The organism is Arthrobacter wenxiniae (assembly GCF_013376105.1).
Lineage (GTDB): Bacteria > Actinomycetota > Actinomycetes > Actinomycetales > Micrococcaceae > Specibacter > Specibacter wenxiniae.
Window position 1 is genome coordinate 114,663 of record NZ_JAAMFM010000003.1, and the last position, 57,671, is coordinate 172,333.

The following is a 57,671-nucleotide window of genomic DNA, read 5'->3' on the forward strand; positions in this document are numbered from 1 at the left end:
GGCGTCGCCCGTGGACAGGAAGGTGTGCGCGGGGGGCTCGTCGGAAAGCCGTTCCAGGTCGTGGCCCACCAGCGCCTTGTAGACGTCCTTGGCAGTCTCCTCTGCGCTGGAGACGAGCGTCACGCCGTCGCCCATGACGTAGGAGATCACGCCGGTGAGCAGCGGGTAGTGGGTGCAGCCCAGCACCAGGGTGTCCACGCGGGCATCGCGGAGCGGGGCCAGGTAGGCCTCCGCGGTGGAGAGCAGTTCCGGCCCGGTCGTGATCCCGGATTCCACAAAGCGCACAAAGTCGGGGCAGGCAACGGAGGTGATGCGCAGGTCCGGCGCGGCGGCAAAGGTGTCCTCGTAGGCGCGCGAGCCCACCGTGGCCACGGTGCCGATGACGCCCACATTGCCCGTCCGCGTCGCGGCCACGGCGCGACGGACCGCGGGCTGGATGACCTCGATGACGGGAATGCCGTACCGGGCCGTGTAGCGTTCCCGGGCGTCCCGCAGCACGGCGGCGGAGGCGGAATTGCAGGCGATCACCAGCAGCTTCACGCCGGCGTCCACCAGCTCGTCCATGACGCCCAGGGCGTTGGCGCGGACCTCGGCGATGGGCAGCGGGCCGTAGGGCCCGTTGGCGGTGTCCCCCACATACAGGATGGACTCGTTGGGCAGCTGGTCGATGACGGCACGCGCCACGGTCAGCCCGCCCACCCCCGAATCAAAAATGCCGATGGCGCGCTCCGCCATGGGGTGCGCGGCAACCGGCTGGGCAGTGGCTGGGGATCCCCCGGGCAGTGTGGTCATGATCGTTTTAGGATAGATGCCAAACAGGAACGCCGGGTACATTTGGCCGCGTCTGTTTTGTCACAGGAGCCCAAGCCCGGCCCCTAACTGCTGCTCTTGAGCCCGGCCAGCATGGCCTGGACCAGGCTTTCCTGCAACCAGGAAACAAAGTTGTAGACGAGCGACAAGTAGCTTTCGACGTCGTCCGCCTCGCCCCAGTCCTGCACCTGGTGCACCCGCTCGGCGTCGCCCTCGTCCCGGATTTCCAGCCGCTGCGCGAGGACCAGCCGGACGTCGTTGAGCGCGCGCGACCACAGCCCGGCCGCCTCGGCGTCCAGGACCAGCTTATCCTTGTCCAGGTCCAACGTGGCCGCCCGCAGGGCGCCAATCTTCGATTCCCGCAGCGAGCGCTCGGTGAGCTGGCGGAACTCAAGGGAGGCGTCGGCGTCGCCCATCACGGCGTCCGGCAGCAGGCGCAGGAGGGCGGGGTCGGTGGGGACGGCGACGTCCATGTCCAGGCCGATCAGCGCCGCGAGGGGGTCCTCGTGGGCGGGCCGGGACGGTTCGAGGATGGTGATGATGTCGTCGAAGAGCTTGCGCAGGAGGTCCCGTTCGGCCGGTTCGAGGAAGCCGGTGATGCCGCGGCGGCCCGGATTGAAGGCCTTAGCCACGTCCGCCGCCCTTCTGGACCGTGGCCCACAGGCCGAATCCGTGCATTGCCACAGCGTGGGCCTCCATCTTTTCCTTGGCACCGTGCGCCACGGCCGACTTTCCCTCCGTGTGCACCTGCATCATCAATTCAGCGGCCTTCGCCTCGGAATAACCAAAATAGCTTTGGAATACGTAGCTGACATAACTCATCAAATTAACCGGATCGTTCCAGATAATCAGCTCCCAGGGGATGTCGGGGGAAGAGAGTTCGTGCGTGGATTGGTCCCGATCCGTTTCCGGGGCTGTGCTGACACTCATGTGTCCATTCTAGTGTTGCCCCACTAAAGTGAATTCCGTGACTACTGAACCCGGTTGGGGACACCCCAGCACCTCCCTGTTCACGGACCACTACGAGCTCACCATGCTCCAGGCGGCCCTGCACTCGGGGTCCGCGCACCGCCGCAGCGTGTTCGAGGCGTTCGCGCGCAGGCTCCCCGACGGCCGCCGGTACGGGGTTGTGGCCGGCACGGGGCGGCTGCTGGAGGGGATTGCGGAGTTCCGCTTTGGCACCCGGGAGCTGGACTTCCTGGCCGCCCGGAAGGTGGTAAATGACGAAACGCTGGCGTGGCTGGCCGATTTCGCATTCTCCGGCAACATTTACGGTTACGCAGAGGGCGAACTGTATTTCCCAAATTCGCCCATCCTGAGCGTTGAATCCACCTTTGCCGAGGCCTGCATGCTCGAGACATACCTGCTCTCGGTGCTCAACCACGATTCCGCCATCGCCTCCGCCGCCTCCCGCATGATCACCGCTGCCGGCTCCCGCCCCTGCATCGAAATGGGGTCGCGCCGCACGCAGGAGGAATCCGCCGTGGCCGCCTCCCGCGCCGCCGTGATCGCCGGCTTCCACAGCACCTCCAACCTCGAATGCGGGCTGCGGTACGGCGTGCTGACCCAGGGCACGGCCGCACACTCCTTCACGCTGCTGCACGATTCCGAGGAGGAGGCCTTCCGCGCGCAGCTCGAGTCGATGGGCGCCGGGACCACCCTCCTCGTCGACACGTACGACGTCGAGGCCGCCGTCCGCAAGGCCGTGGCCCTGGCGGGGCCCGCCCTGGGCGGCGTGCGGCTGGACTCCGGGGACCTCCTCGCCCAGGCGCACGACGTCCGGGCCCTGCTGGACTCGCTGGGGAACGTCAACACGCGCATCACCGTCACCTCCGACCTCGACGAGTTTGCCATTGCCGCCCTGGCCGCGGCCCCCGTGGATTCCTACGGCGTGGGCACGTCGCTGGTCACCGGCGCCGGGGCGCCCACCGCCTCCATGGTCTACAAGCTGGTCTCCCGTGCAGGGAATGACGGCGACTTTGTCTCGGTGGCCAAGGCAGCCAAAAACAAGGCGAGCGTGGGCGGCAAGAAGTTCGCCCTGCGCCGCCTCAACGAGCGCGGCCTGGCCACCGCCGAGCTGGTCGGCATCGGCGAGCTGCCCGAGAACGACGGCAACGACCGCCCGCTGATCCACGAGTTCATGCACGACGGCGTGCTGGCGCCTGGATGGACCGGGGCGGAAGGCGTGCGCCGTGCCGCCGAACGCCACGCCGCGTCCATGGCGGAACTGCCCGGCGCGGCGCGCCGGCTGCAGCGCGGCGAGCCCGTCATCCCCACCGAATACATCCAGCCCTCAACCGTACGGAACTAAAGGAGCAACGCATGGCCAAGGCACTCATCATTGTGGACGTGCAGAACGATTTCTGCGAAGGCGGCCCGCTGGCCGTGGAGGGTGGAGCCGACCTCGCCGCGGAGATCAGCGAGCTCATTGCAGAGGCACCCGGCTTTGACTTCATCGTGGCCACCCAGGACTGGCACATCGACCCGGGCAGCCACTTCTCCGACACGCCGGACTTCCGCACCAGCTGGCCCGTGCACTGCGTGGCCGGTTCGAAGGGCGCCGCCCTCCACCGCAACCTCGACACGGACGACATTGACGCGTACTTCCGCAAGGGCAGGTACGACGCCGCCTACTCCGGCTTCGACGGACTGCTGGCCCCGGAGGACGAGGTCTTGGTCGGTGAACGCGAGGCCTACGAAGAGGCCGACCCGGACGACGCCGAGGCCGCCGTCAGCCTGGACGACTGGCTGCGCGAGAACGACGTGGACGACGTGGTGGTGGTGGGCATCGCCACCGACTTCTGCGTCCGCGCCACCGCGCTCGACGCCGTCAACGCCGGCTACGACACCACGGTGCTGCGGGATTACGTGGCCGGCGTGGATGACGGCGCCAGCGAAGAGGCCCTGGAGGAACTCGTGGACGCGGGCGTGGAGGTCAAGTAGCAGCCGGCGGTCGAGCAGCGAGCCCCACGAGCGCGTCGAGACCCGGCGGTCGAGCAGCGAGCCCCGCGAGCGCGTCGAGACCCGGCGGTCGAGCAGCGAGCCCTGCGAGCGCGTCGAGACCCGGCGGTCGAGCAGCGAGCCCCGCGAGCGCGTCGAGACCCGGCGGTCGAGCAGCGAGCCCCGCGAGCGCGTCGAGACCCGTATTGCGTCGCATCCCACGGCTCCCCTGCCCTTCGGCAGCATGGCAATTGGGGACCGTTATCCACAATTCCGATATTGGCCCCGAAGATGCGCCGTCCGGCCACGACAATGTGAACATGCCACATGTCTATATCTTGAAATGTAATGACGGTTCCTATTACGTCGGAAGTACATGGAACTTGGAACGCCGGCTTTTACAGCACAACGCCGGCGAGGGGGCGGCGTACACGCGGCGCCGGAGGCCTGTTGCCCTTGTCTGGGCACAGGAACATGACCGGGTCGACTCGGCTTTCGCGGTGGAAAAGCAAATACAAGGCTGGAGCCGGGCCAAGAGAGAGGCCCTCATTGAGGGACGGTTGAAGGATCTGCCGGTCCTATCCGAGGCAAGGTCTCGGCAGATGGGGCCATGACCACTTCAGCGTGAATGACATGGTCTCGACGCGCTCGCAGAGCCCGCTGCTCGACCACCGGACCCAGGTCTCGACGCGCTCGCAGAGCCCGCTGCTCGACCACCGGAGCCAGGCCCGACCAGCGGGGCCGGGCTATTTGCGGCCGAGGAACCAGTCCTGGAGCTTCTTCAGGCGCTGCTGCAGCTGGGGCTCGTTGGCCTGGGCGACGGCGGGGCCGCCGCAGATGCGCCGCAGCTCGCTGTGCACCATGCCGTGCGGCATGCCGGAGCGGGCGCTCCAGGCTGAAACGTTCTTGGCCAGCTCGTGGCGCAGGTCCATCAGCATGCGGTGGTCCACCGCGGCGGGAGCCTCAGGTTCCGGGGCCGCGGAGGCCCTGCCCCGGCGGCGGGTCTGCTGGTCCTCCTGGCGCTGGCGCAGCAGCACGCCCACCTGTTCGGCGTCGAGCAGGCCCGGAATGCCGAGGAAGTCCAGCTCGTCGTCGGAACCGATTTCACCGCCGGTGCCGAATTCGCCGCCGTCGAACAACACCTTGTCGAAGGAGGCCTGGGACTCCAGCGCCTCAAACTTGAACTTCTCCAAGGTGTCGGAGGCCTTTTCCTCGCGGTTGGCCTCCTCCATTTCGGAATCCTCGATGAAACCGTCCGGGTCCTTGTCCGGGCGGTCCAGGGCGTGGTCGCGCTCCAGCTCAAGCTGGTTGGCCAACTCCATGAGGTTGGGCACGGACGGCAGGAAGATCGACGCCGTCTCCCCCCGCTTCCGGGCGCGCACAAAGCGGCCCACTGCCTGGGCAAAAAACAGCGGCGTGGCCGTGGAGGTTGCATACACCCCCACGGCCAGGCGCGGCACGTCCACGCCCTCGGAAACCATGCGGACGGCCACCATCCAGCGCTTTTCGCCGGCGGAAAACGAATCGATCTTGTCGGAGGCCTTGGCGTCGTCGGAAAGGATCACGGTGGGCGACTCCCCCGTGATCTTCTTCAGCTGGCCGGCGTAGGCCCTCGCGTCCTCGTGGTCGGTGGCAATGACCAGGCCGCCGGCGTCGGGCACGGCGCGGCGCACCTCGGCGAGGCGCTTGTCCGCCGCCGCGAGGACGGCGGGAATCCACTCGCCGGCCGGGTTCAGGGCCGTGCGCCAGGCCTGCGAGGTGATGTCCTTGGTGACCGGCGCGCCCAGGGTGGCAGCCATCTCCTCGCCGGCACTCGTGCGCCAACGCATCTGCCCGGAGTAGGCCATGAACATGACGGGGCGGACCACGTGGTCCTTCAGGGCCTCGCCGTACCCGTAGCTGTAGTCGGCCCTGGAGCGGCGGATGCCGTCGCGGTCCTCCGTATATTCCACGAACGGGATCGCCGCGGTGTCGGAGCGGAACGGCGTGCCGGTCAGGGCCAGGCGGCGGGCGGCAGGGTCGAACGCTTCGCGGATGCCGTCCCCCCAGGACAGCGCGTCGCCGCCGTGGTGGATCTCATCCATGATGACCAGGGTGCGGGCGGCCTCGGTCTTGGCGCGGTGCAGCATGGGCTTGCTGGCGACCTGCGCATACGTGACGGCGACGCCGATGAAGCCCCTCCCGTGGCGGCCGTCGGCATTCTTGAAGTTGGGGTCGATGGAGATGCCCACCCGCGCCGCCGCGTCCGCCCACTGGCGCTTGAGGTGGTCGGTGGGCGTGACGATCGTGACCCGGTTGATGGTGCCGCGCGCAATCAGCTCGGTGGCGATGTGCAGGGCAAAGGTGGTCTTTCCGGCGCCGGGCGTGGCCACGGCCAAAAAGTCCCGCGGGGCCTCGGCGAAGTACTTCTCCATCGCCTCGGACTGCCAGGCGCGCAGCTTCTGCGCCGTTCCCCAGGCCGCCCGTTCCGGGTAGGCGGGAGGCAGCGACGGGCCACCAAACAATGTTTCCGTCACGAATTCCCCGCCATCAAATCACTTCTTCCCTGGGCGTTTCCTGCTTCCGGGCACGCCAATTCAAGGCACGGAACCGCACCCTTGAAACTGCTGTTGCTGCTGTTACTTCTTGGGATTCTTCGGGCCCTTGCCCTTGCCGCCTGAGGGGTTCAGGCCCTCGTAGATGGCCTTGCATTCAGGGCAGACAGGGAACTTGTGGGGGTCACGGCCCGGCGTCCAGACCTTGCCGCACAGCGCCACCACGGGATCGCCGGTCATGGCCGATTCCATGATCTTTTCCTTGCGCACATAGTGCGCGAACCGTTCGCTGTCGCCCGGTTCCACCTCCTGGCGCAGTTCCTCGCGTTCAATGACTGCCGTGGACCCGCCGGTGTGGCCGGGGCCGTGCGTGGGATCGTTTTCGAAGGGATCTGGTGGCAAGCTCATGCAAATCATTCTAGCGTCTCCGCCCGCCCGACTCACCCGGGCCCGCGCGAAGAACGACGGCGGTGGGAGCGGTTAATCCCGCACCCCACCCACCGCCGTCGTTCCCCAGCGCACACGGGTTGGCCTTTCCGGCTACAGCCCCTGCCAGGCTGGCTTGTTGGCATAGGCATGGCGGTAGGACGCGGCGCCGGTCAGCTTGGCCGCGGCCGCCTCATCGATGAGGATCGTGGCATGCGGGTGGAACTGCAGCACGGAGGCCGGGCAGGACGCCGAAACCGGGCCCTCCACGAAATCGCGGACGGCCTGTGCCTTGCCGGCGCCGTAGGCCACCAGGACCACGTGCCGGGCGTCCATGATGGTGCCCAGTCCCTGGGTGACGACGTGGTGCGGGACCTGGTCGATGTTGTCGAAGAACCGCGCGTTGTCCTGGCGTGTCTGGTCCGCGAGCGTCTTGATGCGCGTGCGCGAGGCCAGCGAGGAACCCGGCTCGTTGAAGCCGATGTGCCCGTTGGTGCCCACGCCCAGGATCTGCAGGTCCACGCCGCCGGCGGCCTTGATGGCCTCCTCGTAGGCGAGGCAGGCCGCGGCGATGTCGGTGGCGGTGCCGTCCGGGCCGTGCACATTCTCCGGCGCAACATCCACGCGGTTGGTGAACTCACGGCGGATGACCTCGCGGTAGGACTCGGGGTGGCCGGCGGGCAGGCCCACATACTCGTCGAGGGCAAAGCCGTGCACCTGGGTGAAGCTCAGGCCGGATTCGTCGTGGCGGCGCGCGAGCTCGTCGTAGATGGGCAGCGGGGAGGAACCCGTGGCCAGGCCCAGGACGGCCCGGGGCAAGTTGTGGACCAGGTCCTCGATGGTGTCGGCGGCCAGCGCCCCGATTTCCTTGCTGCTGGGGAGGATGATGACCTCCATGAAACACGATCCTTTCACGGCACGGGGAGTGCCGGCGCTGCGGGTGTAATGGCGGGGATGCGCCCTTGCCCTGCAGGAACGCCCTGCCGGCGCCACCGCGGCTGCGGAGGGCGGACAGGGCGCTGTTGCCGGACAAGAAGGTACGCTGCAACCAACCTTAGCGAGTGTCAGCGGTCTGCCGAAACGGCCAGCAGCAGTTCCGGCGCCCGGCGGTCAAATTGCCGCGCCCCCAGGCGGAGGCCGGCCATGAGGGACACGGTGCCGAGGGTCACGCCCGCGGCCAGGGCAATCCAGCCAAGCACCGGCCGGTTGGTGGACATCGCCACCGCCGCCAGCACAATTTCCGGAACCATGAGCACGCCCACGCCGGCAAAGCCCGCCAGCTGGATCAGCATGGTGGGGAAATTGTTCCCGGGCTTGGACTTCAGCGGGCTGTCCCCCGGAAGCGGCGCGTTCATGGTGAACCGCGCGGAAAAGACGCTGGCCAGCCCCAGCCCGCTGCCGACGGCCCCGAGGATGAGGCCCAGGACTGCCGGCAGGAGCGCCCACGTCCCGGCGATCCCGGTCCCCACCACGGCGTACACGACGCCGGGCACAACCGCCAGGCTGCCGGCCGCCAGCGCGCGGCCGGAGCGGTCCGCCGTGCCGGAGACGCCCGAGGCCACATGCAGGGCAAAGGCGGTGTTGTCATAGGAGATGTCGGAGGAAATGCTCCAGACCACCAGGAAGGCCGCCAGCACCCCGCCCAGTGCCAGGGTTGTGCCCAGCATGCCGCCGCCGGCCGCCCGGGACCCGGCGAACACCAGGACCAGCGGCAGCAGCGGGGCGATGACCAGGCCTGCGCTGTAGCGCGGGTCCCGAAACCAGTAGGTCATGGAGCGCGCCGCGACGGCACCGGCAGGGGTTGCCGGGAACAGCCTGAAGAAGCCCATGCTGCCTGCGCCGCGGCGCCGGCTCCCCGAGTAGGCGGGCGTGACGAGGGCCCTTTGCAGGCAGGCCTTCCAAATCCAGGCCAGGGCGGCAGCCGTGGCCAGGGCAATCGCCAGCTTGGCTGCGGCCTGGCCCCAGAGGGCGCCGGCAACGTCAGCGGGCACGGCCCAGACGGCGCCGAGCGGGGTCCACGAAAGCGTGCCTGCCAGCGAGGGCAGGTAGTCCTTGAAGTCCTTGACCCCGGCCGTGACGCCGGCGACGATGGGGCCAAGGAAGATCAACGGCACCAGCAGGACCACGCCGCTGAGGTCCTTGAACCGCCGCGACGACGCCAGGCTGGCACTGGCGGCCGTGACGGCCCGGGACGCCACAATGCTCGTCAGCGCCGCCAAGGCGCCGCAGACGAGCGCCGCAACAGCTCCCAGCGGGTGCCGCCACCACGCGGCGGCGGTGCCCACGGACGCCAGCAGGGTGATGGCGCCCGGGATGCCGATGAAGCTCGATAGGGACAGGCCGGCCAGCAGGGACCTCATGGGAATCGCGTACGTCGTGAACCGTGCCGGATCCAGCGTCATGTCCAGCCCTGCGGCAACCACGGGGATGATCAGCCAGCCCAGGAAGAGCGCCGCGCCGGCCAGCACAGTGACGACGCCGATCGTCTCCGGACCCTGCGTGCCCAGCGCCACGAGGCCCACCAGCACCATGCCCAGGATGCCCAGCCCGTAAAGCGCGCCGATCGCCAGGCCCACAATCTGCATGGTGCTGCGCCGCAGCGAGTTGCGCAGCAGCGCCAGCTTGAGCCTTAGGAGGTGCGCAACCATTGCAGCCCCGCAGTCTGGTTCCGGCCGCCCACGAGCTCCACGAACCTGTCCTCCAGGCTGAGGCCGCCGCGGACCTGGTCCACGGTGCCCGCGGCAAGGACGCTGCCCCGGGCAATGACGGCCACGTGGTCACACATGCGCTGCACCAGGTCCATGACGTGGCTGGAAACGATCACCGTCCCGCCCGAGGCGACGTAATTGTGGAGGATGTCGCGGATGTTGGCGGCGGAGACGGGGTCCACGGATTCAAACGGCTCGTCAAGGACCAGCAGCCGGGGTGCGTGGATCAGCGCCGAGGCGAGGGCAATCTTCTTTGTCATCCCCGCGGAGTAGTCGACCACCAGGGTCCCGGCGTCCCGCGCCAGGTCGAGGGTTTCCAGCAGGTCGCGCACGCGCTCCACCACGGTGTCCTTGTCCATGCCACGCAGCAGCCCCGCGTAGGTCACGAGCTGTTCGCCGGTCAACCGGTCGAACAGGCGGACGCCGTCGGGCAGCAGCCCCATGAGCCGCTTGGCCTCCAGCGGGCTCCCCCACACATCGACGCCATGCACCCAGACCTGGCCGGCGTCCGGGCGGAGGAGGCCGGTGGCCATGGACAGCGAGGTGGTCTTCCCCGCCCCGTTCGGTCCCACCAGGCCGCAAAAGGAGCCGGCGGGAACATCCAGGTCGATGGCGTTGACGGCAAGCTTGGACCCGAAGCGCTTGGACAGTCCGCGGATGGCCAGGGCCGGGGGCCCTTGCCCGGCAGCCCGCGCCTCCGTCAATGAGGGCGAAATTTCAGTCATGGCGCCACCCTAACAACCGGCTGCGGCGGAGTTCACCATCCGAAAGGATGAATTCCCGCGGTGCCGGGCTCGGCACGGGCCGTCGCCGGTGCCGGCTTCGGTGCGGTGAAGAAAAACGGCGCTGCTAGAACAGGGCGCGGGCCAGGGCCTGCCGCGAGGCGGACACGAGGGGGTCCGAGGTGCCCACCACCTCGTACAGCTCGAGCAGGCGCAGCCGGACGGTGTCCCGCTCAGGCCCAAAGTGCAGCGAAATGAACTTCACCAGCCGGGCGAACGCGTCCTCCACATGGCCGCCCGTGACGTCCAGGTCGGCCACCGCCAGCTGGGCCTCGACGTCGTCCGGGTCGCCGGCCGCGCGCGTGCGCAGCTCATCGGCCTGGACCTGGTCCAGCCCGGCGGCACGGCGCATGAGGTGCACCTGGGCCAGCCCAACCTTCGCTTCGGCGTCGTTCGGCTTCTCCGCCAGGGCCTTCTCATAGGCGGCCTGTGCCGCGGCCAGATCGCCGGCCTCGATGGCGTCGTAGGCGGCCTGGTGCAGGGGCGGCAGCGGCGGGGCCTCCGCCGCGGTGGGGTCCGGGGCGCCGCCCAGGTTTCCTGTGACGCCGTTGCTGGCGGCCACCTTGAGGAGCTCGTCGAGGAAGGACCTGATCTGTTCCTCCGGCAGCTCGCCCTCGAACAGCGGGACGGGCTGGCCGTTGACCAGCGCCACCACCGTTGGAATGGCAGCCACGCCAAAGGCCTGGGCGATCCCGGGGCTCGTGTCCGCATCCACGCGGCCGAGGGCGATCTTCCCGGCGTACTCGTTCATGAGCTTTTCCAGCACCCCGTTGAGGACGGATGACTGGTTGGAGCGGCTGGAGCCCAGGGACACCACCACGGGCACCTTTTGGGACAGGCCCACAAATTCCTGGAAGCCTTGTTCGTTGACGTCCACCGCGTAGGGCGATCCGCCGCCCGCCCCGCCTGCCGGCGCCGCGGCACGGTTTTTCAGGGCGGAAAGGTCGACGGCGCCGCGCAGGTTGAGTCCGGACGGCGGGACGGCGGGCAGGGAACTGTTTTGGCTCATGGATCCACTCTATCTGTGGCGGCCCGCGGCGTTTTGGAATCACGCCGCGGGCGAAACTGACCGGCGATACCGGCAGGCGGGCCGGCTACTTGAACTTGGCGCCCACCAGGTTGCGGTTGGCGGAGACGATGCTGATCTGGCCTTTGCCGTCGGCTGGCGGGATGTACATGACCACGGGCTCGGCATAGCTGAGGACAAAGCCCTTGGTGGTCTCCGTGCCTCCCGTAAACACGGCGGCGTCGGCACCGATGGTCAGCGTCGCGTCGGCCTTGGACGTTGCATCAATGCCGAAGGTGAAGCCGACCACCACCATGGCCCCGCCGTCCGCCGTGCGCATGGCCAGGGCTGTTTTCACGTCAGGGGTGTGGCTGAACACGTAGCTGGCGTCCTTGGCCTCCTTGAGCACCTGCGCCTGCGTGTTGAGGACGCTGGGGATGTAGACGCTGTCCTTGAACGTGGACTTCCACTTGCTGTCGGACTTGGTCATGCGGTCGCTCAACGCCGCGATGGCGGCCTTGGGGCTCATCTGGAGACCGGTGCCCGACTCCAGCGGGACGTTTGCCGCACCCTCCTTGTCAACCGCGGGGAAGGTCTGTCCCGGCAGCAGCGGGGTTGCATTGACCAGCTTGTAGTTGGTGCGGGGGCTGGCCTGGACGAGCGTCAGCAGTTGGGGAAGTGCGTTGCCGTCCCCCTTGGTGACGACGACGGCCGGCCGCGGCCACGCCGAGTCCGTGGTGACCACCCGGGCGAGCAGCTTGGTGCTGTTGACGGGGTCAACGGCCGCCTGTTTGGCCACCTTGGAGCGGATCTTGTAGTTCGCCGCGCGGATCTGCAGCGCCATGCCGGCCACGCGGGATTCGAGCTCCTTGGCGTTCTTGGCGTTGTCGCCCGAGGCGACCACGGTGGAAATCGCGGCGGCAATCCTCTGTACCTGGCTGTCCAGGAGCACCGGCAGGCCTGCTGTGGCGCCTGCCGACTGGCTTCCCGTGGCCGTTGCGCCCGCCGGGCCGGATGAGGTGGCCGACGTCGTTGCCGAGGCCGAGGGGCTGGCGGCCGGGGTGGAGGGGTCGGCGGCCAGGGCGGGGCCCATGGTCCCTGCGACCAGGACCGCGGCGAGGGCCGCTCCCCAGCGTGCCTTCACCGGGATGCCGCGGCCGGGCTGCCGACGCGCGACGGCGGGCGCGGCCAAGAATTCGTCCTTGCCTGCCGCCGGCTTGTCCCTGCCCGGGGACTTGGCGGAGGCGCCGCCCGGAGTTCCGGCCCCGCCAGACGCGCCGCCGGAGGCGCCGTCGTCGTTCCCGCCATCTTTCTTGGCTTTCTTGGCTTTCTTGGCGTTCGTCTTGGCGCGGCCCGTGCGGTCCTCGCCCGCCGCGTCCTGCGCGCGGCCCGTGCCCGTTCCGGGTGAATCAATCGTTGCGGGCACGTCAATGGCGGCGGTCCCGCCGGAACCGCTGCCGACGGAGCCCAGGACGGCCCCCGGCAGCGCGGTGGCATGGTCCGTGACCTGCTGCCCGCCTGGAGCAGCCGTCCCGGCCGCGCCACGGGCCCCATCCCCGGCAGTCCTGTCCCCGGCGGTGCCGCGGGCCGCGGCTTCCCTGCGCCGTGCGGCACGCCGGGCGTCGGCAATGGTCGCCGGCTGGGGCGCATTGGCCCGGGCGGCCCGTTCCCTGGCGGCCAGGATCTTCTCCACTTCCACGGCGCCCGTCGCGGGGTCGGGCGGCGTCCGGCCGGCGGAGCGGCGGCCGGCCACGGCTGCCCGGGGCGTGCGCGGGGCGATGAAGAACAGCAGCGCGGCCAGGGCCAGCAGTGCCGAGCCGATGATCATCAACGGCACGGCCCAGGGGGTCGCGGCGTCGTTGTCGGCGGTGATCGAAATGTCGGTGGGGGCCGGTGCCGTGCCGTCGGAGGACACCAGCAGGGCCCAGTCCCCGTGGCCCGGCGCCTGCCAGGTGTAGCTGAGCTCGCCCGTGCCCTTTTCCTCGCTGACCCACATGTCCGAACCCGCAGGGTTCGGCACCTTGGCCGTGCCCGGGGTGCTCCTGGTGGCCAGCGACGCAAAGTCTCCGTTCACGCCCGTGATGTCGGTGTGCGCGGCGTCGCCCACCCAGCCGCTGATGTCACGCTGCTGGGCTACGGCCAGCTGGATGGGCCCCTTGGCCTTGATGGTCATGGTGAAGTTGCCGTCCTTGGCCTTGAGGACGTCCGGGCCAATGACCGTCAAGGGGGACGGCGCAACAGTGCCCTCGACGCCGGCCGTGACGGTGGCGGGCGGGAGCCAGATGGTGCGCTGGCCGATCCCCAGGGCGAGGACCACCAGGCCCACAATGGCCAGGGCAATTGCAATCTTGGAACGCAAGTACATACCTAACATCGGCGGAAAACTATTTTGGTCGTCACTTCAAGGGTAACCGAACCGTTATCTTTGGCCCCGTTTTGCGAGGAAACTCTCACTCCTTCCGGCACCGCGCCCGGCCGCCCGAACAGGCCGGCCCGGCCTGATCGCGTCCGGAAAATGGCCGGTAAATGGCCGCCGCCGGCCGCTGCCGCTGATAATGTCGATTCACCATGGACAACCCGGGCGTGGGCAGCTTTCCCGCTCCCGCTCACGAAGGCAGCCACCCTTGAGTTCCTCTCCTGAAAACGACGCACCCGAGCAGGGTCCCGCGGCCGGCGGCTCCCCGCTGGAGAACGACGCCGGCACGGAACCACGCGAGTCCGGCTCCACCCCGGCGCCGTCCCCGGCACCCGGCGCTCCGGTGCCCGGCACTCCGCTGCCCGGGACCACGAGAACAGGCGCACCCGTGCACGATTCCCCCGGCGGCGGGGGCACGGGGGGACGGGACGCCGGCACACCGCGGGGGGGTCCGGCCCCGCACCCGCCCCTTGGATCACCGGCGGCGGCCGGCGGATGGCGGGCGTGGCTGGCCGCGAGGGTCAGGCAGCCGCTGCCCGGGGCCCAGCCCCGCGTCCGCTTCGCCCTGCCGTCCGAATCGGCCGAGGCCGCAGGCGTCGCTCCCGCCATCCCGCCGTCGGGCGGCATGTTCCGCCACCCCATCTACTTCGGGTTCATGGGGACGGTGGGCGTGGGGATCGCCCTGTTCCTGAACTACATCATGGCGAACACCACGCAGCTGCTGCTGTGGATTGTCACGGCCCTGTTCATCGCGCTGGGGCTGGACCCCGTGGTGCGGTGGCTGGAGGCACGGAAGGTGCCGCGGCCGCTGGGCATTGTGCTGACTCTCGTGGTCTTACTGGGCCTGGTGGCCATCTTCTTCGCCACTCTCATCCCTACGATCGTTGACCAGACCACCCAGCTCTTTGTCAAGGTACCCATCTGGATCAACGACTTCCTCAGTTCCGACCTGTTCCACCAGCTGGACGTTCAGTACCACGTGGTGGACACCGTCAACGCTCAGGTGGCCAAGTTCCTGCAAAGCGCGCAGAGCGTGGGCGGCCTCTTTGGCGGCGCGGTGGGTGTTGGTACCACTATCGTCAACGGCCTGTTCGGCACGCTCATTGTGCTGGTCCTGAGCCTGTATTTTCTGGCCTCCATGCCCTCGATCAAGAAGTGGGGGTACCGGCTGGCTCCACGTTCACGCCGCGCCCGGGTGGAGGAGCTGAGCGAGGAAATCACCCGGAGCGTGGGCAACTACGTGATCGGCCAGGCCTGTGTGGCGGTGCTGGATGCCGCGTTTGCCTTCATCGTCATGAGCATCCTGCACGTGCCGTTCAGCGTTCTCCTCGCATTTGTGGTGGCGCTCCTTGCCTTCATCCCGCTGGTGGGCGGCATGCTGGCGGCAGTGGTGGTGACGGCCGTAAGCCTGACACTTGGGTGGCAGACAGCCGTCATCTACGCCATCTGCCACTTCTCCTACCTGCAGTTTGAGGCCTACTTCGTCTCGCCCCGCATCATGCAGAAGGCCGTGGCCGTGCCGGGCGCCGTCGCCGTCATTTCGGTCATTGCCGGCGGCAGCCTGCTGGGCGTGCTCGGCGCCCTGATCGCCATCCCGACGGCCGCCGCCGTGATGCTGCTCGTCAAGGAAGTGTTCGTGGTCCGGCAGGACAAGATCTAGCGCGGGCCGCACGCCGGGCGGGGTCTGTCAGGCTCGACCGCCGGAGACTGCTGGCCCGCGGCCGACGGCCCCCGGCCACTCGCCGGGCAGCGCCACTGCCCGGCCCAGCACGGTCGACGCAATTTCATCCAGCGCCCGCACCACGTACTTCTCGCCCACCCACAGGTGCTTTGCGCCGGCGACCGGCACCAGCCGGGCCTGCGGGACCAGCGCAAAGCGTGCGCGCGCTTCCTCGGGCCGGAGGTAGTCGTCAAACTCCGGCACCAGCACGGCCAGCGGCAGGCCGCCGGCAGCCCACGCGGCCAGGTCGGCGTCGCCGGCCCGGTGCAGCGGCGGCGAGAGCAGCACGGCGCCTTCCACAAGGCCGGCCACGGGGGCCAGGGCTCCGTACTTGAGCACCAGCTCCGTGCCGAAGGACCAGCCCACCAGCCACCGGTTCGGCAGCCCGCGGTCCGCGGCAAACTGCACCGCGGCCTCCAGGTCCAGCCGCTCGCCCACGCCGCCGTCAAAGGCGCCGGCGCTGGTGCCGCGCGGGGACGACGTCCCGCGCGTGTTGAAGCGCAGCACGGCAATTCCGGCCATCGCCGGCAGCCGGTACGACGCCTTCTTGAACACGTGCGAGTCCATGAAGCCGCCGTGCGTGGGCAGCGGGTGGAGGGTGATCAGCGTTGCCCGGACCACGCCGTCGGCCGGCAGCGCCAGCTCGCCCACCAGGGTGAGGCCGTCCGCCGTCGTCAGCTCAAAGTTTTCCCGCTGGGCCGGGAGCACGGTGGACGCGCGGACGGCAACGGGCGCGCCGGGTTCGGAAACGTCAAGGGTCGCAGGATCGGAAGACATGGCTCAAGCCTATCGAAAACCCCTACCTGTAGCGGTAGCTGCGCCCCCGCCAGCAGTTGGTGTGCCAGTGGCGCCGGTCCCGCAGGCCGGCCTCGGCCCCAAACAGGGCGTCCTCCCGCCACACCACCAGGTGGGCCAGGCCGGGTTGGACGGGGTGGTTGCAGCCCGGGCAGGTGTATTCCTTCTGCGCGTTCCGGGCCGTGATGGTGCGCACCGACCATTCGCCGTCCGGCGCCGACTCCCGCTCCGGGATGCCCAGCCGGGCCCGGTCCAGCTCGAGCTCCCCGTCCGCGGACGGGGCGCCGTTTCCGGCGGCCGTTCCCCGTGCCGGGGAGGCGCGACGGCGGCGCGGATGGTTTGAGCGGGGCATGCAACCATTGTGCCGCACGGGGCCCGGCGGCACCCAAATCGCCGGGACCCGGCGGCGATGCGGCTATTGTTGAGGGCGTGCGTTTAGTGATTGCCAAGTGCTCCGTCGACTACGTCGGCCGCCTCAAGGCCCATCTTCCCCTCGCCGTGCGCCTGCTGCTGGTCAAGGCGGACGGTTCCGTGCTGGTCCACTCCGACGGCGGTTCCTACAAACCGCTGAACTGGATGAGCCCGCCTGCCACCCTGCGCACGGTCGCCGCCGCGGACGCGGAGCTGGAGGACGGCGTGGTGGAGCAGTGGGTGGTGCAGTCCACCAAGGCTGACGACAAGCTCATCATCAACATCCATGAACACATCCACGAGTCCAGCCACGACCTCGGCACCGACCCCGGCCTGATCAAGGACGGGGTAGAGGCCGATCTGCAGCGGCTGCTGGCTGACCAGATTGAACTGCTGGGCAGCGGCTTCACGCTGGTGCGGCGGGAGTACTTCACGGCCATCGGCCCGGTGGACATCCTTGCACGGGATGCGGGGGGCGCGGCCGTGGCCATTGAGCTCAAGCGCCGGGGCGACATCGACGGCGTCGAACAGCTCACCCGCTACCTGGAACTGCTCAACCGGGACCCCCGGCTGGCCCCCGTCCGGGGCATCTTTGCCGCCCAGCAGATCAAGCCCCAGGCGCGCGTGCTCGCGGAGGACCGGGGCATCGAATGCCTGACCCTGGACTATGACGCCATGCGCGGCGTGGACGACAGCGCGTCGCGGCTCTTTTAGCACCGCGGAGGGCGGCGGCAGGCCGGCGGACGGGATTGTCTAGACTTGGACACATGAGCGAACCCACTGCCGCCCCCCGGCCCGCAAAGATCATGGTCTACGGCCCCGTTTTCACCGACCGCGGCCTGGTGGAGCGCGGGCTGCTCGCAGTCGAGGGCGGCCGGATCGCCTACGCCGGCCGCGCCGACCACTTTGACGAGCCCGGCTTTGGGCCCGCCGACGTTGACCCGGCCAACGTCATCACGCTCCCGGACGGCCACCGCATCATTCCGGGACTGGTGGATGTCCACAACCACGGCGGCAACGGCGGCGACTTCCCCAGCGGCGACGAGGCCTCGGCCCGCACCGCGGTGGAGTTCCTGCACCGGTCCGGCACCACCACGCTCCTGGCCAGCATGGTCACCGCCGCGCCGGAAGACCTCCTGAAGGGGATCGGCGTCTTCGCCAAAATGGCGTCCGAGGGCCTGCTCGCCGGCATCCACCTGGAGGGCCCCTTCCTCTCCCACGCCCGGTGCGGGGCCCAAAACCCGGACTTCCTGCTCAAGCCGGACCTGGAGCTGACGGCCGCGCTGATCGAGGCGGGCCAGGGCGCCATCGCCACCATGACCTACGCCCCGGAGCTGGAGGGCGCCGCCGAGCTGGTGGACCTGCTGACCGCACACGGCATCACCCCGTCGCTGGGCCACACCGATTGCGACACCGCCACGGCCGCCGAGTCCCTGGCCCAGGCCCGGGACGGTCTTGACTCCGCCGGGTTCGACGGCGTCTCCGGGCGCCCCACGGTCACGCACCTTTTCAACGGCATGCCGCCCATGCACCACCGCTCTCCCGGCCCCGTTGCGGCGTGCCTGCGGGCAGCCAGGGCGGGCGATGCCGCCGTCGAGCTCGTGGCCGACAACACCCACCTGGCCCCGGAAATCGTCGCCACGGTGTTCGCGCTGGTGGGCGCCGCCAACATCGTGCTGGTCACCGATTCCATGGCCGCCGCCGGACTTGCCGACGGCCAGTACATGCTGGGGCCCTCGCCCGTCACGGTGAAGGACGGCGTGGCCACCCTGGACGCCACCGGTTCGATCGCCGGCGGCACCGCAACCCTGCTCGACGTGGTGCGGCGCACCGTGAACGCCGGAGTCGCGCTGGGCGACGCGCTGCAGTCCGCCACTTCGGTCCCGGCCGAGGTGCTGGGCCTGACCGACGAGGTGGGCTCCCTGCGCCGGGGCCTGCGCGCGGACGCCGTGGTGGTTGACGGCGGGCTGGAACTCCAGCGGGTGATGCGGGCCGGCGTGTGGCTCGACCACGCGCTTGACGGGTAAAGGCCGGCGTATTTCGTTGACCTGATTTGTGATGCATGCCATGCTAGGTCGTGTCTGGCATGGACAGTACATTTATGAGGAGAAGCAATGGCACAGGGAACCGTCAAGTGGTTCAACGCTGAAAAGGGATTCGGCTTTATTACCCCGGACAATGCCGAGGGTGATGTGTTCGTCCACTATTCGGAAATCCAAAGCGGCGGATTCAAGACGCTGGAAGAAAATGCACGCGTCGAATTTGAAATCGGCCAGGGGGCCAAGGGCCCGCAGGCCACAGGCGTCACCACGCTGTAGCACCGCGCACTGCAGGACAAGGGCCCCCGGCACGGCTGCCGGGGGCCCTTTCCCGTCCCGTCCTGCCCCCCGGAACGTCCGGCGGAGGATCCGCCGCGACGCCCGCCCGCGGGATCCGGGCTATGCCCTGCGCAGCAGCCGCGTCAGTTCCCGGACCGAGACGTTGGGCATGTAGGCCTCCCCCACGGCGCGGCCGATGGCCGGCAGCGACAGGGGGTCCTGATACGCCATGTAAAGCGTCCGGTGCCGGGGCTGGAAACGTTTCTTGAATTTGGCCAGCGATGCGAAGCCGTAGGCCGGCTCCAGCGTCCGGGCGAGCACGGCCAGGATCCTTTCCATGGAGGTCCCCTCCAGCGCCACCAGTGGATGCACGGCCGCGGGCGCAGCCGCCGACGCTCCGCCGCCCGCCCCGGTGCCGCTGCCCTCGCCCGCGGTGGGACCCTCGCCCGCGGTGGGACCCTCGCCCGCGGTCAGGCCCATCCCCGTGCCGCGGCCCTTCGCCCGCCCGGCCTCGTGCAGGACGCCCGTGGCCTCGTGCAGGACGCCCGTGGCCTCGTGCAGGACTCCGGTGGCCTGGTGCCCGTGCAGGACGCCGGGGGCAGGATCGTCCGGTGCGTGGACGGAAAGGGGTGAGCCGGACAGGGAAATGTACTCCACCTCCCCACGGAAGTGGAGCACGGCCTCGGCGATCAGGAATTCCATCACGCCCTTGAAGGCATCGTCCTTGCGCCGCATGAAGTCCAGCGTCCAGCTGACCACGGCATCATCCGCAAAGACCGGCAGCCAGCTGGTGACCCCGTGGACGCCGCCGGTGGAATCGACGGCCAGGCAGATCTGGACGTTGTCGTCCTTCAACTCCTCGACCCCTCCCAGCGTAAATCCCAGTTCCGGCAGCGCCCGCCCGGAAACCCAGTCCTCGGAGATTTCATGGATTTGGGTGCGCAGCCCGGTGCTGAGCGTGGAGTATTTGTGCCATGTGGCATTTATCTGCAGCTTTGCCGCCTTGTTGAGCGCGGTGCGCACGTTTTGCCATTCCTTGCCCTTGAATTCCAGGGCGCAAATGTCCAGCAGGGTTTCGGTGGCCACGGCGGCGCGGCGGAAGCCGCGGCGCCGCAGCGCCTCCCAGGATTCATCCGTGAGCGAATAAAAGCACGGAGTCAGGGACTGTTCGGCGCAGTAGTCGATGAAGCCGTCCACGGCGGCCGCCCGGCCGGCCGGCCCGCCCAGGGGCCCGCCCACTGTCACGGCAACCCCAAAATGCACCTGGTAGGCAAATCCGCCCGTGCCGTCGGGCGTGAACCAATACTGGTTGCCGGGCCACAGCGCCATCCACGACAACGAGTCCCCGCCGCGGCGCACCAGTTCCGCGGCGGCCGCCCTGTCGGCACCAGCCGGGCCGGCAACCACGCGCCGGCTCAGGAACAGGGCCAGCACCACCACCACGCTGGCAGTCCACAGCACGGCGCCGCCCATGCTGAACAGCAGCGTCGTGAAGAAGCCGTGGGGGTAGACAGCGGCGCCGTAGCTGAAGGGGAAGGGGTACGGCAGCAGCACGCGCGGCAGGCTGGCAAAAAGGCCGATGAATCCATACTGGCCCAGTTCGTTGCCTTCCGCGTACCAGGCGGCGGCATAAAGCACCACGAACACGCCGAGCATCAGCAGCAGCAGCGCTATGGACCTGCGCCGCAGCGCGGGGTTCGGGTCAATGTGGAAGTGCCGGCGCCTGGCAACCAGGAACGCGGCAATGATGAACGGCACCAGCACCACGGGGAGGATCTCCCACATGGAGCTGCTGATGCTCAGCACCCTGCGCCCCCGCAGCAGCGGCAGCCCGAACCCGGCAAACACCTGAAGGTAAAAACCGCTCATGACGCCTATCACCAGGTGCAGGTAGACGGCCATCCACAGCGCCAGCCGGTTCCCGCGGCGCAGCCCCTCGGCGCACGCCAGGAGCAGGAGCATGGGTGCCAGCGCCAGCAGGTGCCCGCCCGGGCCCCACAGGCCGATGCCATGCCCAAGCCCTTGGCAGGACTCCTCCAACGGCGTGCAGGCGGCCTGGAGCTGCCTGACGCTGGGCACCGGGTTGACCACCAGGTTCCGCAGTCCGGCGAGGGGCCCGACCGGAATGTGCGCCACGGCAGCCATGAGCGGCCCCACGGCGAAGACGGCCACCACGATGGCCAGGTTGGTGCGTGTTTCGCGGCTGGTGGAGCGTGCCACATAGGAGGTGGTCCGGGCCGGGAAGACGGCCATGCCGAGCACCAGGCCGGTGACGGCACCCACCAGAATGAAGAGGTTTTGGGCATGCCCCACGTAGAGGGTGAGCATCAGCGCGATGCCAAGTGTCAGGGACCGCATCCGGCGGCGCCACATGAGGCTGACCAGACGGCTTGCCGCCATCAGGGCACCGGCCGACGCCGCAAAGGGACCCATCAGCGTCGCCTCGCGCATGCCGCCGAGCCATTCAATGCCCACCGCACCGCCCAGCTGCACGACGCCGGTAAACACGACGGCGGCGGCCAGCTGGGTGGAGAAGAAGAGGGCGGCCGCCCGCCACGTACCAACTGTCATCTCGGCCAGGCCCAACACACCGGCCAGGACGGCGAGCCCGGCCAGCAGCCCCACGGGCCCGGCGGTCAGGAAAATGGTGGTGATGAAGGACCACCACTGCCCCGTGGTCAGATCCGTGGACTGCAGCCCCGCCGCACCGGCGGCTGCCCGCGGGAGGGGGTGCAGGAACGTCCGCGTTCCGAGCACCACCACCACCGTGGCCGCCATGACGGCCAGGGTGAAAGGCGTCCGCCGCACCCAGCCGGCCAGCGCTGCGATCATTGCAGCCCCAGGCGGGCACCGAGATAGCTGAACGCGGAGGGCAACGCCTCGGTGACCATCACCCAGGAGTGCCCGCCCGGAAAGGTGGTCCGCTCAACCGTCATGCCAGCCTTGTGCGCGGCTGTCGCAAGCTCCTGCGCGTAACGCGTGTAGACGGCATCCTGGGCGCCCGTGGCAAACCACCCATGGATGGTCGGATAGCTGCGGCGCTCCAGCAGCGTCATCGGCACCACGGCGTCGAACGCCGCCGTGTTGCCGTGGAACGCCCGTTGGACGGTCACCGCGCGATTGGCCGTCAGGGCCGGCTCGAGCTCGGCGGAAATCGCCGCAAAGGTCCGGTAGACGTTGGGGTGCCGGGTGACCATCTGCATGGCACACGTGCCACCGTAGGAGAAGCCGGCCACCGCCCAGTGCTCGTGGTTGGTGTCCACGTTCAGGGTGTTCGTGATCCAATGAGGCACGTCCACTGCCATGTAGGTGTCCACCCTGCCGAGGGCGGAGTTCATGCACATGGTGTTGGCTTCCTGGCTGCCATTGGCGTCCGGCATGACCACCACCGGGGCGAGCCCGTGGTGGGCGTGCGCATAGGATTCCATGATCTGGCCCAGGTGCCCCGACACCAGCCAGTTGTCCGGCGATCCGGGCTGCCCGGTGACCAGGACCACCACAGGGAGCACCGGCGGATGCGGCGTAAAGTAGGCCGGCGGCAGGTACACCACGCCGGGGCGCGCGCGGAAGCCGGAGACCTTGCCGGGAATGTCGACCTGCCGGAATTCGCCTGCGGACATCTTCCTGGGCTCCACCCAGCCGTCCTTCGCGGGCAGCAGGCGGTACCGGTCGGCGGCCTTTTTCTGCAGGAAGTGCGGGATCCCCCGCGCCAGGGCCGGGTCCCCGTGGATGAGGCTTCCCACGGTGGGGTATTCGCCAAAGTAGACGTTCACCTGCAGTGCGCTGACGGCCAGGACCACCACGGCGGCCGCCACCGCGAGCATCGCCCGCGGCACGCTGGTCCGCCCGGCCCGCGGCCGGACCCCGTGGCGCTGCCGCCCCTGGGCCGCGCCGCGGCGAAGGAGCCCGCCCAGGCCAAGGAACGCCGTCGTCAGTCCCAGGACAAGGCCCCAAATGCCGAAGCCGACGCAGGCAATGACGGTGGCGGGCAGGTCCTCGGGCCACCAGTACCAGACGTGGATGACGGCCCAGCCGGCCAGTAGGGCCAAGGCCCCGGAAGCCACGGCGCTCAGCAGGGCGAACAGCCACCAGCGGCGCGAGCGCCTGACGAGCAGGTACGCAAGGGCCACGGCCCCCAGCCCGAAGGCCGCCACGGGAATCAGCCCTGACGCCAGGCTCAACCCATAGAACCATGTCAATACGTGCACAGCTTGCCCTTTTCCGCCAGTCCCGCATGTTCTATCGGGCAACATGGTGATGCTAGCGCCGATTGCTGGGAATGTTCTGGAGCCTACCTCCACGTTCCAATGCCCACCACGGGCCCGGCCTCAAGCCAGGAGGACAGGCCGGCATAGGCGCCGAACTTCATCGCCAGCAGCACCTCCTCGCCCTTGTAGGACAGGGTGACGATGACGGTGTCCGGCGGAACCCGCGTCAGCTCCGTCTCGGTGGGCTGGCGGCGGCCCACCAGTTCAATGGCGCTGCGCACCATCCTCCGGCGTGGAATGGGGCTTAACGAAAGGAGCCGGAACCATTCAAGGTCCGACTCCTGATAGCGGCAAACCCCCATCTGCCAGCGGTTTCCCCTGACGCGGATGGAGGCGTCCACGGTGCCCAGGGCGCGCCGCAGTTGAAAGCGGCGCACCCCAAACAGGCACAGTGCCATGATGACCAGCAGGAATATCGCTGCCAGGACGATGAACGGAATGCCGAGTTCGTTCATCAATGGATTGCTAGTGGATCCCTGCGGTTGACGCTGCGCCGTCTTGCAACTGCGCGTTGTCGGCAACGATCACCACCCGGTCCTTGTCAACCGAGAAGAAGCCGCCGTCCACGGCCACCGCCATGCGGGCGCCATTGACGGGCTCGATGGCCAGTTCACCCTCCGCCAAAATGGCCAGCAGGGGCGAGTGGCCCGGAAGGATGCCGATCTCGCCGTCGGACGTGCGCGCCTTGACCATCTTCGCAGCACCGGCCCACACATGGTGGTCCGCTGCGACGATTTCAACTTCCAGTTCGGCCATGGTTACTTGGTCGATTCCTGGATCTTGGCCCACTGGCGTTCGACGTCGGTCATGTCGCCGACGTTGAAGAACGCCTGCTCCGCGATGTGGTCAACGTCGCCGTCGCAGATCGCCGTGAAGCCTTCAATGGTGTCCTTGATGGAGACCGTGGAGCCTTCGACGCCGGTGAACTGCTTGGCCGTGTACGTGTTCTGCGAGAGGAACTGCTGGATGCGGCGGGCGCGTGCCACGACGATCTTGTCCTCTTCGGAGAGTTCGTCCACGCCAAGGATGGCGATGATGTCCTGGAGTTCCTTGTTCTTCTGCAGGATCTGCTTCACGCGCACGGCGGTGTCGTAGTGCGCCTGGCCGATGTACTGCGGGTCGAGGATGCGCGACGTGGACGTCAGCGGATCAACGGCCGGGTACAGGCCACGTGAGGCAATTTCACGGGAGAGCTCGGTGGTGGCGTCCAGGTGGGCGAACGTCGTGGCCGGGGCCGGGTCGGTGTAGTCGTCGGCAGGGACGTAAATGGCCTGCATGGACGTGATCGAGTGGCCCTTGGTCGAGGTGATGCGCTCCTGCAGGAGTCCCATCTCGTCGGCAAGGTTGGGCTGGTAGCCCACGGCGGAGGGCATGCGGCCCAGCAGCGTGGAAACTTCCGAGCCGGCCTGCGTGAAGCGGAAGATGTTGTCGATGAAGAGCAGCACGTCCTGGTTCTGCACATCGCGGAAGTATTCCGCCATGGTCAGCGCGGACAGGGCCACGCGAAGGCGCGTTCCCGGCGGCTCATCCATCTGGCCGAACACCAGCGCGGTGTCCTTGAGAACCCCGGCCTCTTCCATTTCAACCCAGAGGTCGTTGCCCTCGCGGGTGCGCTCGCCAACACCGGCGAACACGGAGGTGCCGCCGAAGTTGCGGGCGACACGGGTGATCATTTCCTGGATCAGCACGGTCTTGCCAACGCCGGCGCCGCCGAACAGGCCGATCTTTCCACCCTGGATGTAGGGGGTGAGAAGGTCGATCACCTTGATGCCGGTCTCGAGCATCTGCGTGGAGCCCTCGAGGGTCGCGAACGACGGGGCCTTGCGGTGGATGGGCCAGCGCTCCGTGGTGGTCAGCTCCGACTCCGCAATGTCCAGGGGCTTGCCCAGGACGTTGAAGATGTGGCCCTTGACGCCGTCGCCGACAGGGACGGAGATCGGGGCGCCGGTGTCCCTGACAGACGTGCCGCGGACAAGTCCGTCGGTGGCCTGCAGGGAGATCGCGCGGACCAGGTTGTCACCGAGGTGCAACGCGGTTTCAAACGTGATGGTGCGCGTCTCGCCGGCGAGCGTGAGCTCGGCTTCGAGCGCGTGGTAGATGCCGGGGATGGAGCCCGCGGGGAATTCTACGTCAACGACGGGGCCAATGACGCGGGCAATGCGTCCAACGGCACCAGCCTTGGCGGCTACCTGCTCTGTAGTAGTGGCAGTCATCTCTCTCACTTCAATCAGTAGATGGCGTGGGGTTAAGTCTATCGGTGTCAGGAACGGTGCCGGCCGGGGCCGGCACCGCGACGGCGGCTGTGCTAGGACGCGTTCAACGCGTCGGCACCGGCCACAATCTCGGACAGTTCCTGGGTGATTTCGGCCTGGCGGGCCGTGTTGCGCAGTCGTGTGTACTTCTTGATCAGGTCCGTGGCGTTGTCCCCCGCCGACTTCATGGCGCGCTGGCGTGCGGCAAGTTCACTTGCCGCGGCCTGGAGCAGCGCATTGAAGATGCGCGATTCGATGTACCGCGGAAGCAGGGTGTCAAGCACCTGTGCCGGCTCGGGTTCGAACTCGTACAGCGGAAGAAGGTCGGACTCGCTTGCTGCCTGCTCTTCGACCACTTCCAGGGGCAGAAGGCGGACAACCTGCGGAACCTGCACGACCATCGACTGGAAGCGCGTGGAAACGATGTGGATTTCATCCACCCCGCCCCGTTCATATTCCGTGGCAAAGGCTTCCAGGACTGCCTGGGCAATCTCCTTGGCTGTGCCGAACTCGGGGGCATCCGTGCCACCGGTCCAGACGCGCGCATAGCTGCGCTCACGGAAGTCGAAGTACGCCTGCGCCTTGCGGCCGACCAGGAAGTAGGAAACTTCCTTGCCCTCCGAGCCGAGCAGCCCGGTGAGCTGTTCGGCCTGCTTGAGGACGCTGGCGGAATAGGAACCCGCGAGGCCTCGGTCGGAGGCCACAATGACGACGGCCGCCCGGCGGACCTGCTCCGGTGAAGTCACCAGGGGGTGGTCGATGACACTCTGCGATGCCACTGCCGAAACGGCACGGGTAATGGCGTTCGAGTAGGGCAAGGATGCCGCCACACGGGTGCGCGCCTTACCGATGCGCGAGGTAGCGATCAGTTCCATCGCCTTGAAGATCTTGCGCATCGAGGTGGTCGATGCAATCTTCTGGCGGTAGACCCGAATCTGGGCTCCCATACTTTTCCTTTCCTAAAGTCATCCGGCAGCCGGGCCCGGCGGGGACATTGCCCCGCCGGACCCGGCCGGCGGCGGTCAGCGCTTCTGCTTGACGATCTTCTCTTGGTCGACTTCGGAACCGGCAAGAGCGCCATGCTCCTCGTGTCCGGCACCCACCAGCTGGTTGCCGCCCACGCCGAAGAAGCCGGCCTTGAAGTCGATGATGGCGCTCTTGAGCGCCTCAACGGTTTCGTCGGCCATGACGTTCGTCTGGGCGAGCGTGGTCAGGATGGACGTTGCATGGCGCAGGTGCTCCAGGAACTCCTTCTCGAAGCGGCTGACGTCCCGGACCGGGACATCGTCCAGGTAGCCGTTGGTGCCGGCCCAGATCGAGACGACCTGGTCCTCCACGGGGAACGGCGCGTACTGTCCCTGCTTGAGCAGTTCCATCAGGCGTGCGCCACGGGTCAGCTGCTGCTTGGAGGCGGCGTCCAGGTCCGAGGCGAACATGGCGAATGCCTGCATGTCGCGGTACTGGGCCAGTTCCAGCTTCAACGTACCGGAGACCTTCTTCATCGACTTCACCTGTGCCGCACCACCCACGCGGGAGACGGAAACACCGACGTCGACAGCGGGGCGCTGGTTGGCGTTGAAGAGGTCCGACTGCAGGAAGATCTGGCCGTCGGTGATGGAGATCACGTTGGTCGGGATGTAGGCGGAAACGTCGTTGGCCTTGGTTTCGATGATCGGCAGGCCGGTCATCGAGCCCGCGCCGAGCTGGTCGGAGAGCTTGGCACAACGCTCCAGCAGGCGGGAGTGCAGGTAGAACACGTCGCCGGGGTAGGCCTCGCGGCCCGGCGGGCGGCGCAGCAGCAGGGAGACGGCACGGTAGGCTTCGGCCTGCTTGGACAGGTCGTCGAAGACCACCAGGACGTGCTTGCCCTGGTACATCCAGTGCTGGCCAATGGCCGAACCGGCGTAGGGGGCCAGGTACTTGAAGCCCGCGGGGTCGGAGGCGGGGGAAGCCACGATGGTGGTGTATTCCAGCGCGCCGTGGTCCTCCAGGGTCTGGCGGACCGCGGCGATGGTGGAGGCCTTCTGGCCGATGGCGACGTATATGCAGCGGACCTGCTTGTTGACGTCCTTGGAGGCCCAGTTGGCCTTCTGGTTGATGATCGTGTCGACGGCCAGGGCGGTCTTGCCCGTCTGGCGGTCCCCGATGATCAGCTGGCGCTGGCCTCGGCCGATCGGGATCATGGCGTCGATGGCCTTCAGGCCAGTCTGCATGGGCTCGTGGACGCTCTTGCGCTCGGTCACGCCGGGGGCCTGGAGTTCCAGGGCACGGGTGGTTTCGGCGGCAATGTCGCCCAGGTCGTCGATGGGCGCGCCCAGCGGGTCCACCACGCGGCCCAGGAAGGCGTCGCCCACGGGGACGGACAGGATTTCACCGGTGCGGTGAACCTCCTGGCCTTCCTCAATTCCCGTGAAGTCACCCAGAATGATGACACCGATCTCGCGGACGTCGAGGTTCTGGGCCAGGCCCAGCGTGCCGTCTTCAAAGCGAAGCAGCTCGTTGGCCATGACGGAGGGAAGACCCTCCACACGGGCAATGCCATCGCCGGCCGTGGTAACCCGGCCGACCTCAACGCGCTCGGCGTTGCCCGGTTCGTAGGACGCCGCGAAGTCATTCAACGCACTACGGACGTCGTCGGCGTTGATGGTCAATTCGGCCATCTGCAGTCCCTGCTCTCCTATTTCGCGATCACCGCATCTGCACGGTGACCTAGCTTTCGCACCATTCCCGCCCTGTTGGGCGGGCGGTTTGGATTCTTACTTGTTGTGCCTTGCCTGCTATCCAGCCAGCTGGCGGCGCAGTTCGCCCAGGCGGGCCAAGACGGAGGCATCCACTACCTCGTCGCCCACCCGGACACGGACTCCGCCGATGATTGCGCGGTCAACGCGAACGTTGACGTTCAGCTCGCGCCCATACAGCGAATTGAGCCCGCGCTGCAACCGTTCGAGCTGCGCGGCGTCCAGCGGACGGCTCACCGTGACTTCGGCAATCCAGCGTTGCTGGCGTGCCGCGGCCAGGTTGGCGAAACGCTCGATGAGCTTCACGGTCTTGAGGCCGCGCGGGTTGACCACGGCCTGGCGGATCAGGACCTTCGATTCCTCGCTGGCCTCCGGAACCAGCCTGAATGCCAGTTCCGCCTTTGCGGACTCGCCTGCCTGAGGCTCCACCAAGGCGCGCTGCACCTCGTGGCTGGAATCAACGGCCTGGGTGAAGGAGAACAGTTCGTTCTCCAGCGACGCCAGGGCGTCGAGGCCTGAAACGGAGTTGCCGGAACTTACAGAGGCGCTCCGATTTTCTGCAACGGCAATGACCACTGTTGTGGCCAAGGTCTCGAGTGCATCGCCAAGGTCACGTGCATCGCTCCAGCGCGCTGCAGCCAAACGGCCAACGATGGCCGCCGCGTCAGCGGAAACCTTGCCCTTGACCAGAGCGGCAACCAGTGCCGACTTCTCAGCACCCGTGCGGGACGGGTCAGTGAGCGACCGGCGCAAGCCGGCCGAACTGTCCAGCACCGCCAGGATGGAAAAAAGCTCCTGAGCCAACGACAGCGAAGCCGTCGGAAGCGACGCTTCCAACTGGCCCAATGCTGTGGTCAGCGATTCGCTCGATACGCCTGCCATTACTTCCTAGCACCTTCGCTCTGCTTTTCCAGGTCAGCCAGGAAACGGTCCACCACTCGGGCGGCGCGGGCGTCGTCGTCCAGGGACTCGCCCACGATGCGTCCCGCGAGCGTGGTGGCCAGCGAGCCGACCTCGGCACGGAGCGAGACAACGGCGGCCTGGCGCTCGGCGGCAATGGCCGTCTGCGCCTGCTCCGTGATGCGCGCCGACTCGGACGCGGCCCTTTCCTTCAGGTCCGCCAGAATCTGGGCACCTTCGGCGCGGGCTTCCTCACGGATGCGGTTTGCTTCCGTGCGTGCGTCAACCAGCTGCTGCTTGTATTCGTCGAGTGCGGCCGAGGCCTCGGCCTGCGCCTTCTCAGCCCTTGCAATCCCGCCTTCAATGGCTTCGGTGCGGTCGGCATAGGTCTTCTCAAACATCGGGACAACGTACTTGATCACGATGAACATGAGAATAGCGAAGCCAACAGCCACAACCAGCAATTCAGACCAGTTGACGGACAGAGGGCTGGGCGCTGCTTCCGCCGCGTTGGCGGAGGCTAAAACCATGAGGTTATTCATATTTCACCCGTCCTTTTCTACTCGTATGTTGAAGGTTCGTAATTCTCTTTATTTGAGAACGAACGCAAACACGAGGCCGAGGATGGCGAGGGCTTCGGTCAGGGCCAGACCCAGGAACGCGAGGGGCTGCAGCACACGCTGGGCTTCCGGCTGGCGTGCAACACCGTTGATGTAGGCGGCGAAGACCAGGCCCACGCCAATGGCTCCACCAATCGCGGACAGACCGTAACCGATGAGGTTCAGCGAGCCGTTGATATTTCCCGTCATTGTGTTTCCTTTCAAGATGCCCGTAGGCAGGTTGTTTGGTTCAAGTTATCCCCCGCGGGGAATTCTTTTGGTGCGGTCAGTGGCTGTCCGCGTGGACAGCACCCTCAATGTAGATTGCGGTCAGCAGGACAAAGACGTAGGCCTGCAGGACCATGATCAACGCTTCAAGCATGTACATGGCCGTTGCTCCGGCCAGTACCAAGATGGAGGTTCCCTTCAGCAGCCAGCTTTCCTGGGCGATCAGGAACTCGATGCCGGATCCGGCGATCAAGACGATCAGGTGGCCGGCCAGCATGGTGGCGAAGAGACGGAGGCTGTGCGTCATGGGGCGGACCACGAAGTTCGAGATGATCTCGATCGGGACCACCAGCGGCAGGATGTACCACGGGACGCCGGAGGGGACCACGGCCAGCTTGAAGTAGCGGAGGCCGTTTTCCTTCACGCCCACGCCGATCCAGATCACATAGACCAGCAGCGCCAGGAAGTAGGCGCCGGTGACATGCGAGAAGCTGGGGAGCTGGATCCACGGGATGGTGCCGTAGAGGTTGTTCAGCAGGATGAAGAAGAACAGCGAGAACAGCAGCGGCACATATTTCTTGAAGTCCTTGGCGCCGATGACGTCCTTGCCAACGGAGTTGCGGACAAAGCCATAGGCCATTTCGCCGGCGAACTGCAGCCGGCCGGGAACCAGCTGGCCCTTGCGGGCCGCCGCAATGAAGAACCAGGCGATGATCACGACGGAAAGCAGCACCAGCGCCATCTGCTTGGTGAATTCAAAACCGCCGATGGTGAAAAACGGGGCCAGGTGGCTGGTGACGCTGGGCGGGGTGAAGCTTCCACCATCTTGGGCGGGGAGCGTAAGCGCGATCAACGCGTTTCCTCTCTGCAGAGTCCATAATTGGGCTGATTTTCGGGAACTCGGGCGGAAGACGCCCCGATGCCCCCAACGTTATTGAAAAAGTGTGGTGTCACAGCTGCTCAGTCCCATGGCCCTCGGACGTGTCGTCGGGCGCGGATGGCCGTTCATTCGTGCGCTTGAACCCCGACGTTCCAAGGCGACGTGCAAAGGACAAGTAGAAACCGCCGGCAAGACCTGTGAATGCCCCGGCCAGAACTATCCAGTGTGTTCCGAGCAAAATATCCAGAACCCACCCTATCAAACTCCAGACGACAATTCCGCCAATAATATAGCTAAAGACGATCATCCCGGAGTTGTATCCGCCGTTGCCGTCGGGCCTGCCGGGGTTGCCGGAGGCGGCGGAATACCTCTCTGCCGGGCCGCCGCCGGTCATGAGGGTGCCTGCCCGGATCCGGCCGCGGGCGGCTGTTCGACGGGGTCGACGGGGTCGTTGTAGAGCTGGAGCCGCTGCCGGCTGAAGGTGACCACCTCGGTGCCCTGCCACAGCAGGACCACCACGACGCCGGCCGCGGCAAACCAGGGCCCGTTCAGCCAGGTGGGGGCGCCCAGGGTGAAGAGGACGACGGCGAACCCCACCACCTTGACCAGGTATGTCACCATGAACACGCCGATGGCGCCCGAGGGGTTTTTCCGGCCGTAGACGTGCCCCACCAGCAGGCTCAGACCAAAGAAGGCCACCACCACGACGGAGCCGAGGACCACGCTGCCGGCACCGCTCCAGCCGCTCACGATGAAGGCGGCGGCGGCCAGTGCCACCGTGGCGGCGGCGGCCACCAGCAGGCACTTGTTGAGGATGTTGAGCCAGGGGGTTGCCGAGGGGCCGGCCACCTGGACGGGTCCCCGAACTTCGCCGTGGGGGGCACTCTTATCCTTCATAGAAACTCTCTTCATGAGAGGCTTTTTTCGCACGAAAGCCAATGAAACGCAAGGGCGGAACTCGCCGGAAACAATTCTACATGAGATAGAACTGTTCCGTGACCCCGCGGTGCGTCCCGCGGCTACCTGGCCCCCGCCGCGGCCTTCCGGCGGAAGTGCCGCTGGAACAGCGTGGGGGTGCGCAGGTACAGCAACACCACCAGGACGCACAGGCTCGTGGCAACGACCTGGGCCAGGCTGTTGCCCCGTGCGGCGACAATGCCCAGCACGCCCACCACCACCGTGGCGGCGCAGACCACGCCGGTGGCCTGCAGGTGGCTGAGCCCCACGATGTTCAGGCGCTGGTAGACGTGCTGGCGGTGGGAGGCGTACCAGCGCTCCCCCGCCAGGAGCCGCCGCAGGAACGTGACAAAGGTGTCCACCAGGTAGATGAGCACGGGCGAGAAGATGTATTCGACGGGCACGTGGGCCAGGAAGGCCGCCATGGCGGTGACGGAAATGGAGGCCCCCAGCAGGTAGCTGCCCACGTCGCCCATGAAGACCTTGTTCCCGGCCAGGTTCCAGGGCAGGAACCCGGCGAAGGCGGCGGCGATCGCCACCCCGGCATACACCAGCCACTCGTGGCCCGTGACGGCGCCGCCGAAGGCATAAAAGCCGCCCACCAGCAGCCCGTGCGTGCCGGAAATGCCGTCCATTCCATCCATGAAGTTGGTGACGTTGACGTAGGCGGCCACGGCCACGGCTCCGGCGGGAATCCACCACAGCTGCTGGGCCCCGGGGTCGATCACGGCGACGGCGGCGGTGGCGACGGCGCCGACCGCCAGCTGCAGGCCGGCGCGGATGCCAATGGCGAGTCCGCGGATGTCCTCCACCCAGCCGATGGCGGCGGCGCTGAGCGAGACCAGCAGGATGACCACCAGGGTGGCGTGCGCCTGGGCCGGGCCAACGCTTCCCTGCGGGAGGAAGATGGCGAGCAGCAGGGCGGCAGGCAGGGCAACCGCCGTCGTAATGCCCATGCCGCGGATGGTGGGCTTGTGGTGCGAGCTTCTGGCGCTGGGCACGTCCAGCACCCCGGCGCGGACCAGCAAGGGGCGCACCGCCGCCGGCAGGCCGAGGGCGAGGAGGAGTGCGACGGCGCCCACGGCGACCACTGGCCAGGCGTCCATCAGGCGCCTGCCGCGATGTCGCCGTCGGACTCGTCAATGCTGGGCGCGGCGTCCCCGGCCTCGTCGCGGCAGCGCTTGAGCCACAGCTCCAGGTCCAGGTCGGCCGGGTCAAGGGGGCGTGCGTGCGTGTGGGAGATCTTGGGGTGGCCGTCGGGGTTGTTGACCTCGTCGTCGCCGGTGAGCTGCTCATGGAGCTTCTCGGAGGGGCGCAGTCCGGTGATCTTGATGTCGATCTTCTTCCCGGACATGGCGATCATGCGCCGGGCCACGTCCATGATGCGCACGGGTTCGCCCATGTCCAGGATGAGAACGTCGCCGCCGTGGCCGATGGCGCCGGCCTGGATGACCAGCTGGCAGGCTTCGGGGATGGTCATGAAGAAGCGGGTCACGTCCGGATGCGTCACCGTGACGGGGCCGCCCTTGTTGATCTGGTCGGTGAACAGGGGCAGCATGGAACCGCGGCTGCCGATCACGTTGCCGAAGCGGACGGAAACGTAGCGCTTGCCGGTTGCCCCGTACATCCACGATGTCAGCTTTTCCGCCGCGCGCTTCGAGTGGCCCAGGGCCGTGGTGGGGCTTGCGGCTTTGTCCGTGGAGACGTTCACAAACGTCTCCACATCCACGTTGCGGGCGGCGGTCAGCACGTTCAGGGAGCCGATGACGTTCGTCTGCCAGCCCTCCTTCGGGAACATCTGCAGCAGCGGCGCATGCTTGAGGGCGGCGGCGTGGAACACCACCTCGGGGCGCCGCTTGGCAAAGATTTCGTCGAGGGCGTCGCTGTCGCGGATGTCCGCCAGGACGGTGGAGTTGTCGTTGAGCAGGCCGTGGCCAAAGATGGACAGCTGCGTGTGCTGCAGGCCGGATTCGTCGCGGTCCAGCATGATCAGCTCGGCCGGGTTGAAGCCGTGCAGCTGGCGGCACAGTTCGGAGCCGATCGAGCCGCCGGCGCCGGTGACCAGAACGCGCTTGCCCGTGACGTAGCCGGCGATCTGGTCGACCTGGATGTCCACGGGGCGCCGCCCGATCAGGTCCTCGACGTCGATCTCGCGGAAGTCGGTGAGGCCGCCGGTGTTGTCGCGGTTGGTGTTGGAGGTGAGCATTTCCTGCAGCGGCGGGAGGACCAGCACCTTCACGCCCAGCCCGGAGACGGAGTCCGAGATTTCGCGGATGCGGCCCGCGTCAAGGTGCGCCATGGCAAGCACCACCACGGTGGACTTCGTCCGCTTGATGATCTCCGGCAGCTCGTCCCCCCGGCCCAGGACCCCGACGGAGCTCAGGCGCAGGTGCTTCTTGGCGGTGTCGTCGTCGATGAGGCCCACCGGGACGTACGGCGACTCCGGGTCCTGGACCATGCGGGTCACCAGGGAATTGCCGAGGAAGCCGGCGCCGTAGATCAGGGTTTTCTGGGCCTCCTCGCCAAAAGTGGGCTTGCCCTCAACGTAGAGGCGTTTGGCGTAGCGGACGGCCGCCATGATCAGGGCGGCGAAGGGAAAGGCGATGGCGCTGACGGAGCGGGCAATGTGGATTTCCTGGACCGTGAGGAAGAGGAAGACGGCCGTCACGGCCGCGACGATCAAGGTGGTGGCCACCAGGACGCGCGCTTCGTGGATGCTGCCGAAGGTGTAGCGGCCGCGGTACAGCGAGAGCGACCAGCCGGCGATCAGCTGGGTGGCCACCGCCACGATGATGAGCAGCACCATCCCGCCGGGATTGATCAGCCGCACATCCAGCTCGTAGCGCAGCAGCACGGCGAGCAGCAGGGCCGCAGCCCAGGAGAGGGAATCCAGGATCGCCTGCGACCACAGCCACAAGCGCGGCTTGGCGTCGCCCTCGGCGGGTGCGGCCCCGGAATTCCCTGCTGCTGTGCTGCTCATCGTATTCAACGTGATTCGTAGTCCGTTTTCTGCCTGTTAATGGTTGGCACACGCGTGGCGCCTAAATTGCTCTACAGTCCATTCGAGGCGGGCTGTACTAAAGTGGTAGCTGTTAAAGATAGTAATCGCTTCAGGCGCTTACCCACTGCCAACCCGCGCCGTGTGCCCCCTGCCCCGGCCGAGAGGATCCAGGACTTGCAAAATACCGTAGCCGTGGCTGCGCTCACCTTTGACCGGCCAGGGGACGTACGAACTTTGCTGGGGGCCCTCGCACGGCAGACCCATGCACCGCACTCCATTTCGCTGGTGGACGCGGGCACGCAGCCGGTGGACCAGATCGCCGCGGACGCGCCCGTCCCTGTCACCTACCTGCGCTCCGAGGCAAACCTGGGCGGGGCCGGCGGATTCTCCTACGCCATCCTCAGCGCCCTCGCCTCGGGAGCCGAGTGGGTGTGGATCATGGACGACGACGCCCATCCCGAGGATCCCTCGTGCCTGGCGACACTGTTGGCGGCTGCCGAAAGCCGGGGACTTGAGGTGGTGGTCCCGCTCATCGTCGCCCCGGGCGAGCCGTCCAAGCTGTCCTTCCCGTTCCGCCTGGACGGGCACCTGACGCATGAACGCTCCGTGGTGGAGCCGCTGGGCCTGATCGAAAACGTGGGGCAGTTCTTCAACGGCGCGCTGATCCGCTCCGACGTGTTTTTCAAGGTGGGGCTGCCGGACCTGCGCCTGTTCATCCGCGGCGACGAGGTTGACTTCATGCTGCGGCTGCGCCAGGCAAACGTCAGCTTCGGCACGGTCACCACGGTGGCCCTGACGCACCCCGCAGGATGGGGCGAGGTCAAGGAGCTGGTGGGCGACCGCCTCCATGTGCTGGTCCCGGAGACGCCGTTCAAGCGCTTCTATTACTTCCGCAACCGCGGCTACCTCACCCGCAAGCACCTGAGGCTAAAGTCCTTCGTGGCCGATGCCGTGGGCTACCCGCTCTACTTCCTCAAGCGCGGCGACCCCAAGGGCCTCGCGCAGTGGGCCGGCGCCTATTGGGCGGGCCTGCGCGGGGCGAAGTTTGGCCCGCTGAAGGACCAGAAGTTTTAGCCGTGGGACGCCGTGACCGCTTTTTCATCGTGATCACCACGTTCAACCGGGCTGGATTCCTGACGGACCTGCTGGAGTCCGTGGCCGCCCTGGATCCGGCGCCCGACGCCGTGGTGGTGGTGGACAACGCCAGCACCGACGCGACCGCCGGGGTCATTGCCGCGGCCCGGGACCGCCTGGGCGCGCTGCCCTCCCCCGTCGTGCTCCACCACCAGGCGCTCGGCACCAATGTGGGCGGCGCAGGGGGCTTCTCCGCCGGCGTGGAGCGGGCCCTGGCCGAGGGCGCCCAGTGGATGTGGCTGATGGACGACGACGTCACCGCGGTTCCCGGGGCCATCGGCGCCTTCGGGCCGTGGATGGAGAAATACGACGCCCTGGTGGGCCGCCGTTACGACACTGCGGGCGAACCGTTCTTTTGGCAGCACGACTTCAGCGACTTCCTTGGCATCCACCTGCCGGTGCGCGGCGACGTGTTTGCCCACGGCAATGAATTTTCCACGAACGTGGGGTGTTTCGAGGGAATGCTGGTCCACCGTGACGCGGTGGCGTCAGTGGGCCTGCCGGATCCGCGCTTCTTCATCACCTGGGACGACGCGGTCTATGGCTGGCTGATCGCGCAGCAGCGGCCCGTCATGTACGTCAACGAATTCGTGCTGCACAAGGCCCGTGAACTGCGCAGCGTGGACCTGCACATCCGCCACCTGAACGAATCGTCCAACCTGAGCCGCTTCTATGTCATGCGCAACCGCGGGCTGGTGGCCCAGTACCTGCGCGCCTACGGTCGTTTCCACCCCGTGGGCTTTGCTCTGGGGACTGCACTGACCGCGGCCAAGGAACTGTTCCGCCTCGTGGCGGTCGAGCGGACGCTTCGGGGCACGGGCAGGCTGTGGTCCGGCTGGCGCGCCTCGCGGCCCATCCTGGCCGACAGGCAGTGGCAGCCCATGCCCGCGCTGGACATTTAGGCGCCAGGGTCCAAGCCGTTGCCCAGCCGCGGCGGCCCGGAGCGGGATCGGGCCGCCGCCGTGCAACGGGCGCGAGAACGCGTCTATTTGGCGTCTGGGGCGGGCTCAGGTGCCTCAACGGGCTCGGGTGCAACCGGCTCAGCCGCCGCCGGCTCGGGTGCAACCGGCTCAACGGCCGCCGGCTCAACCAACGGGGTCTCCGCGACCGCCGGCTCCCACATTTCCGGCTCGGCCGCCGGGCCCAGTGCGCTGGGAACCATGCGCTGGATCTGTTCCAGCGAAATGGCGCCTTCGCGGACCACGCGCAGCCGCAGCCCCGTGGCGTCGACGATGGTCGACGGCACGGCTGCCGTGCCTTCGAGCGGGCGGAATCCGCCCTCCAGGTAGACCTCCACGGATTCGGCCAGCTGTTCGCGTGCTTCCTGGGCCGTTTGCGCGGCAGGCTGTCCGGTGCGGTTGGCGCTGGAGACCGCCAGCGGACCGGTCAGCGTCAGCAGGTCAAGGGCCAGCTGCTCGTCCGGCACGCGCAGGGCCACGGTGCCGGCGGTGTCGCCCAGGTCCCAGGTCAGCGACGGCTGGGCATGGAAAATGAGGGTCAGGGGCCCGGGCCAGTATTTCTCGGCCAGCTTGCGGGCGTCGTCGGGGATGTCCGCGGCAAGCCCTTCCATGGTGCCGATGCGCGGGATCAGCACCGGCGGCGGCATGTTCCGCCCGCGGCCCTTGGCGGCGAGCAGGGTGGCGACGGCTTGCGGGGAGAACGCGTCGGCCGCAATGCCGTAGACGGTGTCCGTAGGCATCACAATGACCTGTTTGGCCGTGATGGCCTTTTGGGCGTGGGCCAGGCCCTCGGTGCGCTGTTCGTCATTCGTGCAGTTATAGGAAGTGGTACTCACGTTGACCATTCTTTCATCAAGGGGCGCGGGAATTTGAACTCCACGGCATTGAACTCCACGGCTTCGATGGCCACGGCCCCGCCGGCGGCAGTTGCCAGGGCGTCAGCGCCGGCGGCCGCTGGTGGCGCGGGCCCGGCCGGTGAGGTCGGTGTGCGATGCCACGTCCCGCCATGCGCCGCTGCCATGCAGGAGTTCCGCCATCTGCGCGGCCTGAACCTCGGCGTGCTCCATGACAAAGTACCCTCCGGGGCGCAGCAGGCGCGCGGCGGAGGCGGCCGCGGCCGACGGCAACTCCATGCCGTCCTCCCCCCCGCCATAAAGCGCCATGTGGGGATCGTGAAGGCGCACTTCGGGGTCCCGCGGAATGGCGCCGGCCGGGATGTACGGGGGGTTGGCAACCACCACGTCCACCGTTCCGTCAAGCTCGCGGAAGGCGTCGCGGAGGTCGCCCTGGACCAGCGTGACGCCCGTCCCGGCCAGGTTCCGGGCCGCCCACGGGTAGGCGTCCCCGCTCAGTTCGACGGCGTACACCCGGCAGCCCGCGACTTCGCCGGCCAGCGATGCGGCAATGGCGCCGGAGCCCGTGCCGAGGTCGACCGCGGTCGGTCCTGCCTTTCCGCCATTTTCATGGTGCAGTTGTGTTAATACGTTGATGGCCAGTTGCACCACCGTTTCCGTCTCGGGTCGCGGTACGAAAACGCCCGGGCCCACGGCCAGTTCCAGGTGCCTGAAGTAGGCCCTTCCCGTGATGTGCTGCAGCGGCTCGCGCGCCACGCGGCGGGCAACCAGTGCCTCATATCCCTCAGGTGCCACAGCTGTGCCAAATAACATGGCGGCCAGTTCGCCGCGGCCCACGCCGAGCAGGTGGGCCGCCAGAAGCTGTGCATCCGCCGACGGTGAAGGCACACCCGCCGCAGCAAGTGCCGCTGTCGCACTTTTTACGGCAACGGACAAGGGCTGGTCCGGCACACCAGAATCAATCGCCAATGGCGTCCAATCGGGCCTGCTCGTCCATCTCAATGGCGGACTGCACCACGGGCTCAAGGTCGCCGTTCATGACGGCGTCCAGGTTGTAGGCCTTGTAGCCGGTGCGGTGGTCGGCGATCCTGTTTTCGGGGTAGTTGTAGGTACGGATGCGCTCGGAGCGGTCCATGGTGCGGATCTGCGACTTGCGCACCGCCGAGTTCTCGGCGTCGATGATCGCCTGCTGGTGGGCCAGGATGCGGGCCCGGAGCACGCGCATGCCCGCCTCGCGGTTTTGCAGCTGCGACTTTTCATTCTGCATGGCCACCACAATGCCGGTGGGAAGGTGGGTGATGCGCACGGCTGAGTCGGTGGTGTTGACCGACTGGCCGCCGGGCCCCGACGAGCGGTAGACGTCAATCTTGAGGTCGTTCTGGCTGATGTCCACCTCTTCGGGCTCATCGACTTCCGGGAGCACCAGCACGCCCGCGGCAGAGGTGTGGATGCGCCCCTGGGACTCCGTGGCCGGCACGCGCTGCACCCGGTGCACGCCGCCTTCGAACTTCAGCCGGGCAAAAACGCCCTCGGCGGGGTCGTTGGAGCGTCCCTTCACGGCGATGGAAATGTCCTTGTAGCCGCCCAGGTCGGACTCGGTGGCGGAAATGATCTCCGTCTTCCAGCCGCGGTTTTCCGCGTAGCGGGTGTACATGCGGACCAGGTCGGCGGCAAACAGCGCGGCCTCGTCCCCGCCTTCGCCCGCCTTCACCTCAAGGATCACGTCCCTGGCGTCGTCGGGGTCGCGCGGGATCAGCAGCCGGCGCAGTTTTTCCTGCGCCTGGGCCAGCTGGCCCTCCAGGACGGGGACCTCGGCAGCAAATTCAGGGTCCTCGGAGGCCATTTCCCTGGCGGCCTCGAGATCGTCGGTCAGCAGCTCCACCTGGTGGTACCCCTCCACCACGCCGCTCAATTCCGCATACCTGCGCCCCAGTTTCCGCGCCAGCGACTGGTCCGCGTGCACGGCGGGGTCGCTGAGGCGCATCTGCAGTTCGGCATGCTCATCGAGCAACCCGTGGATGGATTCAAACATTTCAAAACCTCTCTCGACGTAGGTCAAGTCTAATAACGAATTCAACTGCCGCTTGCGGCCAGGAACCGGACCGGCGGGGCAACGCGAAGGGGCGGGCCCGCACAGTCATGTGCGGTCCCGCCCCTTCGGCGCAGCTACTTGTCGTGCTCGGCCTTGGACCCCAGGGTGGTCTTCTGGATCTGCATGAGGAATTCGACGTTGGACTGCGTCTCGCGGATCTTGGAGGTGAGCAGTTCAAGCGACTGCTGCATTTCCAGGCCGGAGAGCACGCGGCGCAGACGCCACATGATCTTCACTTCCTCGGCGGAGAGCAGGTTCTCCTCGCGGCGCGTGCCCGAGGCATTGACGTCAACGGCCGGGAAGATGCGCTTGTCGGCCAGCTGGCGGGACAGGCGGAGCTCCATGTTGCCCGTGCCCTTGAACTCCTCGAAGATGACCTCGTCGGCCTTGGAACCGGTTTCCACCAGTGCCGTGGCCAGAATGGTCAGCGAGCCGCCGTTTTCAATGTTGCGGGCCGCACCGAAGAAGCGCTTCGGCGGGTACAGGGCCGCGGAGTCCACACCGCCGGAGAGGATGCGTCCGGAAGACGGAGCGGAGTTGTTGTAGGCACGGCCCAGGCGGGTCATGGAATCCAGCAGGACCACCACGTCCATGCCCATTTCGACGAGGCGCTTGGCCCGCTCAATGGACAGCTCGGCCACCTGCGTGTGGTCGTCGGCGGGACGGTCGAAGGTGGAGGCAATGACCTCACCCTTGACCGTGCGCTGCATGTCGGTGACTTCTTCGGGACGCTCGTCAACCAGGACCATCATGAGGTGGACCTCAGGATTGTTGGTGGTGATGGCGTTCGCGATCGCCTGCAGGATGAGCGTCTTTCCGGCCTTGGGCGGGGAGACGATCAGGCCGCGCTGGCCCTTGCCGATCGGTGCCACCAGGTCAATGACGCGGGGCCCAATCTTCTTCGGGTCCGTTTCCAGGCGCAGGCGCTCGGACGGGTACAGCGGCACCAGCTTGGAGAACTCGACGCGGTCCTTGAGTTCGTCCGGGTTCTTGCCGTTGACGCTGGTGACGCGCACCAGGGCGTTGAACTTTTGGCGCGCGCTTTGGGCCTGGCTGCGGTCCTCGCCTTCGCGGGGGGCGCGGATGGCACCGACCACGGCGTCGCCCTTGCGCAGGTTGTACTTCTTGACCTGGGACAGGGAGACGTAGACGTCGTTGGATCCGGGCAGGTAGCCGGAGGTCCGGACGAACGCGTAGTTGTCCAGGATGTCCAGGATGCCGGCCACGGGCAGCAGGACGTCGTCCTCGGTGACCTCGGTGTCGTCAAAGTCGGGACCGGCGTTGCGGCCGCGGCGGCGTTCGTTGCGGTCGCGGAAGCGGTCGTTGCGGTCGCTGCGGTTGTTTCCGCCCCGGTCGTTGCGGTCGCTGCGGTCCGGGGAGTCGTTGCGGTCGCGGCGGTTGCGGCGGTTGCGGTTGTTCCGCGAGCCGTCCTCGTCGTCGCTGCGCTCAACAACGGAACGCTCGCCTGCCTGCTGGCCGCCGCCCTGGCGCTCGACGGCCTGCTGGCTGCCGGCCTGGCGGTCGCTGCGCGGGTTCCGCTGGTTGCGGCGGTTGCGGTCGCCGCGGTCGTGGCGCTCTGAACCGTCTGTGTTTTCACCCTTGTCGGCCTGGTCTCCCTGGCCCTGGGCGCCGTGGCCGTTGGCGGACTGCCCGCCGGCGGCCTCGCCCTGCTGGGCAGGGGTGTCCTGCTGAGCCTCGGCCGCGTCGGGGGCGGTGCCGGCGTCGCGGCCGCCGCCCTGCGCGCGTCGGTTGCGGGTGCGCGGCTGGCGGCGCGATTCGCCGTCGGTGCCCTGCTCGGACACAGCGGTCTCGGAGACGGTGTCCCCGGACGCCGGGCGTTCCGGCACGGTGGCACTGGCGGCGGCCGGCGCATCCACGGCAGGGGCGGACGACTGCACGGACGCAGTGCCGGTGGTGATGATGCCGTCGCTGCTGGCCGCACGGCGGCTGCGGCCGCGGCCGCGCGCCGGGCGCTCATCCGGAGCGGACTCGGCGGGCGCTTCCTGGACGGGAGCGGCGGCGGCACCGGCCTTGGCGCGCGGTGCGCGCTTGGCGGGCGCCTCGGCAGCGACCGGAGCGGCCTCTTCCCTGGCGGCCCGCGCCGGCCGGTCGGCCACGGACGATCCGCGCTGGTGGGCCGAGATGGCGTCGACAAGGTCTCCCTTGCGCATCCGCGACCCGCCCGTGATGCCGAGCTGGCCGGCAAGGGCCTGCAGCTGGGCCAGCTTCAATCCGGCCAGGCCGGCCTGCTTGGCCGGTCCTGCGGATTTGGCGGTGCCGTCCAACTCAGCTGCCTGGGTGCTGGCGGCTGAAGTCATGGTTTCTGTCACGAAGGATCCTTCCCCCTCGAAAAGCGAGCCCCTTGGAACGGGGCCGCGATGATTATTGTCAGCCGGCCCGCCGCTGCCGCACTGGCAGGGGCTAAGAACATCAGCTGAGGTTCCAACCCGCACTTGCAAAATCTTGTGGAAGTGCGTGGCTGGTGTATTCACCCCTGAATCAACCTGTAAACAAAATCAATTCGTGAATAACCCTGGCGGCTGCCAATTGTTGATCCGAACTGCCGGCCGTCCCAGATGGGACGGCTCAGTGAAAGGGTGGCATCAATCATGGGTTGCTCATGAACCCGGATGCACTTCCACTTTAGCACCTTCAAGGTCAACTGCGAGCCGCAGCACGCGCCACGACACGCCGCCGGGCTGGCCGGCAGTGCCGTCCCGGCCGCGCCGGCCGATGAGTTCAACCACGGCGTCCGCCTCCGCACCCCCATTGGCCAGCGCCATGACGGTGGGGCCGGCACCTGAGATGAAGGCCGCGTGCCCGCCGTCGCGGAGCGCGGCGACGAGCGCCGCACTTTCCGGCATGGCCGCCGCGCGGTAGTCCTGGTGCAGGTAGTCGCGCGTGCCGGCGGCGAGGAGTTCCGGCGCATCCTTGAGCGCATGCATCAGCAGCGCCGCGCGGCCCGCATTCGCCGCGGCGTCGGCATGCGGCACGGTGGCCGGCAGCAGCCCCCGGGCCAGCTCGGTCTTGACCTCAAAGTTGGGGATTGCCACCACGGGGATCACCGCGTCCGACGGCGTGAGCCGGGTGGTGGCGTATTTCCCCCCTTCCTGCCACGAGATGGCGACAGCTCCGAAAATGGCCGGGGCCACATTGTCCGGGTGGCCCTCCATCTCCGAGGCCAGCTGCAGCACCCACTGCCGGTCCTTGCGGTCGCCCGCGTCCACCAGGGCGTTGGCCGCCGCGATGGCGGCCACGATTGCGGACGCCGAGGAGCCCAGTCCGCGCCCGTGCGGCAGCACGTTGTGCGCCGTGATGCGCAGCCCGCCGCGACGGTACCCCAGCCGGGAAAATGCCAGCTCCATGGCCTTGACCGCCAGGTGCGAGGCATCGCGCGGCAGTTCCTCCACGCCCTCGCCGTGGAGGTCAAACTCCAGGGCGTCGCCGCGCAGGGTGGTCACCCCGAGCGTGTCATGAAGCGAGACGGCCAGGCCCAGGGAATCAAAGCCGGGGCCCAGGTTTGCGCTGGTGCCGGGCACCTGCACCGTGGCTGTGAAGCCCGGGGCCGGTGCCTTGGTGGCGGAAAGCGGCGGTGTCATGGTGGTGCCTGTCATAAGGATGCGGGCAAGCTGGACGGGTTGGCGGGGCGGTCTAGCCGGCCAGGCCCAGGGCACGGGCGACTGTCACGACGTCGAACTCCACCTTGGTGGGCTCCACGGCGGTGCCGTCCACGTTCTTCAGGGCCCAGTCGGGGTCCTTCAGGCCGTGGCCGGTGACCGTGACGACGATGGTCTTGCCGGAGGGGACCTCGCCGGCGGCGTGCTTTTTGATGAGCCCGGCCACGCCGGCTGCGGAGGCTGGCTCCACGAAGACGCCCTCCCGGGCGGAGAGCCAGCGGTGGGCGGCGAGGATTTCCTCGTCGGTGACGGAGTCGATCAGCCCGCCGGACTCGTCGCGGGCGGCGATGGCCAGGTCCCAGGACGCGGGGTTGCCGATCCGGATGGCCGTGGCGATGGTGTCCGGCTCCGTGATGGGGTGTCCGGCCACAAACGGCGCCGCGCCGGCGGCCTGGAAGCCCCACATGATGGGTGTGTGCGTGGACACGGCCGGAAGCGTGCCGGCGGTGGCGGACTCGTACGGGGCCGCGTATTCCTTGTAGCCCTTCCAGTAGGCGCTGATGTTGCCGGCGTTGCCCACGGGCAGCACGTGGTAGTCGGGGGCGTCGCCGAGGAAGTCGACCACCTCAAAGGCGCCGGTCTTCTGACCCTCGATGCGGGCAGGGTTGACGGAATTCACCAGGAACACCGGGTAGGAGTCCGCCAGTTTGCGCGCCACGTCCAGGCAGTTGTCGAAGTTGCCGTCCACCTGCAGGATGGTGGCGCCGTGGGCCACCGCCTGGCTGAGCTTGCCCATGGAGATCTTGCCCTCGGGCACCAGCACGGCGCAGGTCAGCCCGGCCTGCTTGGCGTAGGCGGCCGCGGAGGCGGAGGTGTTGCCCGTGGAGGCGCACACCACGGCCTTGGCGCCGGCGGCAACGGCCGCCGTCATGGCCATGGTCATGCCGCGGTCCTTGAAGGAACCGGTGGGGTTCATGCCCTCCACCTTCAGGTACACCTCGGAGCCGGTCAGCGCCGAAAGCTGCTGGGCGTACACCAGCGGCGTGCCGCCCTCCCCCAGCGTGATGACCTTTGTTTCCGCCGTCACCGGCAGGCGCTCTGCATATTCGCGGACTACCCCGCGCCACTGGTGAGCCACTAGACTCCCTCCACCCTCAAGACACTCGTTACGGAATTTATGATGTCCAGGCCCTTGATGGCCTGCACGGTTGCCGCCAGCGCGGCCTCGCTGGCGCGGTGCGTGACGATGCGCAGCTCGGCCGAGCCGGCGCCTCCGTCGCCGTCCGCATCGCGTTCCCGGTGCACTGTCTGGCGCATGGTCTCGATGGAGACGCCGTGCTCGGCAAAGAGCGCGGAAATCTTGGCCAGCACGCCCGGCTGGTCCGCCGCGTCCAGGCCGATGTAGTACTGGGTGGTGACGGCCTCGATGCCGAGGACGGGCAGCACCCCGGTGGTGGTTTCGGTGCGGCCGGGGCCGCCCAGCACCAACCGCCGGGCGGCCGAGACCACGTCTCCCAGCACGGCGGACGCCGTAGGGGTGCCGCCGGCGCCCTGGCCGTAGAACATGAGCTGCCCGGCGGACTCGGCCTCGATGAACACGGCGTTGAACGCCCCGTGCACGGCGGCCAGCGGGTGTTCGCGCGGCAGCAGGGTGGGGTGGACCCGGACGCTCACGCCGGAGGAGTGCCCGCCGTCGTCCTTCCCTGACGGCGCCGGAACGGGCAGCTTCTCCGCGATGGCGAGCAGCTTGATGACGAACCCTGCGTCCTTGGCCGCCGCAACGTCCGCCGCCGTGACGGAGGTGATGCCCTGGCAGTGGACGTCCTCCAGGGCAAAGCGCGTGTGGAAGGACAGGGAGGCGAGGATGGCGCCCTTGGCGGCGGCGTCGTGGCCCTCGATGTCGGCCGTCGGGTCCGCCTCCGCGTACCCCAGGCGGGTGGCCTGGGCCAGGGCGTCCGCGAAGGGAGCACCCGTGGTGTCCATCTGGTCCAGGATGAAGTTGGTGGTGCCGTTGACAATGCCCATGACGCGGGTGATCTTGTCCCCGGCGAGCGAGTCGCGGATGGGGCGCAGGATGGGGATGGCCCCGGCCACGGCGGCCTCGTAGGAGAGCTGCACGCCGGCGGCGTCAGCCTTCTCGTACAGGCTGGGCCCGTCGACGGCGAGCAGCGCCTTGTTGCCGGTGACCACGGTGGCGCCGTGCTCGATGGCCTCCAGGATCAGGGCACGGGCCGGCTCGAGCCCGCCCATGAGCTCAATGACGACGTCGGCGCCGCGCACCAGGGCGGACGCGTCGGTGGTGAAGAGTTCGCGGGGAAGCTCGACGTCGCGGGGCGCGTCAATGTTACGCACCGCGATGCCGGCCAGTTCCAGCCGGGCGCCCGTGCGCGCGGCCAGGGAGTCCGCGTCCTCGAGCAGGATGCGGGCCACCTGGGAACCGACGTTGCCGGCGCCCAGGAGCGCCACCTTCAAGGTCCTTGTTTCAGCGGGCACGGTGGTGCCCGTCGTGTTGCGCTCGGTCAATGGTTTCCAGGCCCCTAAATCGCGTGCCAGCAGGTCGTCTTCTGTTTCGCCCCGCACAATCAAGCGTGCGGCGCCGTCCTTGACGGCGACCACGGGCGGCCGGGGCACGTAGTTGTAGTTGCTGGCCAGTGCCCAGCAGTACGCGCCCGTCCCGGGGACTGCAAGCAAATCCCCGGCCGCCACGTCATTGGGCAGATATACATCTCTAACAACAATGTCACCGCTCTCGCAATGTTTGCCCACCACTCGGGACAGCGCGGGCGCCGCCTGCGACGCACGGCCGGCCACGACCGCCGAATAATCGGCGTCGTAAAGCACCGGGCGCGGGTTGTCGCTCATGCCGCCGTCCACCGACACATAGCGCCGGGGCGCCGTCACCCCGGCCTGCCCGTCCACCTCGACCTGCACCGTCTTCAGCGTGCCAGTCTCGTACAGCGTGAACGTGGAGGGGCCCACGATGGCGCGGCCGGGCTCAATCGATATCCGCGGGGCGGCCATGCCCAGTTCCGCGCACGTCTGCCGCACGACGGCGGCCATCGCCCGGGCGATTTCGGCCGCCGGGCGCGGGGTGTCCACGGCCGTGTAGGCGATGCCGTAGCCACCGCCCAGGTCCAGTTCCCGCAGCGTGACGCCGTACCTGGCTTGGATGTCATGGGTGAAGGTGAGCAGTTTGCGGGCCGCGATCTCAAAGCCCTCCGCCTCAAAGATCTGCGAGCCGATGTGGGCGTGGAAGCCCAGAAAATTGATGCTCCCCGACTCCACTGCCAGTTTGGCGGCAGCCTCGGCGGCGGACAATTCGGCGGTTGAGCCTGTCTCCGGGGAGACGAGCGAGAGCCCGAACTTCTGGTCCTCGTGCGCCGTGGCGATGGATTCGTGCGTGTGGGCGTGCACGCCCGGAGTGACGCGGAGCATGACGTTGGCCGTGACCGCCTTTGCGGCGGCCAGGTCCGCCACGCGGCGCAGCTCGTGCAGGCTGTCCACCACAATGCGGCCCAGGCCTAAGTCAAGGGCCCGGTTGATCTCGGCGTCGGACTTGTTGTTGCCATGCAGGCCCAGCTTGCCGCCGGTCAGCCCGGCGCGGGTGGCGACGGCCAGTTCGCCGCCGGAGCAGGTGTCCAGGCGCAGGCCCTCGGAGTCCACCCAGCGGGCCACCTCGGTGCACAGGAACGACTTTCCGGCGTAGTAGACGTCCACGCCGCCGCAAATGTCGGCGAAGGCGTTGTCAAAGGCGTCCTTGAACATGCGGGCGCGGTGGCGGAAGTCGCCCTCGCTCATGACGAAGAGCGGGGTGCCGAACCGCGCCTTGAGCTCGCCCACCGGCACGCCGCTGATGGTGAGTTCACCGCGGGGGCCGCGTTCGACGTCGTCCGCCCACATGGCGGGGACCAGCCGGTTGACGTCCCCTGCGGCGGGCAGCCACGCGGGGGCCAGCTCCGCTCCGGCAATGCGCGTTGCGCGGTTTTGCCTGTCAGCCACGCTCACATCCGTTCCGGCGCGGAGACGCCCAGCAGGGACAGGCCGTTGGCCAGGACCTGGCCCACGGCGTCGTTGAGCCAGAGCCGGGTGCGGTTGACGTCGGTGATGGGCTCCTCGCCCATGGGGGTGACGCGGCAGGCGTCGTACCAGCGGTGGTAGGCGCCGGCGATGACCTCCAGGTGGCGGGCCACGCGGTGCGGCTCGCGGAACGCGGCGGCCTGCGTCAGGACGCCCGGGTATTGGCCCAGGACGGCCAGAAGCTCCGACTCCGTGGCGTGGCTCAGGGCGGAGGCGTCGAATGCGGTGCGCTCCACGCCCGCGGCGGCGGCGTTGCGGCCCACGGCGCGGGTGCGGGCGTGGGCGTACTGGACGTAGAACACCGGGTTCTCGTTGGAGCGCTTGGTCAGCACGTCCAGGTCGATGTCGATGTTGGAGTCGGAGGAGAAGCGGGCCAGGGAGTAGCGGGCGGCGTCCGTGCCCACGATCTCCACCAGGTCCTCCATGGTGACCACGGTGCCGGCCCGCTTGGACATGCGCAGCGGGACGCCGTCCTTGACCAGGTTCACCATCTGGCCGATGAGCACCTCGACGCGGTTGGCGTCGTCGCCCATGGCTGCCGCGGCGGCCTTCAGGCGGGCCACGTAGCCGTGGTGGTCGGCGCCGAGCATGTAGATGCACAGGTCAAAGCCGCGGTCGCGCTTGTTCTTGAAGTAGGCGATGTCCCCGGCGATATAGGCTGCATGGCCGTCGCTCTTGATGACCACGCGGTCCTTGTCGTCGCCGTAGTCGGTGGAGTTCAGCCACCAGGCGCCGTCCTTGGCGTACAGGTTGCCGGAGGCCTTGAGCTGCTCGAGCAGCTTCTCGACGGCCCCGTCCTCGAAGAGCGAATTCTCGTGGAAGTAGACGTCAAAGTCGACACCGAACTCGTGCAGGGACTCGCGGATGGAGGCAAACATGAGCGCCACGCCGCGTGCCCGGAACTCCTCCTGCGGGTCCTCCGCTTCCAGGATGCCGGGGCAGCCCGCCGTGACTTCCTTGGCGATGTCCTCGATGTAGGCCCCGCCGTAGCCGTCCTCCGGGGCGGGCTCGCCCTTGGCGCTGGCCAGCAGCGACCGGGCGAAGCGGTCGATCTGGTTGCCGTGGTCGTTGAAGTAGTATTCGCGCGTGACGTCGGCGCCCTGGGTCTGGAAAATGCGGGCCAGCGAATCGCCCACGGCGGCCCAGCGCGTGCCGCCCAGGTGGATGGGGCCGGTGGGGTTGGCGGAGACGAATTCAAGGTTGATCCGGGTTCCGGCCATGCCCCGGTTGGTGCCGTACGCCGCGCCGGACTCGATGATGGCCTTCGCCAGTTCGCCGGCGGCGGCGGCGTCAACGGTGATGTTCAGGAAGCCGGGGCCGGCCACATCCACCTTTGAGACGCCGGGGATTTCCGCCAAGCGGCCCTGCAGGACCTCGGCGATCCTGCGCGGGGCCATGCCTGCCGGCTTGGCCAGCTGGAGGGCGATGTTGGTGGCCCAGTCGCCGTGTTCGCGGCTCTTGGGCCGCTCCACCCGCAGTTCCTTCGGCAGCGCCTCGGCGGGAACGGTTAGCTCTCCGGCATCGGCGGCCTCTTGGAGGCAGGTGGCAATGGCGGCGGAAAGTTCTTCAGGGGTCACCGTCCCAGTGTACGGTTTCGCCGCCGCGCTCCCCCAATCCGCCCGCATTGTGGCCCCGGCCGGGCGGGGTTCGCGATAATGGGGGCATGAAGGTTGACCGGCTGGACGCCGCCATCATTGAGATGTACACGGAGGAGCCGGGCGTGGGCGTGCTCGAATGCTCCCGGCGGCTCAGGGTGGCGCGGGCCACGGTGCAGGGCCGGCTGGACCGGCTGCATGCAGGCGGCGTCATCACCGGGATCGTTCCGCAGCTGAGCCCGGCGGCGTTCGGCTTTCCCATCATCGCGTTTTGTTCCATCGAAATCGCCCAGGGCATCGGCCACGGCGCGGTCTTTGCGGCCATTGGCGAGATCCCGGAAATCCTGGAGATGCACACCGTGTCCGGGGCCAGCGACCTGCTGGTGAAGATCGTGGCGCGGTCCACCACTGATCTCCAGCGCGTGCTTGACGCGTTGTCGCAGGCGCCGGGCGTGGCCCGCACCTCGAGCGTGATCGCGCTGGAAACCCACATTGAAAACCGGCACCTGCCCCTCCTCAAGGCGGCCGCGGAGACCGGACCACCACTGCTGTGACCACGGGTGCGGCAGTTCCGTTGCCTGACTGTACAAATTGTGCACCCGTCCGCGCGGCACACCGCCCATTCTGTACACGCTGAACAGTCATTTCCGCGACGCTTGCGCAGGGCCGCGGTGCGTTCCATTGTTGTGTGGACCGCACCCGCAGCGGCCCCACAGCGCCCGCCTGTTGAGAAATGAGCATCCCGTGACCGAGCACCCCACCGTTTCCGACCTTGTGGCCGATGTCTGCGCCCGCCATGCCAGCACGGTGTTCGGGCTCATGGGCAACGGCAACGCATTCTTCACCAGCAACATCACCCGCCGCGGGCTGCCCTACATCAGCGCGCGCCACGAGGCCGGCACCGTCGCCATGGCCGACGCCTACTACCGCACCTGCGGCAAGGTGGCTGTCGCCACCGTGACCTATGGCGCGGGCTTCACCAACGCGCTGACCCCGCTGGCCGAGGCGGCGAAGGCACGCATCCCCCTGGTGCTGGTGGTGGGCGGCGTCCCCACCACGGGCGCCCGGCCCTGGGACGTCGACCAGGACATGGTGGCTGCCGGGCTCGGCGTGGAGACCCTCACCGTCACGCGCGAAACGGCCGCGGCGGCCACCGAGCGGGCGTGGGCGCTGGCCGTCCGCGACAGCCGCCCCGTGGTGCTGGCCATCCCCTACGACCTGGCCTCCGCTGCGGCCGGGCCGCAGCAGCCCGCCGCGGCCGCCGCGTCCGCCGCCGCCGCCGCGGCCGCCCAGCCCGGGGTACGGTCCCTTCCCACAGCGGACGCCGCCGCCACCCGCCACATAGCCAGGCTGCTGTCCGGCGCGGAGCGGCCCCTGGTCATCGGCGGCAGGGGTGCCTTCGAGGCGGGCGCCGGCCCCGCCCTGCGCCGCCTGGGCGACGGACTGGGGGCGTTTTTCGCGACGTCGGCCATGGCCCGCAACCTGTTCGACTCGCCGTGGGACCTGGGCATCGCCGGCGGCTTTGCCACCCTGCCCGCCGCGGACCTCATGCGCCGCGCCGACGTTGTACTGGTGGCGGGAGCCGGGCTGAACACCTTCCAGACCCGCTACGGCAGCCTTTTTGCCGACGGCGCCACCGTTATCCAGGTTGACATCCGCGCAGAGGCCGCCTCCCCGGAAGCCAGCGAATTCATCCACGCGGACGCTGCCGCCTTCGCCGCGGACCTGCTGGACGCCATGCCCGGACTGGGCGGGCGCGGCTGGCGGGACGGCTGCCCGGACGTAGCGGACCGCACGCTGTTTGCCGAGGCGCCCGCCGACGAGTTCGCCCAGGACGGCCGACTCAACCCGCGGGCCGTGGCACAGCTGCTCGACACGGTGCTGCCGGCGCAGCGCACCATCGTCCAGGACGGCGGGCATTTCATCGGCTGGGCGCCCATGTACTGCGGCGTCCCGGACCCGCGGGCCCTGGCGATGGTGGGCACGGCGTTCCAGACCATCGGCCTGGGGCTGCCATCCGCCGTCGGCGCCGCCGCGGCCCGCCCCGACCGGCTCACGGTCCTGGTTTCCGGCGACGGCGGCGCCCTCATGGGCCTGGCCGACCTCGACACCGCCGTGCGCACCATCTCCAGCGGCGTCATGGTGGTGTTCAACGACGCAGCCTATGGCGCCGAGCTGCACCAGTACGCGGTGCGCGGCCTCGACGACACGGCCATGCAGATCGCTGAGGTGGACTTCGCCGCACTGGCCCGCGCGTTCGGCGCGCAGGGGACCAAGATGCGGTCCCTCGCGGACATCGACCGCCTCCGGGACTGGCTCGACGCCGGCGCACGCGGCCTGTTTGTCCTCGACGTTGCCGTCTCCCAAACCGTGGTGGCCGACTACATGCGCGAGAGCATGGCGCCCGTCCTCGCCGCCCAGGCCGGCTGAGGACTCACCTGGCGAAGTCGTCCTCCAACATTCTGGGCCGGCAAATGACGTACGCGCCGGCGCCCAGGAGGAGCAGGGTGGCAAAGAGGAACAGGAACGGCGCCGTCCAGGAGCCGGTCCACTGCCGCAACAGGCCAAAGAACAGCGGACCCACGCAGGCCAGCGCGTAACCCATGCCCTGGCCAAAGCCGGACAGGGCGCCGGCGCCCTGCTGCGTGCGCGTGCGGTGGTTGATGAGCAGGAGCGATAGGGGGAACGTGCCCGGCCCCAGGCCCGCCAGCGACACCCACAGCCAGGTCCCGTTGGCCGGTGCCAGCAGCAGGCCGAGGTAGCCGGCCACGAAACAGGCCAGCATGGCCACCACCACCGGGAACGGGTTGCGCATCTTGGCGGCAACGAGCGGTATGCCCAGGCTCAGCGGCAGGCCGAGCGCGGCAAACAAGGCCAGCATGGAACCGGCGTGGCCGCGGTCCAGGCCGGCCTCCGTCAGGACTTCAGGCAGCCACGCGAACAGCGCATAGGTGTTCAGGGACGTGCACCCGAACATGAGCGCCAGGCCCCAGGCGGTTGGCGAGCGCCACAGGTTCATCTTTGGGGCCGGGGCCCCGTGCGACGGGCGGGAATGGACCCTCAGCCCCTCCGCCCCGGCGGGCGCCGTGCCGGGAGCCGGCGTCGTCCGCGCGTTGTGATGGGAACGCTGGGACACCACCGCCAGCAGCCAGGGCACGAGTGCAACAACGCTGACCACGGACCAGGATGAGAGCGAGAACTGCCAGTCCGCGGCGTCGGCCAGGGGGACGGCCAACTGCGCCGGAAGGGCCGTGCCGAGGGACAGCGAGGTGACGTACAGGGCCGTCATGAGGCCAATTTTGCTGGGGAAGTGTTTCTTGACCAGCGGCGGCAGGAGCACGTTGCCGGCACCAAGCCCCCCAAAGGCGACCACGGAAAAGATCAGGAAAAGCGCGGTGCTCGGGGCCAGGACGCGGGCCACCTGGCCAAGGATGCCCGCCAGGATCGAGATGACGATGAGCCGTTCCAGCGACGCCCAGCGGATCACGTACGGGGTGAGGAAGCCGAACAGGCCAAAGGCGGCGGTCGGGAGCATGCCGAGGATGCCAATGGTGGCAGTGTCCAGCGGAAGGTCGTGGTTGATGGTCGAAACCAGTGGTGGAACCACCGTCACGGCCCCGCGCAGCGTCAAGGCCGTCAGGATGATTCCCGCTGCAAAAAACCACAATGACCGTGGGGCGCCCCTCACCATGTATTCACCATTGCCCCAACGTTACCTGCCTGTGCGGAGCCGAAAGCGGTAACGCGGCGGTGCCAGGTGTGATGTGGGGCATCGTCCCCGGGCGCAGCGGCCGGAGCCGCCGGCATTCGGTTTTACATTGGGCGCCCGGCACCTGCTAAGCTCTTTCTCGTTCCCTTCGGCAGCCACGGTTGCCGCGCCCTCGTAGCTCAGGGGATAGAGCGGTTGCCTCCGGAGCAACAGGCCGTAGGTTCGAATCCTATCGAGGGCACCACGGAAAACCCCTGAAATTCTGGCGAATTTCAGGGGTTTTGCTTTGCTCAGCCGTTGCCTCCGGGCCCCAGTTCTGCCCGGGGCTCGTGAACGGCTTTGCCGGCACCGCAGCCCTTGAAGACGGATCCCGGGGGAGGGTGGGCGTCGCCCTGCTCGGCCCGGACAGGCCCACGGGCACCTCCACGCGATGGGAGGACTCAACCATCCCCTGGTGAACCGGGCGGCGGCGGGCCGGGCGGCGGCCCCCTTGACATCGGCTCCTGCGCCCATGAAACTCGTGCCCAAGGCTCCGATGAAAGGTCCCCATGGACGACGCCGTGTTCCCCAGCTTCCCGCCAGGCTTCGTGTGGGGCGTATCCACGGCCGCCTACCAGGTTGAAGGGGCGGTGGATGAGGACGGGAGGGGCAAGTCGGGCTGGGACGCCTTTGCGGCCGGGCCGGGCCGGATCCGCGACGGGGACACCGCCACAATGGCCTGCGACCACTACCACCGGTACCCGGAGGACATCGCCCTCATGGCGGAGTTGGGCGTGGACGCCTACCGCTTCAGCTTTTCCTGGCCGCGCATCCAGCCCGGGGGTGCGGGGCCCGTGAATGCCGCGGGGCTGGCGTTCTACGACCGGCTGGTCGACGGGCTGCTCGCGGCCGGCATCACGCCCAGCCCAACGCTGTTCCACTGGGACACCCCGCTGGAACTGGAACAGGCGGGCGGCTGGCTGAACCGGGACACGGCGGAACGCTTTGCCGACTACGCCCAGCTGTTGGGCGCCCACTTTGCCGACCGGATCCCCCGCTGGACCACCATCAATGAACCCGTCTCAGTGACCATGCTCGGTTACGGGGCGGGCATCCACGCGCCCGGCCTTTCTCTGGGGTTCGACGCGCTTCCGGCGGCGCACCACCTGCTGCTTGCCCACGGCATGGGCGTCCAGGCACTGCGCTCCGCCGGGGCGGGCAACATCGGCATCGCCAACAACCACGGCGCCACCTGGCCCGCCAGCCGCAGCGAGGGGGATCTCCAGGCCGCCGGGCTGTACGACGCCATCGCCAACTGGCTCTTCGCCGACCCCATCCTCAACGGCGCCTACCCGGAGGCCCTGGCACCGTTCCTTCCGGCCGTCCCCGACTCCGACCTGCCCACCATTGCCGCACCCATCGACTGGTACGGCATCAACTCGTACAACCCCACACTGGTGGGCGCACCCAGGGCCGGCACGGGCGGGCAGATCGACGGCCACGCCCTGGATGCGTCGTTGCCGTTTTCCCTGCGGGAGGTGGAGGACTATCCGCGGACCGACTTTGGCTGGCCGGTGGTGCCCGAGGCCTTCACGGAACTGCTGCTGGGCTTCAAGAAGCGTTACGGGAACAAGCTGCCGCCCATCTACATCACCGAAAACGGAGCGGCTGTCAATGACGGACCCGGTCCTGACGGTCGTGTCCACGACCAGCGCCGCATCGAGTACGCCGACGCACACCTGCGCGCACTCAAGGCGGCCATGGATGCAGGCGTGGACGTCCGCGGCTACTTCCATTGGTCGCTGCTCGACAACTTCGAGTGGGCAGCAGGCTACTCCCAGCGCTTTGGCCTGGTCCACGTCGACTTCGCCACCCAGCGACGCACCCCCAAGGACTCGTTCCGCTGGTTCAGCGAGCTGATCCGTGCCGCCAGGGACGCCTAGGTGGGTGGTGTTTTTCGTTTGGTGGTGTGGCGGTGCCGGATCCGGGCGTGTCCTTTGGGAAAATTGGGTTGTACGGATTCCCTGTGACCAAGGAGTGATGGATGACGCTGGGCCTGGCACCTACACAGGGGGACTTGCTGGCCGGCACTGTCGGTTATTGCCATGGCCGTGTCGCGGAGGACTCGATCTACGCGGTGCTGCACCGGGAGTGCTTCGACCTGTTCCCTGACGCGATGTTCGCGGACCTGTTCACCGATGTGGGCCGGCGCAGTGTGCCGCCGATGATCGTGGCGGTCGTGATGGTCCTGCAGCGCATTGAGGGCTGCTCGGACCGGGAGGCCGTGGACCGGTTCTCCTTTGACGCGAGGTGGAAGTACGCCGCCGGCGGGCTGGCCTTCGATTACCCGGGGTTCGTGCACACGGTCTTGGTGGACATGCGGGCCCGTTTGGCGGCCTCGGATGCTCCGGACCGGATCTTCCAGGTGACCCTGGAGGCTGCGAGGGCTGCCGGTCTGGTGGGGCGCAAGCGGGTGCTGGATTCGACCCCGTTGTATGACGCGGTTGCCACGATGGACACCGTGACGCTGGTCCGTTCGGCAATCAGGGGCCTGCTGCAGGTCGCGGATGCGGAACTGGAGACACGGCTGCGGGGCGCACTCACCCGTGATGATGAGTATGTCTCGGCGGGGAAGCCTGTGTGTGCCTGGGATGATGCGGCGGCCCGGAAGGAGGTCGTGGACGCGTTGGCGAAGGACGGGCACGCGGCCCTTGCCGTGCTGGAGGGCCTGGAACTGGGAAAATCCGCGGCCCAGGCCGGGGCGTTGCTGGCGACCGTTCTGGGCCAGGACCTGGATTGTGTGGACGGGGTGTTCCATATCGCCCGGCGGGTCGCAAAGGACCGGGTGATCTCCACCGTCGATCCGGAAGCACGGCACGGGCACAAGACCGCCGCGCGCGGCTTCGACGGCTACAAGGGCCATGTCGCGATCGACCCGGACAGTGAGATCATCACCGCGACCACTGTCACGGCCGGTAACACCGGCGACGCGGAACCGGCCACCGGACTCCTCGCCGAAGAACTTGCTGCCGCGGCCGCCGGCGACGCCGCAGCCGACCCCCACCATGAGGACACCGGCAACGACAATGACAATGACAATGACAACGACAACGACAACGACAATGACAACGGTATCGGCGGCGGGCCGGGGCAGTTGGCCGTGTATGGGGATGCGGCGTACGGGGCCGGGGCGTTGCTGGTGGAACTGGAAGCCGCCGGGGCGAGTGTGTTTGTGAAGGTGCAGCTGCCGGTCGCCCCGGGCGGGCGCTTCGCCAAGGACCGCTTCACCATTGACACCGGCGCCGGGACGGTGACCTGCCCGGCGCAGGTCACCGTGCCGATCCGCCCGGCCAAGGCCGGCGGCGGGAACGCCGCCTTCGGTGCCGCCTGCGCCGTGTGCCCACTGGCTGCCCAGTGCACGGCCTCCAAGGCCGGGCGCACGGTCAGCATCGGCGCGTACGAGGATGAGCTGGTCAGGGCAAGGGAAACACAACAGGACCCGGCGTGGCGGGACGAGTACCGGGGGACCCGTCCGAAGGTCGAGCGCAAGATCGGGCACCTGATGCGGCAAAAGCACGGCGGACGCCGGGCCAGGGTCCGGGGCCGGGCCAAGGTCAACGCCGATTTCTCCCTGCTGGCCGCAGCCGTGAACATCGCCCGGCTTGGCGTGCTCAAAATCAGCAAGATCGCGACCTCCCGGCAGGCCCAATCGGCCATGGTCCCGGCATGAGAGGCGGGAGAAGGGCCGACCGTGCCAGCACGGCCCTTTGCGGTGCCCTGCGGACCCCGAGGCACCCACTGCGGACCCCGAAAATGCTTGCCGACACGAAAATCAGGCAACCACCAACAGCCTCACACAGTCCTAAAAAAGCCCCCATTCAGCACCAACACCACCAGATAGCTCGTTCAACACCACCCACCTAGGAGCGCCCGGCTTGCAGAACCTCCTGCCCGGGGGGAAGCTGGAAAGGACGGCGCCACACGCCGGCGTCGGATGAGACACCAGTCCAGAAGGAAGCAAGGCACATGTCCACGCAGCGCATGAACATCCAGGAAATCGACCCCAAGGCCTACCAGCCCATGATCGCCATGGAAAAGTACATCCATGCCGGCACGCTGGGCGAGGCGCTGCTGGCGCTGGTCAAGATCCGGGCCTCGCAGCTCAACGGCTGCGCCTACTGCCTGGACATGCACGGGCGGGAGGCCCGGAACGCCGGCGTGGACAATCGGCGCGTGGATGTGCTGGCCGGCTGGCAGGAGGCCCGGGCCATGTACTCCGACAGGGAGCAGGCAGCGCTGGCCCTGACGGAGTCCATGACCCTCATCAGCCATGGCGGGGTGTCCGACGCCATCTGGGCGCAGGTCAAGGCCGCCTTCACTGAGGCGGAGATACCTGTCCTGCTCATGGCGATCTCCGCGATCAATGTCTGGAACCGCCTGGCCGTGACCACCCATCAGGCACTGCCGGACGTGTAGTCCGGCGGCTTCCCCAGGCCGGGTCCACCCAATGTCCACAGGCGGGGCGCCGGCACGGGCGGCGGTGTTGGGGCAGTCGGCGTGGCGGCGGCACGGTGGCCATCCGGACGCGCCCGCACCGTTCAGCCGTGGCCTCATCCAAAACGGGCATCCGTCGCCCGGGATGCATCCATGGAGGCCTCCTCCCGATGACCTGCTGGCAGCCCATGAGCCCGTGTCCGCCGGGGGCGCCACCTTCACCGGAAGCACCCGCGGCTTCCCCGCCGTGGATTTGGCGCGCGCGTGCCGTGGAGCTGGACCTCGTGTTTGACGAACTGGCGAATCCTGATCCAGCGCCTCCTGCCGGCACCGTCAGGCAGGTTGGCTGCATTCCCTGACGGGCCTTACCCAAGGCTTTGGCGGGTGGCCGGCCGGCCACCCGCCGCATTTGGACAGTTCCTGCAGGATCAGGCTGCCGGCTCCCGCTGCCCCAAATCCCGTTCCGGAAGCC

The 57,671-nt window shown here is 68.1% G+C and carries 51 protein-coding genes, 1 tRNA gene and 1 pseudogene (2 of these 53 cut by a window edge); 15 read left to right on the forward strand and 38 right to left on the reverse strand.

Annotated elements, in window-relative coordinates:
* From murI to clpS, 3 genes are all read right to left on the reverse strand, one after another.
* Window positions 1–792, reverse strand: the 5' portion of a protein-coding gene (gene murI, locus G6034_RS03670; protein ID WP_176633750.1) for a glutamate racemase. Its footprint begins 237 nt before the window's first position; only the first 792 of its 1,029 coding nucleotides appear in the window; the start codon lies at window positions 790–792; the stop codon falls past the left edge of the window.
* A gap of 83 nt (window positions 793–875) precedes the next feature.
* Window positions 876–1,442, reverse strand: coding sequence for a DUF2017 family protein (locus G6034_RS03675; protein ID WP_176633751.1), 567 nt, complete (start codon window positions 1,440–1,442; stop codon window positions 876–878).
* Window positions 1,435–1,740 (reverse strand): ATP-dependent Clp protease adapter ClpS, encoded by a 306-nt coding sequence (clpS, locus tag G6034_RS03680; protein WP_176633752.1) that lies wholly within the window; start codon window positions 1,738–1,740, stop codon window positions 1,435–1,437. The genes G6034_RS03675 and clpS overlap by 8 nt, the downstream gene beginning before the upstream one ends.
* Before the next feature lie 37 nt (window positions 1,741–1,777).
* Between clpS and G6034_RS03685 the strand changes: the two genes are divergently transcribed.
* The 3 genes from G6034_RS03685 (at window position 1,778) to G6034_RS03695 (ending at window position 4,364) form a co-directional block, all read left to right on the forward strand.
* Window positions 1,778–3,121, forward strand: coding sequence for a nicotinate phosphoribosyltransferase (locus G6034_RS03685; protein WP_176633753.1), 1,344 nt, complete (start codon window positions 1,778–1,780; stop codon window positions 3,119–3,121).
* A gap of 11 nt (window positions 3,122–3,132) precedes the next feature.
* A complete protein-coding gene (locus G6034_RS03690) occupies window positions 3,133–3,753 on the forward strand; it encodes an isochorismatase family protein (protein WP_176633754.1) in 621 nt (206 codons plus the stop codon).
* A gap of 317 nt (window positions 3,754–4,070) precedes the next feature.
* Window positions 4,071–4,364 (forward strand): GIY-YIG nuclease family protein, encoded by a 294-nt coding sequence (locus G6034_RS03695; RefSeq protein WP_176633858.1) that lies wholly within the window; start codon window positions 4,071–4,073, stop codon window positions 4,362–4,364.
* A 132-nt stretch (window positions 4,365–4,496) separates the two neighbouring features.
* Here the strand turns inward: G6034_RS03695 and G6034_RS03700 are convergent, their stop codons facing one another.
* The 7 genes from G6034_RS03700 to G6034_RS03730 all read right to left on the reverse strand — a co-directional run bounded on the left by G6034_RS03700 (window position 4,497) and on the right by G6034_RS03730 (window position 13,565).
* Window positions 4,497–6,266 (reverse strand): DEAD/DEAH box helicase family protein, encoded by a 1,770-nt coding sequence (locus tag G6034_RS03700; RefSeq protein WP_176633755.1) that lies wholly within the window; start codon window positions 6,264–6,266, stop codon window positions 4,497–4,499.
* 102 nt (window positions 6,267–6,368) lie between these two features.
* Complete coding sequence (locus G6034_RS03705; protein WP_176633756.1) at window positions 6,369–6,701, reverse strand: DUF3039 domain-containing protein; 333 nt, start codon at window positions 6,699–6,701, stop codon at window positions 6,369–6,371.
* Window positions 6,702–6,824: 123 nt separating this feature from the next.
* Window positions 6,825–7,607 carry a glucosamine-6-phosphate deaminase gene (gene nagB, locus G6034_RS03710; protein ID WP_176633757.1) on the reverse strand — a complete coding sequence of 261 codons (783 nt, stop codon included), beginning with the start codon at window positions 7,605–7,607 and terminating at the stop codon, window positions 6,825–6,827.
* A gap of 167 nt (window positions 7,608–7,774) precedes the next feature.
* Window positions 7,775–9,358 carry a transporter gene (locus G6034_RS03715; protein WP_176633758.1) on the reverse strand — a complete coding sequence of 528 codons (1,584 nt, stop codon included), beginning with the start codon at window positions 9,356–9,358 and terminating at the stop codon, window positions 7,775–7,777.
* Window positions 9,340–10,143 (reverse strand): ABC transporter ATP-binding protein, encoded by an 804-nt coding sequence (locus G6034_RS03720; RefSeq protein WP_176633759.1) that lies wholly within the window; start codon window positions 10,141–10,143, stop codon window positions 9,340–9,342. Before G6034_RS03720 ends, G6034_RS03715 begins: the two co-directional genes overlap by 19 nt.
* A gap of 124 nt (window positions 10,144–10,267) precedes the next feature.
* Window positions 10,268–11,209, reverse strand: coding sequence for a tetratricopeptide repeat protein (locus tag G6034_RS03725; protein ID WP_176633760.1), 942 nt, complete (start codon window positions 11,207–11,209; stop codon window positions 10,268–10,270).
* 85 nt (window positions 11,210–11,294) lie between these two features.
* Entirely contained in the window at window positions 11,295–13,565 is a 2,271-nt protein-coding gene (locus G6034_RS03730) for a hypothetical protein (protein WP_176633761.1), read from the reverse strand.
* 265 nt (window positions 13,566–13,830) lie between these two features.
* Between G6034_RS03730 and G6034_RS03735 the strand changes: the two genes are divergently transcribed.
* Window positions 13,831–15,282 carry an AI-2E family transporter gene (locus tag G6034_RS03735; protein WP_425485454.1) on the forward strand — a complete coding sequence of 484 codons (1,452 nt, stop codon included), beginning with the start codon at window positions 13,831–13,833 and terminating at the stop codon, window positions 15,280–15,282.
* A 27-nt stretch (window positions 15,283–15,309) separates the two neighbouring features.
* Here the strand turns inward: G6034_RS03735 and G6034_RS03740 are convergent, their stop codons facing one another.
* Both G6034_RS03740 and G6034_RS03745 read right to left on the reverse strand, forming a co-directional pair.
* Window positions 15,310–16,119: an alpha/beta hydrolase gene (locus tag G6034_RS03740; RefSeq protein WP_176633763.1), complete on the reverse strand. Its 810-nt coding sequence runs from the start codon at window positions 16,117–16,119 to the stop codon at window positions 15,310–15,312.
* A 22-nt stretch (window positions 16,120–16,141) separates the two neighbouring features.
* Window positions 16,142–16,489, reverse strand: coding sequence for an ATP/GTP-binding protein (locus G6034_RS03745; RefSeq protein WP_176633764.1), 348 nt, complete (start codon window positions 16,487–16,489; stop codon window positions 16,142–16,144).
* Between the two features lie 77 nt (window positions 16,490–16,566).
* On the opposite strand from G6034_RS03745, the gene nucS reads away from it, so the two are divergent.
* The 3 genes from nucS (at window position 16,567) to G6034_RS03760 (ending at window position 18,866) form a co-directional block, all read left to right on the forward strand.
* Entirely contained in the window at window positions 16,567–17,262 is a 696-nt protein-coding gene (gene nucS, locus G6034_RS03750; RefSeq protein ID WP_176633765.1) for an endonuclease NucS, read from the forward strand.
* Between the two features lie 53 nt (window positions 17,263–17,315).
* On the forward strand, window positions 17,316–18,575 hold the full coding sequence (locus G6034_RS03755) for an N-acetylglucosamine-6-phosphate deacetylase (RefSeq protein ID WP_176633766.1): 1,260 nt from the start codon (window positions 17,316–17,318) through the stop codon (window positions 18,573–18,575).
* An 87-nt stretch (window positions 18,576–18,662) separates the two neighbouring features.
* Window positions 18,663–18,866, forward strand: coding sequence for a cold-shock protein (locus G6034_RS03760; protein ID WP_176633767.1), 204 nt, complete (start codon window positions 18,663–18,665; stop codon window positions 18,864–18,866).
* Between the two features lie 120 nt (window positions 18,867–18,986).
* Here the strand turns inward: G6034_RS03760 and G6034_RS03765 are convergent, their stop codons facing one another.
* The 15 genes from G6034_RS03765 to G6034_RS03835 all read right to left on the reverse strand — a co-directional run bounded on the left by G6034_RS03765 (window position 18,987) and on the right by G6034_RS03835 (window position 34,668).
* A complete protein-coding gene (locus G6034_RS03765) occupies window positions 18,987–21,698 on the reverse strand; it encodes a bifunctional lysylphosphatidylglycerol flippase/synthetase MprF (protein WP_176633768.1) in 2,712 nt (903 codons plus the stop codon).
* A complete protein-coding gene (locus tag G6034_RS03770; RefSeq protein WP_176633769.1) occupies window positions 21,695–23,047 on the reverse strand; it encodes an alpha/beta hydrolase-fold protein in 1,353 nt (450 codons plus the stop codon). Before G6034_RS03770 ends, G6034_RS03765 begins: the two co-directional genes overlap by 4 nt.
* Window positions 23,048–23,157: 110 nt before the next feature.
* A complete protein-coding gene (locus G6034_RS03775) occupies window positions 23,158–23,589 on the reverse strand; it encodes a DUF2550 domain-containing protein (protein ID WP_176633770.1) in 432 nt (143 codons plus the stop codon).
* 10 nt (window positions 23,590–23,599) lie between these two features.
* Window positions 23,600–23,890, reverse strand: coding sequence for a F0F1 ATP synthase subunit epsilon (locus G6034_RS03780; protein ID WP_176633771.1), 291 nt, complete (start codon window positions 23,888–23,890; stop codon window positions 23,600–23,602).
* A 2-nt stretch (window positions 23,891–23,892) separates the two neighbouring features.
* Window positions 23,893–25,347 (reverse strand): F0F1 ATP synthase subunit beta, encoded by a 1,455-nt coding sequence (gene atpD / locus G6034_RS03785; RefSeq protein ID WP_176633772.1) that lies wholly within the window; start codon window positions 25,345–25,347, stop codon window positions 23,893–23,895.
* 92 nt (window positions 25,348–25,439) lie between these two features.
* Entirely contained in the window at window positions 25,440–26,333 is an 894-nt protein-coding gene (locus G6034_RS03790; RefSeq protein WP_176633773.1) for a F0F1 ATP synthase subunit gamma, read from the reverse strand.
* Between the two features lie 75 nt (window positions 26,334–26,408).
* Window positions 26,409–28,046: a F0F1 ATP synthase subunit alpha gene (atpA, locus tag G6034_RS03795; protein WP_176633774.1), complete on the reverse strand. Its 1,638-nt coding sequence runs from the start codon at window positions 28,044–28,046 to the stop codon at window positions 26,409–26,411.
* Between the two features lie 117 nt (window positions 28,047–28,163).
* Entirely contained in the window at window positions 28,164–29,006 is an 843-nt protein-coding gene (locus G6034_RS03800) for a F0F1 ATP synthase subunit delta (protein WP_176633775.1), read from the reverse strand.
* Window positions 29,006–29,566: a F0F1 ATP synthase subunit B gene (locus tag G6034_RS03805; RefSeq protein ID WP_176633776.1), complete on the reverse strand. Its 561-nt coding sequence runs from the start codon at window positions 29,564–29,566 to the stop codon at window positions 29,006–29,008. Before G6034_RS03805 ends, G6034_RS03800 begins: the two co-directional genes overlap by 1 nt.
* Before the next feature lie 48 nt (window positions 29,567–29,614).
* Complete coding sequence (gene atpE, locus G6034_RS03810) at window positions 29,615–29,833, reverse strand: ATP synthase F0 subunit C (protein ID WP_113718645.1); 219 nt, start codon at window positions 29,831–29,833, stop codon at window positions 29,615–29,617.
* Window positions 29,834–29,909: 76 nt separating this feature from the next.
* Window positions 29,910–30,704, reverse strand: a complete 795-nt coding sequence (atpB, locus tag G6034_RS03815) for a F0F1 ATP synthase subunit A (RefSeq protein ID WP_176633777.1) — start codon at window positions 30,702–30,704, stop codon at window positions 29,910–29,912.
* A 97-nt stretch (window positions 30,705–30,801) separates the two neighbouring features.
* Window positions 30,802–31,125, reverse strand: a complete 324-nt coding sequence (locus G6034_RS03820; RefSeq protein ID WP_176633778.1) for an AtpZ/AtpI family protein — start codon at window positions 31,123–31,125, stop codon at window positions 30,802–30,804.
* Window positions 31,122–31,643, reverse strand: coding sequence for a Cg1360 family ATP-synthase-associated protein (locus tag G6034_RS03825; RefSeq protein ID WP_246295268.1), 522 nt, complete (start codon window positions 31,641–31,643; stop codon window positions 31,122–31,124). Before G6034_RS03825 ends, G6034_RS03820 begins: the two co-directional genes overlap by 4 nt.
* A gap of 107 nt (window positions 31,644–31,750) precedes the next feature.
* Window positions 31,751–32,794 (reverse strand): MraY family glycosyltransferase, encoded by a 1,044-nt coding sequence (locus G6034_RS03830; protein WP_176633779.1) that lies wholly within the window; start codon window positions 32,792–32,794, stop codon window positions 31,751–31,753.
* Window positions 32,794–34,668: a polysaccharide biosynthesis protein gene (locus G6034_RS03835; protein WP_176633780.1), complete on the reverse strand. Its 1,875-nt coding sequence runs from the start codon at window positions 34,666–34,668 to the stop codon at window positions 32,794–32,796. The genes G6034_RS03830 and G6034_RS03835 overlap by 1 nt, the downstream gene beginning before the upstream one ends.
* A 195-nt stretch (window positions 34,669–34,863) precedes the next feature.
* Between G6034_RS03835 and G6034_RS03840 the strand changes: the two genes are divergently transcribed.
* Complete coding sequence (locus G6034_RS03840) at window positions 34,864–35,763, forward strand: glycosyltransferase (protein ID WP_176633781.1); 900 nt, start codon at window positions 34,864–34,866, stop codon at window positions 35,761–35,763.
* Window positions 35,764–35,765: 2 nt separating this feature from the next.
* Entirely contained in the window at window positions 35,766–36,725 is a 960-nt protein-coding gene (locus G6034_RS03845; protein WP_176633782.1) for a glycosyltransferase, read from the forward strand.
* 83 nt (window positions 36,726–36,808) lie between these two features.
* Here G6034_RS03845 and G6034_RS03850 read toward each other — a convergent pair whose 3' ends face one another.
* From G6034_RS03850 to argS, 9 genes and pseudogenes are all read right to left on the reverse strand, one after another.
* Window positions 36,809–37,627: an L-threonylcarbamoyladenylate synthase gene (locus G6034_RS03850; protein ID WP_176633783.1), complete on the reverse strand. Its 819-nt coding sequence runs from the start codon at window positions 37,625–37,627 to the stop codon at window positions 36,809–36,811.
* 93 nt (window positions 37,628–37,720) lie between these two features.
* Complete coding sequence (prmC, locus tag G6034_RS03855; protein ID WP_176633860.1) at window positions 37,721–38,599, reverse strand: peptide chain release factor N(5)-glutamine methyltransferase; 879 nt, start codon at window positions 38,597–38,599, stop codon at window positions 37,721–37,723.
* Window positions 38,595–39,668 carry a peptide chain release factor 1 gene (gene prfA / locus G6034_RS03860; RefSeq protein ID WP_176633784.1) on the reverse strand — a complete coding sequence of 358 codons (1,074 nt, stop codon included), beginning with the start codon at window positions 39,666–39,668 and terminating at the stop codon, window positions 38,595–38,597. Before prfA ends, prmC begins: the two co-directional genes overlap by 5 nt.
* A 134-nt stretch (window positions 39,669–39,802) precedes the next feature.
* Entirely contained in the window at window positions 39,803–42,058 is a 2,256-nt protein-coding gene (gene rho, locus G6034_RS03865; RefSeq protein ID WP_425485455.1) for a transcription termination factor Rho, read from the reverse strand.
* Between the two features lie 288 nt (window positions 42,059–42,346).
* Entirely contained in the window at window positions 42,347–43,327 is a 981-nt protein-coding gene (thrB, locus tag G6034_RS03870; RefSeq protein WP_176633785.1) for a homoserine kinase, read from the reverse strand.
* 52 nt (window positions 43,328–43,379) lie between these two features.
* On the reverse strand, window positions 43,380–44,483 hold the full coding sequence (thrC, locus tag G6034_RS03875; protein ID WP_176633786.1) for a threonine synthase: 1,104 nt from the start codon (window positions 44,481–44,483) through the stop codon (window positions 43,380–43,382).
* On the reverse strand, window positions 44,483–45,838 hold the full coding sequence (locus G6034_RS03880; protein ID WP_176633862.1) for a homoserine dehydrogenase: 1,356 nt from the start codon (window positions 45,836–45,838) through the stop codon (window positions 44,483–44,485). Before G6034_RS03880 ends, thrC begins: the two co-directional genes overlap by 1 nt.
* 42 nt (window positions 45,839–45,880) lie before the next feature.
* Window positions 45,881–47,314, reverse strand: a pseudogene (gene lysA / locus G6034_RS03885) (diaminopimelate decarboxylase); the annotation flags it as partial.
* 32 nt (window positions 47,315–47,346) lie between these two features.
* On the reverse strand, window positions 47,347–48,999 hold the full coding sequence (gene argS, locus G6034_RS03890; RefSeq protein WP_176633787.1) for an arginine--tRNA ligase: 1,653 nt from the start codon (window positions 48,997–48,999) through the stop codon (window positions 47,347–47,349).
* Window positions 49,000–49,085: 86 nt separating this feature from the next.
* Between argS and G6034_RS03895 the strand changes: the two genes are divergently transcribed.
* Entirely contained in the window at window positions 49,086–49,571 is a 486-nt protein-coding gene (locus G6034_RS03895) for an Lrp/AsnC family transcriptional regulator (protein ID WP_176633788.1), read from the forward strand.
* A 190-nt stretch (window positions 49,572–49,761) separates the two neighbouring features.
* Entirely contained in the window at window positions 49,762–51,447 is a 1,686-nt protein-coding gene (locus G6034_RS03900) for a thiamine pyrophosphate-binding protein (protein WP_343037925.1), read from the forward strand.
* 4 nt (window positions 51,448–51,451) lie between these two features.
* On the opposite strand, the gene G6034_RS03905 is transcribed toward G6034_RS03900, so the two are convergent.
* Complete coding sequence (locus G6034_RS03905; RefSeq protein ID WP_218063516.1) at window positions 51,452–52,708, reverse strand: MFS transporter; 1,257 nt, start codon at window positions 52,706–52,708, stop codon at window positions 51,452–51,454.
* 186 nt (window positions 52,709–52,894) lie between these two features.
* Here G6034_RS03905 and G6034_RS03910 point away from each other — a divergent pair.
* The 4 genes from G6034_RS03910 (at window position 52,895) to G6034_RS03925 (ending at window position 57,181) form a co-directional block, all read left to right on the forward strand.
* Window positions 52,895–52,970 (forward strand) — tRNA-Arg (locus G6034_RS03910).
* Between the two features lie 304 nt (window positions 52,971–53,274).
* Window positions 53,275–54,648 carry a GH1 family beta-glucosidase gene (locus G6034_RS03915; RefSeq protein WP_176633790.1) on the forward strand — a complete coding sequence of 458 codons (1,374 nt, stop codon included), beginning with the start codon at window positions 53,275–53,277 and terminating at the stop codon, window positions 54,646–54,648.
* Between the two features lie 101 nt (window positions 54,649–54,749).
* Window positions 54,750–56,435: a transposase gene (locus G6034_RS03920; protein ID WP_218063517.1), complete on the forward strand. Its 1,686-nt coding sequence runs from the start codon at window positions 54,750–54,752 to the stop codon at window positions 56,433–56,435.
* A 296-nt stretch (window positions 56,436–56,731) separates the two neighbouring features.
* Entirely contained in the window at window positions 56,732–57,181 is a 450-nt protein-coding gene (locus G6034_RS03925) for a carboxymuconolactone decarboxylase family protein (protein WP_176633791.1), read from the forward strand.
* 446 nt (window positions 57,182–57,627) lie between these two features.
* Here the strand turns inward: G6034_RS03925 and G6034_RS03930 are convergent, their stop codons facing one another.
* A protein-coding gene (locus G6034_RS03930; protein WP_176633792.1) for a hypothetical protein crosses the window boundary here: on the reverse strand, window positions 57,628–57,671 show its 3' end. The gene runs 709 nt beyond the window's last position; 44 of the gene's 753 nt are visible here — the last part of the coding sequence; its start codon lies beyond the right edge, outside the window — the gene reads right to left on this strand; its stop codon occupies window positions 57,628–57,630.

Bases quoted from the DNA above. Each gene is read 5' to 3' on its own strand.
- G6034_RS03915 (WP_176633790.1), top strand. From the start codon at position 53,275: ATGGACGACGCCGTGTTCCCCAGCTTCCCGCCAGGCTTCGTGTGGGGC.
- G6034_RS03905 (WP_218063516.1), bottom strand. From the start codon at position 52,708: ATGGTGAGGGGCGCCCCACGGTCATTGTGGTTTTTTGCAGCGGGAATC.
- G6034_RS03830 (WP_176633779.1), bottom strand. From the start codon at position 32,794: ATGGACGCCTGGCCAGTGGTCGCCGTGGGCGCCGTCGCACTCCTCCTC.
- atpD (WP_176633772.1), bottom strand. From the start codon at position 25,347: ATGACTGCCACTACTACAGAGCAGGTAGCCGCCAAGGCTGGTGCCGTT.
- G6034_RS03850 (WP_176633783.1), bottom strand. From the start codon at position 37,627: ATGGTCAACGTGAGTACCACTTCCTATAACTGCACGAATGACGAACAG.
- G6034_RS03825 (WP_246295268.1), bottom strand. From the start codon at position 31,643: ATGAAGAGAGTTTCTATGAAGGATAAGAGTGCCCCCCACGGCGAAGTT.
- G6034_RS03925 (WP_176633791.1), top strand. From the start codon at position 56,732: ATGTCCACGCAGCGCATGAACATCCAGGAAATCGACCCCAAGGCCTAC.
- atpE (WP_113718645.1), bottom strand. From the start codon at position 29,833: ATGACGGGAAATATCAACGGCTCGCTGAACCTCATCGGTTACGGTCTG.
- G6034_RS03755 (WP_176633766.1), top strand. From the start codon at position 17,316: ATGAGCGAACCCACTGCCGCCCCCCGGCCCGCAAAGATCATGGTCTAC.
- G6034_RS03720 (WP_176633759.1), bottom strand. From the start codon at position 10,143: ATGACTGAAATTTCGCCCTCATTGACGGAGGCGCGGGCTGCCGGGCAA.
- nagB (WP_176633757.1), bottom strand. From the start codon at position 7,607: ATGGAGGTCATCATCCTCCCCAGCAGCAAGGAAATCGGGGCGCTGGCC.
- thrB (WP_176633785.1), bottom strand. From the start codon at position 43,327: ATGACACCGCCGCTTTCCGCCACCAAGGCACCGGCCCCGGGCTTCACA.
- prfA (WP_176633784.1), bottom strand. From the start codon at position 39,668: ATGTTTGAATCCATCCACGGGTTGCTCGATGAGCATGCCGAACTGCAG.
- G6034_RS03920 (WP_218063517.1), top strand. From the start codon at position 54,750: ATGACGCTGGGCCTGGCACCTACACAGGGGGACTTGCTGGCCGGCACT.
- G6034_RS03715 (WP_176633758.1), bottom strand. From the start codon at position 9,358: ATGGTTGCGCACCTCCTAAGGCTCAAGCTGGCGCTGCTGCGCAACTCG.
- G6034_RS03800 (WP_176633775.1), bottom strand. From the start codon at position 29,006: ATGGCAGGCGTATCGAGCGAATCGCTGACCACAGCATTGGGCCAGTTG.
- atpA (WP_176633774.1), bottom strand. From the start codon at position 28,046: ATGGCCGAATTGACCATCAACGCCGACGACGTCCGTAGTGCGTTGAAT.
- G6034_RS03805 (WP_176633776.1), bottom strand. From the start codon at position 29,566: ATGAATAACCTCATGGTTTTAGCCTCCGCCAACGCGGCGGAAGCAGCG.
- G6034_RS03695 (WP_176633858.1), top strand. From the start codon at position 4,071: ATGCCACATGTCTATATCTTGAAATGTAATGACGGTTCCTATTACGTC.
- G6034_RS03775 (WP_176633770.1), bottom strand. From the start codon at position 23,589: ATGAACGAACTCGGCATTCCGTTCATCGTCCTGGCAGCGATATTCCTG.
- G6034_RS03895 (WP_176633788.1), top strand. From the start codon at position 49,086: ATGAAGGTTGACCGGCTGGACGCCGCCATCATTGAGATGTACACGGAG.
- G6034_RS03690 (WP_176633754.1), top strand. From the start codon at position 3,133: ATGGCCAAGGCACTCATCATTGTGGACGTGCAGAACGATTTCTGCGAA.
- G6034_RS03725 (WP_176633760.1), bottom strand. From the start codon at position 11,209: ATGAGCCAAAACAGTTCCCTGCCCGCCGTCCCGCCGTCCGGACTCAAC.
- G6034_RS03705 (WP_176633756.1), bottom strand. From the start codon at position 6,701: ATGATTTGCATGAGCTTGCCACCAGATCCCTTCGAAAACGATCCCACG.
- G6034_RS03820 (WP_176633778.1), bottom strand. From the start codon at position 31,125: ATGACCGGCGGCGGCCCGGCAGAGAGGTATTCCGCCGCCTCCGGCAAC.
- G6034_RS03780 (WP_176633771.1), bottom strand. From the start codon at position 23,890: ATGGCCGAACTGGAAGTTGAAATCGTCGCAGCGGACCACCATGTGTGG.
- G6034_RS03765 (WP_176633768.1), bottom strand. From the start codon at position 21,698: ATGATCGCAGCGCTGGCCGGCTGGGTGCGGCGGACGCCTTTCACCCTG.
- G6034_RS03760 (WP_176633767.1), top strand. From the start codon at position 18,663: ATGGCACAGGGAACCGTCAAGTGGTTCAACGCTGAAAAGGGATTCGGC.
- G6034_RS03740 (WP_176633763.1), bottom strand. From the start codon at position 16,119: ATGTCTTCCGATCCTGCGACCCTTGACGTTTCCGAACCCGGCGCGCCC.
- clpS (WP_176633752.1), bottom strand. From the start codon at position 1,740: ATGAGTGTCAGCACAGCCCCGGAAACGGATCGGGACCAATCCACGCAC.
- G6034_RS03835 (WP_176633780.1), bottom strand. From the start codon at position 34,668: ATGAGCAGCACAGCAGCAGGGAATTCCGGGGCCGCACCCGCCGAGGGC.
- G6034_RS03790 (WP_176633773.1), bottom strand. From the start codon at position 26,333: ATGGGAGCCCAGATTCGGGTCTACCGCCAGAAGATTGCATCGACCACC.
- G6034_RS03745 (WP_176633764.1), bottom strand. From the start codon at position 16,489: ATGCCCCGCTCAAACCATCCGCGCCGCCGTCGCGCCTCCCCGGCACGG.